A 57,671-nucleotide genomic window follows, 5' to 3' on the forward strand; every position below is an offset into this window, starting at 1 on the left:
AGAATAGGAAAAAAATAATACACATGTAACCCTTGGAAATACTAGTATCTTCAAAAGATTTAAAAGTTTATAAAAAAAACTCCAAAAATCCCTTGAAAAAATATTGTCAATCTTATATAATATTTAGTTTTAAAATTCACACTATACAAAATAATTTAAAATATATATAATGATATTAAGTCAGGGTAACTGACTAATAAATTATAAAAATATAGGAAGGGATATTTATGGATAGGCGGACGAATGTAAAAAAAATAATGTTAATATTGTTAGGGGCAATGATATTGTCATTTGGAATATTTAATCTAAATTATCAAAACAATATAACTGAAGGTGGAGTGTTAGGAGTTTTACTACTGCTAAAGAATGTTTTCAATGTGGATTTATCTATGGCAAATATATTAATAGATCTTAGTTTATTTGCAGTAGGTTATAAGTTCTTTGGAAAGAAGTTTTTAATGTATTCATTAGTTGCAACAATTAGCTTCTCAGTGTTTTATTCTATATTTGAAGGAATAGGACCTATAATACCAGTTCTTGAAAGCAAGCTACTAGGGACTATATTATCCGGTTTATTTGTAGGTGTAGGAGTTGGTATAATAGTTAGAGAAGGTGCAGCAGCTGGTGGAGATGATGCTTTAGCATTGGTGATTTCTAAGATTACATCTTTAAAAATAGGTAAGATTTATATGATAAGTGATGTAGTTATACTTATATTATCTTTGTCATATCTATCTGCATATGATATATTTTGGTCTTTAATAGCTGTAAATATAAGCGGAAGGCTTATAGACTTAATATATAACTACAACAACACAGATAAGCTAGCAAGTGCTTAACATATATAAAGACAGGTTTAAATACCTGTCTTTTTTGTTAAATAAATTTTGATTATAAAAAAGAAGAACTAAACATTAAAAATATTTAAAAGAGGAATATATATAAATATGTTGAATAATATAATAGAGAGATAAAGGGGGGATAAATAATGTTTTTCTTTAATAATATTAGTGGAACAGGAGTAGTAGTTTACCCAGGTTCTAATGTAGAGTTTTATGAAATAGTAGACACTAATGAGTACAAGATATCTATAAATAAAAGAACTTATAAAGTTAGCGAAGAAGTTTATAATGATGTAAAAAATAGATATGAAAAATAATATAAATATTTAAAAAAAGACTTAAGAAAATTCTTAAGTCTTTTTTTATTAAAATAAAAATCATATATTATAAAGAATAAAATAGTACAAACAGAATAATTGAAAACTACTAATACATATGGGATAATTAAATGATAAAAAGCGATCTAAAGGAGTAAAATATAATGATAAATATAAGATGTGAACTAGAAAAAGATTATAATACAGTAGAAAATGTAGTAAAGGGAAGTTTTAAAAATGAAGAGTTTAGTGATAAAGATGAGCATAACTTAGTTAATAGATTAAGAAATAGTAAAGAATATGTAAAAGAATTAGCTCTATTAGCCGAAGTAAATGAAGAAATAGTAGGTTATTCTTTGCTTACTAAAATAAAAATAAAAAACAAAAACGAATCTAGAGAATCTTTAGCATTAGCTCCAGTTTCAGTACTACCAGAGTATCAAAAGAAAGGTGTAGGAAGCACACTAATAAATAAGGCTATAGAAAAAGCTAAAAATCTAGGATATACATCTATAGTAGTATTAGGACATCCTAACTACTATTTAAAGTTTGGATTTATAAATGCTAGTGAATTTGATATAAAACCACCATTTGAAGTTCCAGATGATGTTTTTAAAGTTTTAGTATTAGATGAAGAGAAATTTAAAGGTACAAGCGGAGTAGTAGAGTATTCAAGTGTTTTCTTTGAATAGTAGTATCAAATTAATTTAAAATAATAACTAAGAAAATTCAAAGATAATTATAAAAGACGGTGTCATATTTCACGACACCGTCTTTTGACTATTTTTTCTTATTAAATTTATTATTTGTAGATTTTTTATGTTCATACTTATCTACTTTTTTATTTTTACTTACTTTTTCTTCTTTTTTAGCTTCATTTTCTTTAGATTTTTTTCTAGCTTCTTTTTTCATCTTATCAAAATCAATTTCTACAAACTTGCCATTTTTTAACTCAACAGCTTTCATATCTATTTTAAAATCTCTTCTATAATCTCTTATAGTAGATAAATTTTGATTAGTTATTATAGATATTGCAGTTCCTTTTCTATTTCCTCTAGCACTTCTACCACATCTATGTATATATTCATTTTTACTAGGTGGGAAGTCTAAGTTAAATACATGACTAACCTCGACTATATCTAATCCTCTAGCAGAAAGATCAGAAGATACTAAAATACGAACTTTACCACTTCTAAAAGCACTAAGTGCATTTTTTCTATCTTCTTTAGTCATTTTACCAGATATACAAACAGCTTTATAGCTATGGTAATTAAGTTTTTCAGTTATAACCTCTATACTATCTTCATCATTGACAAACACGATAGCTCTACTTGGATTAGCAGAAGCTAGGGATTTTCTAAGTAATGTAAATTTTTCTCTTCTATCTCCATATAAATACATATGATTTATATTAGGATTTATTATTAATGTATCTTTAGTTTTAATCATTTTCATATCTTTCATTAAGTAATCACACATACTTATAGTATTTTCATTTAAACTAGCTGAAAATCCTAAAAGTTGTCTATCTCTTAATGTAGTCTTTATTATATTTTCAACAACTTCTTCATTTTTACCACTAAGTAAACTATCAACTTCATCAAGTATTATAGTTTTTATAGTATGTGCTTTAAGTTTTTTTTGCTTAATTAAGTCTAAAACTCTACCACAAGTACCAACTACTATATGAGGTTTTATAGTTTTTATATTTTTTATTTGCTTTTGAATATTTACTTCACCTATTATAGAAAAAGCAGTAACATTCATATTAGAATTCTTTGACAAAATTTTAGCTTGTTCAGTTATTTGCATAACTAATTCGTGAGTAGGTGCAAGTATTAACACTTGTGTTTCTCTTTTCGTAGTGTCTATTTTTTCAAACATAGGAAGTAAGTAAGCTAAAGTTTTTCCACTACCCGTTTGAGCGCTTACTAATAAGTCTTTATTATCTAATATATCTTTTATAGTTAAAGATTGAACTTCTGTTGGAGAAGTTATATTTTGTTCTTTAAGTCCTTTTATTAGGTTTTCATTTAAGTCTAATTTTTCAAATGTGTTCATTTTTAACTCCTTTACATATCTTGTAAATTACATTATACACGTATTATATATATTTTTATACAGTATGAGGTAAATTATTTAAGCTTAGGAATAAATTTAGGTAATATAATATTCAAAATTAGTATAGACTGTGGTCTTACACCATAGTTTATAATTATTTTGAGGTGATAAATATGAAACTTTTAACAGGTCAAGTTAGTAAAATTTTTAATATAAGCAAAGATACTTTAAGATATTATGACAAGATGGGACTCTTAAAGCCAGATATAAATAAGTCAAATGGATATAGATATTACTCACAAGAACATATTGATCAGTTAAATTTAATCCTAGCTACTAAGGACCTAGATATATCTTTAGCTGATATAAAAGAAACTATAGAAAGTGAAGAACTGTATAAATATAAAGAATTAGTAAATAAGCAAGAAAAACTAATAGAAGAAAAGATAGAGTCCTTAAAAAGAAAACAAAAACAATTAAAAAAATGGAACGAAATATTAGATATTGTAATAAATTTTGAAAATGAATATGACTTTAATAATATTAAAGTATACAGAGATACATACAGTTTTTATTTAATAAATTTAGATAAAATATTAGAAAAAGACTTTAATAAAGAGTATATAAGGTGCATAGATGAAGTATTAGAATGTATGAATGAAGAATGTTACTACACTATGTACAATTTGAATAATGGCAAAGGTATAGAAGAAGATGAAAGTAATATTCTTATAAAAGAAGATGAGAAAAATATTAGTATAATAAAAAAGTATATGGATAAGAACTTAAATTTAATACATAGAGAAATTAGTGGAGATTTTATTTGTGTAAAATTTTATGGGAATTCTGATGAACTAAATGATTATTTACTAAGGCTTAGTAAACACTTTAACAAAAAAGAAAATAATGAGGTATTTATAAAGTGTGGCTTTTATATACCTAAAAAGAATAACGATGAAAAATATTTTGTAGAAATTTTATTAAAAGTCTAAATCATAGTTGATTATATAGTAGAACCACACATTAGAATAAATTCATCAATAGATCTTAGGAGGTATATATTTTGAATCTAATTAAAAATAAAGTATTTTTAACAATACTTATAACAGATATAATACAGCAAATGGCTATATGGATAAGAAATATAGCTATAATGTTTTTTATAATGGATATAACAAATAGTGATCCATTAGCAATATCATCACTTAATTTTATAGAGTTTTTACCAATGTTTTTACTTACTTTTATAGGAGGAATAATAGCTGATAAGTATAATCCTAAAAAACTAATGATATGTGGAGATTTATTTAGTTTTATATCATTTATAATACTAGGCTTAGCGATATCTAAAGGATATATAATAGCTATATTTTTAGCAGTATTAGTTTCTGCTAGTGTTACACAATTTTCATATCCTGCATCACAAAAATATTTTAAGGAATATATAGATGAAGAATATATAGAAAATGCAGTTGGAATAAATCAACTTTTAAGCTCTGGATTTTTTGTTATAGGACCATTTATAGGATCTTACTTTTACTTTAATTTTGGAATAGGTAAAACATTAATAATATTATCAGGATTGTTTTTAGTATCCATTTTATTATTATTAACATTACCTAATAAGAGTTTTGAAAAAATAGAGAGTAGCGGTATACGTGAAGATATTAAGTTAACTTTTAAATATTTAAATGAAAAAGAGATACTAAAGTTGTTATCTAAAATATTTTTAATAGTAGCCTTTGCTATGGGAATAGCTAATAACCTAGATATATTCTTAGTAACGGAGAGGTTAGGCCTTAGCAAAGAGTTTTATCAGTTCTTTTCAGGGATAGCAGGAGTGGGAGTAATAGTTGGGGGTGGACTATATTTAGTCATATCTAAATATATGAATATGAAAATATTATATAGTCTTATAGGAGTGTTTGCTATAACAGTATTTTTTGAAGGATATTCAATAAACCCAGTATTTACTATGAGCCTTCAATTTATAGATAATATACTTGGTGGAATACTTAGTGGATATGTAATGGCGCTTATAACTAAAGTCACAGACCAAGAATATTTAGGTAAAATAAATGGATTAACATCAACACTTATGACATTAGGTATAATGGGAGGGACTCTTATATCAGGAATTATTATGAAATATTCATCTATAGTAGTTGCCTTTTTAGTAGCAAGTATATCATTTTTAATAAGTTTTATAATACTTTATAAAGGGGTTAACAAAGGATTATTAAAATAATAGGTTAGTGTTTAAAAGTAAATTAGAGTTATACATATAAAAATGAGCTATTTTAAATAGCTCATTTTTTAGTTAAATTAAAAATATTTTTCAGAATATAATTTTAAATCAAATATAGTTTTAACTATTTTAAGCTATATCCGTTAGTAGTTTTTTCTATAACACCATCTTTAAGCATTTTTCCAATAAGTATTTTAGATATATGAGAAGGATCTTTTATAACTAACTTGTCTTTAGAGTAAAATAAAGATGCTTTTAGATTTAAAATTTCATTTTCAATATCTTTTTTAGATAAAGTATTTTTAGTTTTAAAAGCTTTCATAACAGCTTTGTAAGATTTATTATAAAGTAAGTCTAGTAAATCATTAGGTTTATTTCTTTCTTTTATAATTCCCCAAGTATAAATAATTATTGTTGCAATTGCAAATAATAATATGTATATAATAATATCCATTATCTACCATCCTTTTTTAAAGAAATAAATTTATTATCTTTAAGTATAGTAAAATATGTAATCAATCTTTCATATAATGGCTCACAGTCTTTTCCAAATGAAGCTTTAACATATTTAGATATATCGTATATAGAACTTTCACCATCTATATTTTTCCATACACAGCTTCCTAGTTTGTCTAACTTTATGGAACTACTTTTTGGGACTTTAAATAAATTTTGAGCAATCTTATCAAATAATCCTTTTCTCGTGATTTCTAATGTAACTATCCCAAAGTTATCCTCAGACCAAGTTATTTTTGAGTTTTTGATAGGAATAAAGTCTAAGTAATTTTTATCATTTTTTTTCATAATACCACTCCTACAAATTTAGAATAAGCAACTTATTTATAATTAAAGAAATAAGTAGGAGAAAATTTCTCCTACTTAAGTATATGTTTATAGATTTTTTATATTCTATGATGTTTTACTCCTTTTATCTTTATAGGAGATAGTAAACTTAAATAGTGTAATTATTAGTATGATAAATGCTATAATAGAACCTATTTGACCTAAATTAACAGAAGTAGAAAGGTTTATAGTATCAGCAAGTGTTGATTCTCCAACATTTATTATTGCAAATATAGCAAGTAATACCCCAATTAGACCTTCACCTGCTATTAGACCTGAAGTATATAATATACCTCTATCAATTTGTTCTTTTCTATCATCTTCAGATACTTTCTTTCTCTTTTCAAAGAATAATCTAATAATACCACCAACCATTACGCCAGCACTTAAATGTATTGGAAGATATAGTCCAACTGCAAATGGTAGTACAGGTATTCCTATTATTTCAACAGCAACAGCTATTCCTGCACCAGCAAATATTAAAGTCCAAGGAAGATTTCCCTCCATAACACCTTCAACAACTAGTTTCATAAGAGTAGCTTGTGGTGCTGGTATTTCTTTTGAACCAAATCCCCAAGCTGCATTTAGTAAGTATAATACTGCACCTATAGTTATAGCAGAAATTAATACACCTATAAGCTCTCCATATTGTTGTTTCTTAGGAGTTGCACCAACAATATAACCTGTTTTTAAGTCCTGAGAAGCATCTCCAGCAATTGCAGCTATAATACATATTACAGAACCTATAGCTATAGCACCCATCATACCATCTTGGCCAACAAGTCCTGTTGATTTTAATACTATAGTACTTATTAAAAGTGTAGCAATAGCCATACCAGAAACTGGGTTATTACTACTTCCAACTATACCAACAAGTCTTGAAGATACTGTTGCAAAGAAGAAACCAAATACAGCAACTAAAAGTGCTCCAACTAAATTAACTGGAATAGAAGGAACTAGCCATATGGCTATAACTACTAATAAAGATCCAAATAAAACAACCTTCATAGACATATCTTGATCAGTTCTAAGTGAACTTTCAGATTTATCTAAATTAGAATAATCCTTCATAGCTTTTCTAAATGTATCTATTATAAGAGGCAGTGATTTTATTAAACTAATAATACCTCCACAAGCAACAGCTCCTGCACCAATATATCTTATGTAATTATCCCATATATCCCAAAATCCTAGTTCAGTTATAGGAACTGTAGCAGGATAAAGTGTCATATTGGCACCAAATAATGATATTAGTGGAATTAATGCTATCCAACCAACTATAGCACCAGCAAACATATATCCAGATATCTTAAATCCACATATATATCCAACTCCAAGTAATGCAGGTAATACGTCTATACCAAAGGCTCCATTATGATACCCAGGTATTTCCCATTCAATTTCTGTTGGGAATAGTTTTAAACCATCACCTATAAATTTGTATAAACCAGCTATACCAAGACCAGCAAATACTATAGATGCTTTAGATCCACCTTCTTCTCCAGCAAGTAAAACTTCTGCACAAGCAGTACCTTCTGGATAAGGTAATACACCATGTTCTTTTACAATAAGTGCTTTTCTTAGAGGTATCATAAATAATACTCCAAGTATACCACCACATAAAGCTATGATTGCAATTTTAATTAAGCTTGGACTTCCAAGTCCCCAATCTTTCATCCATATAAACATAGCAGGTAATGTAAATATAGCACCAGCGGCCAAAGATTCTCCAGCTGAACCTATTGTTTGCACTATATTATTTTCTAGTATAGAATCTCTTTTCAATATAACCCTTAAAACTCCCATTGATATAACAGCAGCAGGGATTGATGCACTAACTGTCATACCAACTCTAAGACCTAGATAAGCATTTGCAGCACCAAATATTACAGCTAATAAGCCCCCAAGAACTATTGATGTAACAGTAAACTCAGGAACTATTTTATTAGCAGGAATAAATGGCTTAAAATTGTTTTGATTATCCATAAATATTCCCCCTTTTGAGCCATACATTAATAACTCATTTTAATATTAATTTTTTATAATTCATATAAATTTATAAATATGTTATGCAATACTTTTATCATAAGTAAGGTTGGGATTAGGAAAAGATATCTATAGTAGAGTATATACATTTAGAAAATTTATATGAATAAAATTAAAACTATATAGATTAAATTTAAGTAGTTAAAACCTAAAGAAATTTTACAATTTGATGATTCCTAAATTTTTCCACATGCTATTTTATAAGAATTCTAATTAAAATTATTGACAAGGTATTAATGCTAAAATATAATAATGATTATCAATATGAAATGAAAAGGAGAATTAATATGCGATTAGTTTATTCATTAATTTTTATAGTGGCTTTAGCGCTAATTTTTACATCTAGCATAAGAAAACATTCGAGGTTATTTTATTTAATAGCTTCAATAATAGCCACATCAACAGTAATTTATGAAATATTTAGATTAACCTCAGATATAAAATTACAAGGATTTATAGGTGAATTTGAAAAAGCATCTATGAAGGGGAATTTTTCAATAGCATTTTTTATATTAGTAATGTTTGCAGGAGCACTTAACCCAAGGTGGAAAATAACGAAAAAATTGTTAGGAATAAGAGCAGAGGCTGCGATTTTAGGATCTATACTAATATTTCCTCATTGTATAATGTATTTAGTACGTTTTATAGTGAAATTACTTAATTATAAGCCTATAACTACACTTTATATTATATATTTAATTGTTGGTTTAATAGCATTTATAATAATGATTCCATTGTTTATAACGTCTCTCAAAAAAGTAAGAGTTAAAATGCAGTATTTAGAGTGGAAAAAGTTACAAAGATGGGCTTATCCATTTTATGTATTAGCTTATGTACATATAGTACTTTCAATTTTAAATGATGATAAAGTTGATATATTAAAATTAAGTATATATAGTATATTATTTATTGGATACTTTGTATTGAAATTGATAAAGGCCTTAAAAAATAATAAAATTTTATTAAAAAAATAGATACTTTTCAAATAAAATTAAAGTAATAATAGATGTTAAGTATTTTTTATAAGTTATTATTAGATAGATTATTAAAAAGTTCAAAAAAATATGTATTATAATACTTTCTAGTATGTTTACTAGGAAGTATTTTTAGTTTTAAAAAAGTTAATAGGGGTATATGATTTATACATAGGTAGATTTTATGTTAAATTATAAAGATTAGAAATTTTAGGAGGTACAGATGATAAAATTAATTGCATCTGATATGGATGGAACCTTATTAAATTCAAAGAAAAAGATAAACAACGAATTTTATACGATATTAAAACAATTAAAAGAAGATAATATAATATTTACAGCGATAAGTGGAAGAGATATATTTTCTCTAAAGAAAGTATTTAAAGATATAGATGAAGATATTGTATTTGCAGCAAACAATGGAAACTATATAGAATATAAAGGTAAAGTTATTTTTGAGAACTATATACAAAAAGATAAGTTAAAAAATATAGCAATAGTTGTAAGAAAATTTTTTAAGCACAATACACTTTATTGTGGAAAAGATATTATATACAGCGAAAGTAAAGTTGCTAAGTTCATAGGGATTCTATGGGGGCTTAATATAAAATATACTAAAGATATTATGAAAATAAAGGATAATATTATAAAAGTTACGGTTTTTGGAAAACCAAGTGATATTAATAAAAATCGCGAGAAACTTAAAATTTTAAATAATGAGTTTATGGTAACTATATCTGGGAGATTTTCTATTGATATATGTAGATATGGTGGAAATAAGAAAAATGGAATAGAAATAATTAAAAATAAATTTAATATAAAATATGATGAAACTATGGTATTTGGCGATAATATGAATGATTTAGAAATGATGGCATCTGCATATTATAGTTTTGCAATGGAGAATGCTAAAGATAAAGTAAAGTCTAATGCAAGATTCATAGCTAAATCTAATGATGACAACGGAGTAGTTGAAGCCATAAAAGAAGTGGCTTTAGTTAATGAAAAGGCTAAATTGTAAATAAAAAAAGTGTTATCTCAGCAAATAATAGAGATAACACCTTTTATTATGATATGTAATATTTATTTACTAAGGAGCTTTTGTTTTTAAGCATAAGTTTAAATCTAATATCAAAAAAGCTTATTACAGCTATACTAGATAATATGGATATACAAGAAGATATCAATATAGCTCTTTTTGAAATATCAATTAAAATCATATTATTTATAAATGCAACTTCAGATACAAAGATAGACATTGTAAAACCAACACCTGCAATTAATGATACCAAAAATACAGACAACCAACTTATACTAGAAGGCTTTTCAGAAATTCTAAAAGTACAACCAATAAAACTAAAAAGCACTATTCCTAAAGGTTTCCCTAAACAAAGTCCTAAAATTATACCATAGACTAAAGAATTCGTATCAGAAGTACCTATACTGGAAGTAATAGAAATACCTGTATTAGCAAATGCGAAAAGTGGTATTATAAATAAACTATTAAAAGGAACTAAAATCCTTTGAAGTTGTTCTAAGGTATTGTATCCATTATTATTACGTGAAGGAATTGTGAGAGCTAATAATATCCCACTTATTGTACAGTGAACTCCACTTAAATAAATGAAATACCACAAAAACAAACCAGATATAAGGTAATAATATATGCTGTAAATATTAAATACTTTATTTGCTATAATAAGCAAAAGTACAATTGAAAGTGCTATAGATAAATAGATTAAATTTATATCCAATGAGTAAACTACACCTATAGCTAGTATAGAAATCAAATCATCCACGACTGCTAGGGAAAGTAAAAATACTTTAAGTGATGGATTAAGTTTTTTAGAAAATAGTAAAAATATACCTACTGCAAAGGCTATGTCTGTAGATATAGGTATACAAAATCCACTTAAAAAAGCAGTGTTTTTATTTAAATATATAAATATAGCTGCGGGAACAATAACACCGCCGATAGAAGCTATAACTGGAAAAGATGCCTTTTTAAAAGAGCATAAATTTCCATAAAGTATTTCGTGTTTTATCTCAAGACCTGCTACTAGAAAAAAAATAGCCATTAAAAAATCATTTACAAACATATGAAATGAAAAATTATTTACTATACAAATATCTTTAAATATAAACTCATAAATACTTCTTAAAGGAGTATTGTACATAAAAAGAGCACACATAGTAGCTAAAATTAAAAGTAAACTTGTTAGTACTTCTAATTTTAAAGACTTTTTATAGGTTCTTAATAATCTCAATATATCACCAACTAACTTTAAATTTTTAAACAAGCATATAATAAATCTATGAATAGTGATACATAAATATGAGTCTATAATATTATTAAGTTATCAATATTATCATGAATAATATAAACCTAAAATATAAAAAATTAAATTTTATTTATGTTGAATTATACAACTATTTATTGTAAAATTAAATTTGTCAGTTAGTCATGGATAAGTCAAAAAGACTAGACAAAAGACTAGACAGAAAACTATAATAAACCGTATAAATATTAAAAATACTAGATAGTTTAAAGTTATCTAGGACTTGTTCGAGAACTCCAAGTATAAAAAACTAGGGATTTATATAGTGGCAGTATATAGACGTATCCTAGATACGCTTTTTTAATGCACTAAATAAAAGCGTATAGTTCTCCATTAAATGTTTATGGAGGAGATTAAAATGAAAAAAAGAAAAGTAATAATTGATTGTGATCCAGGAATTGACGATTCATTAGCAATACTTCTAGCATTAAATTCACCAGAATTAGAAGTATTAGGGATTACCGTATGTAGTGGAAATGTACCTGCAAACTTAGGAGCAAAAAATGCTCTAAAAGCACTTCAAATGTGTTCTTCGCTAGATGTACCTGTATATATAGGAGAAGAGCTACCTTTAAAAAAAGAACTTATAACAGCACAAGATACTCATGGAGAAGATGGTATAGGAGAAAATTTTTATGAAGAAGTTGATGCTAAAATTTTACATGGTGGAGTAGACTTTATAATAGATACTTTAAATAGAAATAAAGACGTATCTATTATAGCATTAGGTCCGCTTACCAATATAGCTAAAGCATTAATTAAAGATAAGAAAGCCTTCGATAACTTAGATGAGTTTGTTTCCATGGGAGGAACTTACAAAAGTCATGGGAACTGTTCACCAGTAGCAGAATTTAATTATTGGGTAGATCCACATGCTGCTGAATATGTTTATAAAAACTTACCTAAAAAAATTCATATGATAGGACTTGATGTAACTAGAAAAATAGTATTAACACCAAATATTATTGAATTTATAAACAAACTAGATAAAGATGTATCTAAATATATAACAGAAATAACTAGATTTTATATAGATTTTCATTGGAATCAAGAAGGCATAATAGGTTGTGTAATAAATGATCCATTAGCAGTCGCATATTTTATAGACAGAAATCTATGCAACGGATTTGATTCTTACGTTGAAATAGTAGAAGAAGGAAAAGCCATAGGTCAAACTATAGTAGATGCATATGATTTTTATAAAAAGAAACATAATGCACATATACTGACAGAAGTAGATGCAAAAGCTTTTATGAAGATGTTTATAAAAAATATATTTAAGGATAAAGGTAATATTATAGACTCTATAAAAGGAGTGATATAATATGGAAAAGAAATTAAACGTTAGAAACTTAACTTTAATAAGCTTTGGAATAGCTTTAAATGTAGTAGGAGCATTTATAGCCTATTCTTTAAGACTTCCTATATATATGGACTCTATAGGAACAATATTTATAGCCTGTTTACTTGGACCTAAATATGCCGTAATAACAGGTCTATGTGGAAGCTTAGTAAGTGGAATGACTTTTGATATATATTCAATATACTTTGCTCCTGTTCAAATAAGTACAGGGTATTTAGCTGGTTTGATGTATAAAAAAGGATTCTTAAAAGGTATAAAAACTCCTCTTGGAGTGTTTATATTCACATTACCAACATCTATAATAAGTGCCATGATAAGTGCATTTTTATTTGGAGGTATAACATCATCGGGTTCATCATATATTGTTCAAGTACTAAGTGTAATTGGAGTTCCAGATGTATTAAGTGTATTTATAACACAAATATTTACAGATTATGCTGATAAATTTGTGGCAGTACTATTAATAGGGGGTTGTGTTAATGCACTTCCTAGAAATGTAAAATCACAAATATTATTAAATAGATAAAATTCATAATAACTAATTTTTATAAATTTAAATTAAACATAGATTGGAATATATCAAATTAGGTATTATATTATGTATAATACCTAATTTATTATAAAGGAGAAAAAATGGACAGATATAGTGAAATAACTAATAAAAACCAAAGAGAAATAGTACTACTTAAAAGTTTTCCATGCGTATGGGGAAAATGTAGTTTCTGTGATTATATATTAGATAACTCAAAATCAGAAGAGGAAATAAATAAATTAAATTTTAAAGTACTTGAAAATATAACAGGAAAATACAAAGTTTTAGAAGTTATAAACTCAGGAAGTTGTTTTGAACTTCCGAAAGCTACACTTGATAAAATAAAAGATATAATAAAAGACAAAAATATTGAAAAACTATTTTTAGAAAGTCATTGGTCATATAAAAATAAAATACAAGATATGAGAGAATATTTTGAAATACCTATAACTTTTAAAATAGGTGTAGAAAGTTTTGATTATGACTTTAGAAATAATTTTCTAAATAAAAATGCTAAATTTAAAAGTGTAGAAGAACTTAAAACTTATTTTGATTCTCCATGCATGATGGTAGGTATAAAAGGTCAGACAAAAGAAATGATAGATAAAGATATGGATATAGTTTTAAATAATTTTGATCATGCTACTATAAATGTTTTTGTAAATAATACATCAGATATTAAAAGAGATGATGAGATAGTTAATTGGTTTGTAGATAAATATAAAGACTTACTAGATAAAAATCCTAATATAGAAGTATTATATAATAATACTGATTTTGGAGTAGGAGAATAAAAAGCTAGCTTAAATTTTTAAGCTAGCTTTTTAAATGTAGATTTGTCTTATAATTTTTATGATGAGTAACACTCTGAAGAATTTATACTATTAACTTTTTTATGATAGTCAATAAATAACGGTATAGATGCTGCAAGCCAAGCCATAGGACCTGCTAAACAAATACCAGTATAACCAATAGCTAAAGGTAATGTAAATGCAACAATAGTTCTGGCAAGTAATTCGTAAACACCAGCCATCATAGGCACGAAAGTATATCCCATACCCTGAAGTGCATTTCTGTATATAAATATTAAGCTAAGAGGTATAAAGAAGAAAGAAACTGTAGTTAGATATTTAGTAGCGTATGATATTACATTTGGATCTGAATTTGATACAAATAGCTTAACAAAATATTCACCAAGTGTCATAAGTATAATTCCACCAATAACACCAATAGCTATATTTATTAATGTACACTTTTTAACTCCCTCTTTAATTCGTTCGATATTATTAGCACCAAGATTTTGAGCACAATAAGTTGCCATAGTAACACCAAATGTTACACTTGGCTGCATAACAAGTTGTTCAACCCTAGAAGCAGCAGTATATGCAGCAACAATAGTTGATCCAAATGAATTAACAGCACCCTGAAGTATTACTGCTCCGACAGCAGTTATTGAAAATTGAAGAGCCATTGGGATTCCTATATTTAAGTGTTTCTTATAAAAGTCTAAGTTGAAGCTAAAATGTCTTTTTTCAAGTCTTAATATAGGAAATTTTTTAGCAGTATAAATTAAGCATAGTATACCTGAAACTCCTTGGGAAATAACAGTAGCATAAGCAGCTCCTTTAACTCCCATAGAGAATTTAACTATAAACATCAAATCTAGTATTATATTTAAAATGGATGCAACAATTAAGAAATATAAAGGAGTTTTACTATCTCCAAGTGCACGAAGTATACTTGCAATTATATTATAGAAAAATGTAACAAATATACCTCCGTATATAATTATTATATATGAATAAGCTTCATCTATTATATCATGTGGAGTTTTCATTAAATTTAAAAGTGGTTTAGTAAAAAATATACTTAAAATAGTAATTATAATAGTCATAATTACAGACAGTACAATTGCACTACCTACGGCTTTTTTAACACCTTCTTCATCATTTGCTCCAAACCTTTGTGAAACTAATACGGAAAAACCAGATGCAAGGCCTAATATAAATCCTATTATTAAAAAAATCATAGAACTTGTTGATCCAACAGCTGCTAGAGCTTTAACACCTAAAAATCTTCCAACAATTATTGTATCTACCATACTATAGAATTGTTGAAAAATATTTCCTATAAGTAATGGTATAGAAAAATATAAAATTAATTTTACTGGATTACCAGTAGTCATATCTTTAGTCATAAACATTCCCCCCTTTTATGTAAGACATATCCATCAGCATATACTAACATTATTTAAAACCATATACAATAGATTATAAAAAAGTTATTAAAAATGATACTATATTTTTATTATATTACAATAGTATTTAATTTATTGTTACAGAACAATTCTATAAAACTTACATTTAAATAAAAATCATTAAGTATATATTTTTTTAATTAATTTTGAAAATAGGTTGACATGAAGTGTACATAAAGTGTATATAATATATACATTTTATATACACTAAATATTAAGTAAGGAAGAGAGGTGTAAAATTGAATATAAATATAAGTAATACATCAACAATACCCTTGTATGAACAAATAAAAAGCCAGATACAAAATCAGATATTAGACTCAACATTAAAGCCAGGGGAAGGTCTCCCATCTATAAGAAATTTCGCAAAAGAATTAAAGGTTAGCATAATAACCATAAAAAGAGCCTATGAAGAACTTGAGAAAGAAGGATTTATAGAGACTGTTACAGGGCGAGGAACTTTTGTATCAACAAAAAATACAGATCGATTAAGAGAAATAGCTTTATATGAAATAGAAAATAAATTAGAGGATATTATAAGGCAAGTAAAATCAGTAGGTATAACATTAGAAGAAGGACTAGAAATATTTAAAAGTATATATGAAGAAATATAAGGAGGTATATTATGAATGCAATAGAGATTAGAAATTTGAAGAAAAATTTAGATACATTTAATTTATGTATAGATAATTTAGATATAAAAAAGGGATATATAACAGGGTTTATAGGTCCAAATGGATCAGGAAAAACTACCACAATAAAATTAATTATGAATATGATATTTAAAGATAGTGGTAGTATAAAAATATTTGGAAAAGAATATAAAAAAAATGATATAAATACAAAAGAATTAATAGGTTATATTGGTGATGTTCCTGGTTACTTAAATGAATCTAAACTTAAGGATATAAAAAAGTCAGTATCTTTTTTTTATAAGAATTGGGATGAATCATTGTATAGAAGATATATACAAAAATTTAAATTAGATGAAAATAAAATATATAAGAAACTTTCAAAGGGACAACAGAAAAAGTTTGAATTAACAATGGCGCTGTCTCATCATCCAAAACTTATAATAATGGATGAACCAACAGCAAATTTAGACCCTTTAGTCAGAAATGAATTTTTAGATATACTTCAAGAACATATAGAAAAAGAAGAAGCTACTGTATTTTATTCTACTCATATAACATCTGATTTAGATAAAGTCTCAGACTATTTAGTATTTATATATGATGGGAAAATAATACTAAGCGGAGATAAAGATAGCATATTAGAAAGACATAGTATGATAAGAGGTGGGAAAAATTTATTAGACAATGAAACTAAAAGAGCATTAGTAGCATTTAATGAAAATTCATTTGGATTTGAAGGATTAACATCAAATGTAAAACATGCATACGAAATATTTGGGGAAGAAGTTGTTTATGACAAAGTTAATTTAGAAGATATACTAATGTATTATACTAGGGGGTATTAATATGAATAATATAATGAATCTTACTAAAATGAGTTTAATAAATTTTAAAGCAATACTTAAGCAAGTTGGTATAATAATTATAATGTGGTTATTTGTATCAGCAATCAATCCTTCATTTATAGGTGCTTTATCTTCAATGATTACAATTGTTGGTGTACCACAGCTTATGTCTTATGAAGATGTAAGTGGTATAGATAATTTGATAGGAGTAATTCCTGTAAAAAGAAGTGAGTACGTTATATCGAGATATGTAATTGGTATTATAACAATGATATCATCAATACTTATAGTAAGTGTTATATACCATATAATAGAAGTTGATATAAATTTAGATTTACTATTAACTACAGTAATATTATCATCTACATTAATTATTAGTATGTTAATTCCAGCAATGATTAAATATGGTGCAATAAAGGGAAAATTCATAACTATGGCTATAACTTTAGCTACAATATTTTGTTCAATGCCAATTGTAGATATACTTCAAAATCCTTCAAAACAGCTAAAAAATATAATAGACTATATAAATAATATAAATCCTTTAATAGTATCAATAATTATAAGTATTTTAACTATTTTAATATCTATGATAATATCCATAAAGATATATGATAAAAAAGAGTTCAAATAATTTGAATTAATAAAAAGAGCCTGTATTAAATTTCTAAATAAGGGCTCTTTTTATATTATTATATTTACTACAAATATAGTTTTTTTCATATTTTAGTTGACTGTATATATTAATTCATTATTTGTAGAAACGCTCCATTATTCAAATTCTCTTATATTATTGAAAGATATAGTTGAGATTAATAAGAAAAAAGGAGCATATAAAAAAACATATATTCAAAGTGAATTAATAGTATGATATATTATATAAGTATTAAAAATATACAAACATATTTTAAATTAAATTTGATTTTTAGCATAACAAAGATTTGACGAATTAGTATAGAAAGGACATAAATATGCAAGCTATAAGAATAAAACCAGAAGAGTTTAGATTAGAAAATTTTATAAATTATTATAAGGATAATTGTGATGAATTATTATATGATTATCCAGATTATGTATCAAGAGTATGTTTGATAGATAGAGACTATATGGATGTAATAACTTTTGATGAAGATTATGAAGATATAAATGATGCAAGTGATTATGCTAATTTATTGTTAGGAGAAGAGTATGCACTCCATTTTGCTATAGGTAAGACTAATGAAGATTTAGATAAGGTAGAATTTTTAGATGGAAAGATATATAATTTAAGAAGTTATGGTGATGATGAGTATGAGGATTATAATATAAGAGACATTGGGGACTTTAGACTAGATTTAAATAACCTAGTAGGTTTAACACTTGACTTTGACTATGAAGACAAAGAAATCGTAATATCAAGCGTAAACTTTGAACATGGAGGTGAATTAGCTACACCTAGGATAATAGAAGTAGAAGATAGTGGAGACTTAGAAAAAGTAATTGTTAATTTTATAGAAAGATTTATAATAAAAGAATAATTCACTATACCATAAATTTTTATAAAGTTTTAAGGTTTATTTAAGATTTAATTAAGTTGCAGTTTATATACTTTATTATGCATATATATTAATATATATACATAATAGGAGGGAAACATATGGAATCAAGATTTGAAGGTGGATTACTAGGACTTATTGGAGTTAATATATTAGCTTGGTTAATAACTGCTTTTACGTTAGGATTAGCCACACCGTGGGCTATGTGCATAAAATATAGATGGGAAGCCGAAAATACGGTAATAGAAGGAAGAAGGCTCGAATTTAAAGGTACTGGATCTAGCTTATTTTTTAACTATATAAAATGGCTAGTATTAACTATAATAACTCTTGGTATATATGGTTTTTGGTTATATATAAAATTATTACAATGGAAAACTGAAAATACTGTATTTAAAGATTAATAAAAATTATATAAGACCATCTTAAAGTAAGTTTTGTTATTAACTATACTTATTTTAAGATGGTCTTTTGGTATTTTTAGATAGTATTTAAATAATTTAAGATTTATTTAATATTTGGTTTATTATTTTTTAAGATAGAGTATATATAATATGTTTATAATATTAAATGAAACAGACATGGAGGAAATTGAGAATGAAGAAAATAATAGTATTTTTAATGTTGGCAACTATATTGACAGGATGTAGTATGGATATAAAAATCCATAAGTTTGATAGCTATAAAGATGCTAAAGATATAATAGAAAGAGGTTGGATTCCTGAAAACATACCAACTAGTGCTACCAATATACAAGAAGTTCATAACTTAGATTCCAATAAAGCAAATGGAAGATTTATAATACCAAAAAATGAAACAGATAAATTTATACAAACATTAGAAAAGGTAGATAAAAAAAGTGTACTAGATGATAAGTTTATAGAAACTAAATGGTTTAATGAAAAGGATATAAAAGAAAAAATCAAAAATAATAAGCTTACTGTAGGAACAAAAGACGATAATATATATGCAGTAAGTAAAAATGGCGATGTTTACTACTGGGCTAAGTAGCTATGTAAAGTATGGCTTTAAATTAATTCTTATAAAATAAATCAATATGAAACTTTTTATATAATAATATTAATACTAAAAAGATGTGCAAAATATAATTATTTTACACATCTTTTTTATATTCACTTTAATATAGTAGTAATTACTATAAAAACTAAGTTTACAGATAAACAATTATATGCTGTTCATCTGTTGCCATAAATACTAGTAAATCTAATTATTATAGATATTTTCTACAATAACTATTGTTTAAAAATAGACTCATAGTTATAATAAACATATATTTTAAATTAAGGAGCAAAACTATGAAACAATTTTTATCAAAAGACAAATTATCAATACATACATCACCATTATGTGATGTTCTTATAAAAAGTAGTGGCTATGAAAGTTTAGACAAAAACATAGCTGAAAGTAATATCGAATTTGAACCTCAAAAAACTTATGAAATAGCATCTAGTAACTTCTTTGATTTTAATCAACATTTGTATGAAGATATAAATCATATGAATTCTATAAGTGCAGGTATATATTGTGAAATGGCATTAATAACATTTAGAATATTTATATGGGGATCAAAAGGTGAGGGATTTGAAATATTTAAGCATGTTTTAAGAGGCGAAGAAATAGATAGGTTAAAAAGCAAAGAAGATATAAAGGAGTATATCGTAAAACATTTAGAAGAATTAGAAAAAGGCATAATAGAAACTTATCAGTTAGATTGTATGAAAAGCTTTGAAGAGTTTGGTAAATCAATAGAAACTAGACAAATATTATTAACATCAATATTAAAAAATTTAAGCATAGAAAATAACTTAAAAGACTTTAGAAAATAAAACCCATTTAATGGGTTTTTTTATTTACATTACATATATTATTTTTAACTTAAATTTAAAAAACTTAACATAATAGGATTTAATCAACTTTTATTTAACATAGATTTAACATTAAGTGCAATAAATTAACATTTGCTTAACACATTATGACAATTTTTTTGATAGAATAAGTTTGTAATAATAAAAGAATAAAATTATTTAATTTTAAAAACATTAAAGTTTTAAGGAGGAAGAAATATAGTGGAAATAGCAATAAACCTGATGGGGGGACTAGGTCTTTTTCTATACGGTATGAATTTGATGGCTGATGGCCTTCAAAAGTCAGCAGGAGAAAAACTAAAAAAGATAGTTGAACTTCTAACTAGTAATGTACTAATGGGGGTTATAGTTGGAGCTTTAGTTACAGCTATAATACAAAGTTCAAGTGCTACGACAGTTATGGTAGTTGGATTTGTTAATGCGGGTATAATGACACTACCTCAAGCAATAGGTGTAATAATGGGAGCCAATATAGGAACAACTATAACTGCTCAATTAGTATCACTAGATTTAGTTGGGTTAGCGCCAATGGCATTAGGCGTAGGTATAATACTTTACTTATTTAGTTCTAAGCCAAAGGTTAAAACAATAGCTGAAATATTTATAGGATTTGGTATATTATTTACAGGTATGGATTTTATGAAGGAAGCTGTTGCACCTTTAAAAGAGTTTTCAGGATTTACTAATGCATTAGTATCATTTGGACATAATCCGATACTTGGTATACTTCTTGGATTTGGTATAACTGCAATAGTTCAAAGTTCTAGTGCTTCAATGGGTATGTTACTTGCACTTGCATCTGAAGGAATATTACCATTATCATCTGCTTTACCAATATTATATGGTGAAAATATCGGGACTTGCGTTACTTCATTAATATCAAGTATAGGTGCTAGTAAGAACGCTAAAAGAGCTGCTACAATGCATTTAACATTTAATGTAATAGGGACATTGGTATTTATGTTATTACTAAGTAAGCCAATAACAATGGTAGTTACACACTTAGATCCAAATGATGTGAGTAGACAAATAGCTAATGCACATACTTTATTTAATATAACTAACGTTATACTACTATTACCTTTTTCTAAGTTAATAGTAAAACTTACTATGAAGTTAGTTCCAGAGAAAGAAGATGAAATAGAAGAGAGAAAAACTGTTAAATTCTTAGATGAAAGAATATTAGAAACACCATCTATAGCTTTATCAAATACTATTAAAGAGACTTTAAGAATGGGTGAAAAAGCTAAGAAAGCTCTGATTTGTTCAATGGAAGGTGTGCTTGAAATGTCAGATGCTAAAATAAAAAAGGCATTTAATGAAGAAATAAAGATAAATGAATTACAAAAAGCTATACTAAGTTTCTTACTAAAGCTATCTAAAACAACTTTAAATGATGATTCAAGAGAAGGTGTTGACTATCTATTCAATACTGTAAATGATATAGAAAGAATAGGAGATCATGCTGAAAATATAGCTGAATTATCAGAAATAATATTAACTAAAGAATTAAAATTATCTGATGAATGTAAAGGTGAGTTAACTGAAATATACAACAAAGTATTAAGCACATATACTTATGCACTTGAATCTTTAGAATCTAATAATGTGGATTTAGCATTAAGAGTTGTCAAAATGGAAGAACAAGTTGATATAATGGAAAAAGTATGTCGTCAAAATCATATGAAAAGATTAGATGAGAGTGTATGCACAATAGATAATGGAGTTGTTTATTTAGATATAGTAAGTAATTTAGAGAGAATATCTGACCATTCAGTAAATATAGCTCAACAAGTTATAAAAGCAAACAGTAATAAAGTAGCATAAGTCAAAAGAGTTATCTCAAGTATGAGATAACTCTTTTTTTATCTTATAAATGCAAGAGCTATAAGCATTACTCCTGATAACCAAGACAAATTAATATGGCTAATCTTATTAATATGACAACCTACTATACAACCAAATAGTAAAGATAAAAATCCAATAATTAAAGATAATAATAAAACTTCTGCATAATTAATATATCCTAAACTGCTTCCAAATCCAACTGCTAAACTATCTAAAGAAAGAGCTATTGCAAGATAAAAAGCTTCTTTAGGTGTAAGCATTTTAGATTTATCATAATCTGCTTTAGTTTCATCCGCATAAATTTCAAGTACAAACTTAAAATCAAATAATTTAAATGTTAGAGGAGCTTGATTATTATATATTTTATCTATATAGCTTTTAATTATACATTCAAATAATCTAAATATGCCAAGCCCTAATAACAATAAAAAGCTTAATAAGGATGCTATATTGGCTGATAGTAAATCTTTAAACAAAGATCCCAAAAATAAAGAAATACCTAAAGTAATTGTAGATACTAATGTTATTATAGATGCCGATTTAAAAGGAATTTTAATTTTATTTGTACCATAAGCAACACTAGCTACAAATGTATCTAATGAAAGTGATAGCACCAAGAGAAGAGATTGTAGCATTGGATGACACCCCCAAAATATTTAACTAATATTAAGATATTAATTAATTCGTATTTTGTTAACTATAAAATATTATAAATGTATAATTTATTTTGATTAAATTAAATAAGGTTGTAAATAGTTAGATTTTAGTGGTAAAATATAAATACTAAAATATTAAGAGGAGTTATATAAATGAAGTGCAATAAAAAAATAATATCATTAATTATAATATCATTAATGTCATTAGGTATTGTGGCTTGCGATAAAAATGATATACAAAAAGATCAAGAAAAGGCAGTATCTAATGTTGAAGAAAAATCAGACGAATCAATAAAAGAGATAGATAATATGCTATCTGAAATAAAAAACAAATATAAAGACTCTGTAGAAGAAATTGAAGATAAGGTTTCTATAGATAAGTCAAATAATACTAATCTAGATCAAAAGAAGATATCTAATTATACTAACAAAATATTGAGTTTAGATGATATGAAATTAAGAGACATAGAAAATAAACTTACATCAATTGATGAACTTGCTAACATAGGAGATGACAAATTAAAAACTTTGATAGGTAAATACAAAAATAATTTATCTGAAAATTTAGATGATTTTATAAAAGATATTAATTTAAGTAATTATTTAGATAAAGAAAAAGAATTACAAAGTGATATTAACTCTATACAATCTAAAATAGAAAATACTAAAGAAAACCTAACAAATGTAGCGAATGATAAAGTAAATAAAATTTCTGATAGCATAAGTAATATAATCAACTAATTTGATACAAATTATTTCATATAATATAAATTTAACAATATATGGTATAATACATATATAGTTTTTTATAATATATGGAGATGATAAAAATGCATAAAGAAATTACAAACCCAATGGCTGATATTTTTAAATATCTAGCAATATCTATACTATTTATGTTTATAGGGTTTGTATTTGGGCAAGCTTTTATTCCTATAAGTGTTGTTCAAGTAGCAAATTTAATATTACCATTTTTAATAATAGGTTTACTTATAATGGCAATATTATCTAAGAAAAGTATAATACCTAGAAGTTTTTCTATGAACTATGTTTACTTATTTACATTTATAGATGGTATACTTTTATATCCACTATTATCTTTTTACTTACAAAGTTTAGGAACATCTATAGTAATTAATGCTTTACTTGGAACTTGTATATTATTTGGTATACTAGCCTTTATATCTTATAGAAAGAAAGCTGGGCATTACCTAGGTATAGGATCTATATTATTTGCAGGTCTTATATCACTTTTACTTCTATGTATAATAAATATATTTATAGGTTCACAGACATTAAATATATTATATAGTGTTCTGGGTATATTAATATTCTCAGGATATATATTATATGATATAAGTCTAATAAAATATGACATAGAATCAGGAAACATAATAAGTAAGAATGATTTATCTATACATGTATTAAATCTTTATCTAGATTTTGTAAATATCTTACTAGATTTATTAAATTTAATATATGAATTCAAAGATTAATAAATAAAAAGACTAGATTATACTAATTAGTATAATCTAGTCTTTTTATTTATCCTTAAATCCTTATATATTTGCAATAATTTAATTCTAAATAACCTTCATATAATTATTAAATATAGGAATACTATTATTATATAACTCAGGAGGAAACTATGGGAAAATATAAATTAGACTATTTCGCTAAATATTATTTCTTTGAAGAAGAAGACTTTCTAAAAGAGGAAGAGGGAGAGTATATATTAAATAGAATAAAGGAAAGCAATAGATTTGATTATAAGGGATATTCTTATAAATATACTAAATATAATAATATATCTAAGGGTTGTACTCAAAAAAATGTAGATGTGGAAATTCCTAAGGAAAGTATAGATATAATATTAAACGGAGATAGAGTACACCTTGATTTAATATACAAATTTTACACAAAGAAATTAGAGGATCATATTAGAATAACTACTAGAATAAGTGAAAAAACAAAAGAGGTTTCTTGTCTTTTATATATAGATTATATTCAGGCTAATGATTTTATAAAGGAATTAGAAAACATTAAAAAATTACAAGAATATAATATGAAAAGCTAAAGTAAAAGCACCTATTCCAATGAATTGTAATAGGTGCTTTTACTTTTATATATTTTATATTGACAAATAAGATAAAAAACTATTGACAAAGTATTTTTATAGGAGTATATTGTAGTTAATAAATTATTAGCACTCAACTCAATAGAGTGCTAATAAGAAAATTCTAAATAAAATAAATAATTAAGATTTTACTGAAAATAATATATATTATGATAGTGGAGGGATACATATGGATATAGAAAGAATGACTGTAAGGGTACAAAAAGCTTTAAATGAAGCTTATAATATAGGTGTTAAAAACCATAATCAACAAATAGATGTTATACACTTATTAAGTGCATTAGTCAATCAAGAAGATGGACTTATACCTAATATATTAGAAAAAATGGGTGTATCAGTAGATTCAGTAAAAAATAGTATAGATATGGAACTGAGCAAATTACCTCAAATTCATGGAGAAGGTATAAGTTCACAAGGTGTTACAGCTACAAGAAGAATAAATGAAATTTTAATAAAAGCAGAAGAAATATCTAAAGAATTTAAAGATTCTTATATAAGTGTAGAACATGTAATGCTTGCTATGATAGATATGGAAGGTAATACACCAGTAGGAAAAGTATTAAGACAATACAATATAAATAAAAGTAATTTCTTAGAAGTACTATCACAAGTTCGTGGAAGTCAAAGAGTAGAAACTCAAGATCCTGAAGGCACTTATGAAGCACTAACTAGATATGGAACTAATTTAGTAGATTTAGCTAAGAAAAATAAATTAGATCCAGTTATAGGTCGTGACGAAGAAATAAGAAGAGTTATAAGAATATTATCAAGAAGAACTAAAAATAATCCAGTACTTATAGGTGAACCTGGTGTTGGTAAAACTGCAATAGTTGAAGGATTAGCAGAAAGAATAGTTCGTGGAGATGTACCAGAAGGACTTAAGGATAAAGTTATTTATGCACTAGATATGGGTTCATTAATAGCAGGTGCAAAATATAGAGGGGAATTTGAAGAAAGATTAAAAGCAGTACTTAAAGAAGTTCAATCTTCAGAAGGAAAAATAATACTATTTATAGATGAGATACACACAATAGTAGGTGCTGGTAAAACTGATGGAGCAATGGATGCTGGTAACCTAATAAAACCAATGTTAGCTCGTGGAGAACTTAATTGTATAGGTGCTACTACATTTGATGAATATAGACAATATATAGAAAAAGATAAAGCACTTGAAAGACGTTTCCAACCAGTTATAGCAGAGGAACCAAGTGTATCAGATACTATATCTATACTTCGTGGGCTTAAAGAAAGATTTGAAATACATCATGGTATAAGAATACATGATAACGCAATAGTAGCTGCTGCTAAATTATCAGATAGATATATACAAGATAGATACCTTCCTGATAAAGCAATAGACTTAATAGATGAAGCTGGTGCTATGATTAGAAGTGAGATAGATTCTTTACCAACAGAACTAGACACTGTAAGAAGAAGAATATTTACGCTTGAAACTGAAAAAGAAGCACTTCTTAAGGAAAATGATGAAAAAAGTAAAAATAGATTAGAAAATCTAGGAAAAGAGTTAGCAGAGTTAAAATCTAAGAATGATGAAATGACTGCTAAATATGAAAATGAGAAAAAACAAATACTTGATATAAGAAATTTAAAAGAGGAATTAGATAAGGCTAAAGGCGATGTTGAAAGATATGAAAGAGAATATGACTTTAACAAAGCAGCAGAATTAAAATATGGTATAATACCAAAGTTAGAAGAACAAATACAAAATCATGAAGAAAAAATGGCATCAAGTTATGAAAATGCATTATTAAAAGAAGAAGTAACAGAAAATGAAATATCTCAAATAGTAGCTAAATGGACTGGCATACCTGTAACTAAATTAGTAGAAGGTGAAAGAGAAAAGCTTCTTAAGTTAGAAGATGATCTTCACAAAAGAGTTATAGGACAAGATGAAGCAGTAACAGCAGTATCTAATGCAGTAATAAGAGCTCGTGCAGGACTTAAAGATGAGAAAAAACCAATAGGTTCATTCATATTCTTAGGGCCAACAGGAGTTGGTAAAACAGAGCTTGCTAAAACTTTAGCTAACAACTTATTTGATAGTGAAGACAACATTATAAGAATAGATATGAGTGAGTACATGGAAAAACATGCAGTATCTAGACTTATAGGACCTCCTCCAGGTTATGTAGGATATGAAGAAGGAGGTCAATTAACAGAAGCTGTTAGAAGACACCCATACTCTGTAATACTATTTGATGAAATAGAAAAAGCACATGAAGATGTATTTAATATATTCCTTCAGATATTAGATGATGGTAGACTTACTGATAATAAAGGTAAAACAGTAGACTTTAAAAATACACTTATAATAATGACATCAAACATAGGTAGTCATCATCTATTAGAAGCTGGTGAAAACATAGATGAATTTACAAAAGATATGGTTATGAATGAAATGAAACATAGATTTAAGCCAGAATTCTTAAATAGAGTTGATGATATAATAATGTTTAAGCCACTTAGTTTAGAAGGAATCAAAAAAATAATAGATATATTTGTAGATGCATTAAGAAAAAGACTTAGTGAAAAAAATATAGATATAAAAATAACTGATGGTGCTAAAGAAGTTATGGCAAAAGAAGGGTACGATCCAGTATATGGTGCTAGACCACTTAAGAGATATATATCAAATACATTAGAAACAAAAATAGCTAGAAAAATAATCTCTGGAGAAGTTTATAGCGGATGTACTGTAGTTATAGATGCCGATGGAGAAAATATAGAGGTATCTACTAAAAACTAGTTAAATAAAATTGAAACCGCAAAAATAAAAGACTTAATAAGTTATAACTTATTAAGTCTTTTATTTTTATGTAAATGATAGTTTTAACCAATAGTTAAAAAATTTAATCAGAAGTTAATTATACGTCCATTGTTAACATACAAAACTTAATTTATACTATAAATATAACACATAAAAGGAGTAAATTAATGGAGAAAATAAAAATAGGGGAAAATATTAAGTTATTAAGAAGAAAGAAAAATATTACTCAAGAACAATTAGCAAGTATTATTGGAGTATCAATACCAGCAGTATCTAAGTGGGAAAAGGGTGTAAGTTTTCCGGATATAACATATCTTCCTGTACTAGCAAATTACTTTGAAGTAAGTATTGATGATTTGTTAAATTATAGAAAAGAACTTGATGAAAATGATATCGCAAAAATAATTAAAGAGTGTGAAGAATTAATATCTATAAATTCAATAGAAGAGTCTATTAAACTATGTGAAAGTTATATGAAAAATTATCCATCTAATTACAAACTTAAATTTAAACTAACTCATATTTATTCTCTTGCTATGATAAAAGAAACAGATTTAAATAAAGAAGATATAACAAATAGAATAATAGAAATTTTAGAAGATATAGTAGATAATACAAATGATATAGAGTTAAAAGAATATTCTCTTATGCAATTAAGCAGTAACTATATGATAGTAGATAAAAATGATAAGGCTGAAGAAGTTTTAAAAAAAATATACAAACCAAATTGCAATCCAGATGTAATGCTACCTCTTATATATATGCAACAGGATAAAATAAATGAAGCAAGAAAACTTATGCAACAAAATTTAAATACTTCAATTGGAGAAGCTATAACGTCTTGCATGGGACTAGCCATTTCTTACTATAGTTACAAAGATGATATGGACGAGAATAGTATAGATTACTCTAAAGCTAGTATGTATTATCAATTAGCTATCGATATTGACAAGTTAGTATATGATGGAAATCAAATGGGTTCATTTTTAAATTCAAACTTAGCACATATTAATTTAAAAAAAGGAGATATAAAAGCTTCATTAATGTACTTAAATAGATTGGTAGATAGTTTAGAATATTTGGGTACAGATATACCTAGGCAACTTAATCAAATAGCATACTTTGACAATCTTGATGATATAAAGAAAGAGGAGTCAGTAAATGTAGATGTACTACAAATACTAATAGATTCACTAAATACAACATTTATCAGTTTAAAAGGAAATAAAGAGTTTGAAGATATAATATCTAGAATAGTAAATTTAAGAAAATTAGTTAATAAAGATAATAAATAATATAATATTTATTATATACAAGTTAATATTAAATGCCTTTGAAAAGAAAGTAAATTATAACTAATAAGTAATAATGGTACATAGGAGGAATAAATGGAAAATATTAATTTAAACATCAATATCCTAGAATTTATATTTGGTTTTATAGCTCTATTATTAATCCTTTTCTCTATAGAACTATACTTTAAGATAAAGAAAGATAAGACAATAAAAAAAGATATATTAAAAAAATATGGTAAAGAATTAGATATAGAAGATATTAACTATAAAATGGATAGTGTCTCTAGTTACTTTAAAAATATTAATGAAAAAGAATTTATAGATGATATAACATGGAATGATTTAAGCATGGATGACATATACAAAAAAATAAATAATACTCAAAGTACATCAGGAAGAGAAGTTTTATATAATATTCTAAGAATACCTTTATACGAAAAAGAAGAACTTATAAAAAGAGACAACTTAATAGAATATTTTATGAAAAATCCAGATAAAAGATTTGAAGTACAATATATATTAGCAAAATTAGGAATAAGCAATGATTTATATACTACAAATTGTTTAATTAATAAAAGTGATAATAGCAAAAGTAGGTTACTAAGGTATACTATATTATCATACATACCAATAATAAGCTTAACACTAATATTTTTTAATAGGTATTTTATACTACTTTTAATAGCATCTGCTACATACAATGTATTTATAAGTCAAAGAAATGAAAGATACAATTATAATGTAGACGGTTTTACATATATGATATCTTTAATAAATGCAACTAAAAAAATAACAAATTTAAATATAAATGAAATAAATGATAACTTAAAAGATATATCAAGAAACTTAGATAATATTAAACATATTAGAAAAAAATCGCTAGGCGCAGATAGTAATGCAATGATGGATGATATGAAAATATTTAGTGAATATATGAACTTAATATTTTTAAAAGAGCTTAAGAGATATGAAAAAGTCAAAAGTACTGTTATAAAAAATGCAGATGACTTTAAAGCTATATATGATTATGTAGGGACTATAGATGCTCTTATAGCAATTGCGTCATTTAGAGATAGTCTAGATTATTATTCTAAACCAAATCTTGAAATTAGCACAAGTAAATACAATAACCATATAAATTTTGTTGATATATATCATCCACTTATAAAAAAACCTGTATCTAACTCTGCTAACTTTGATAAAAATGTGTTAATCACAGGTTCAAACGCGTCAGGAAAATCAACTTTTATAAAGACTATAGCAATAAATGCAATACTTGCCAAACTATATATACAACTACTTCAAGGGAGTACAACTCATCATATTTTAACATATATACATCAATGGCTTTAAAGGACGATATATTTAGCAATGAAAGTTATTATATAGTAGAAATAAAATCTCTAAAGAGGATAATAGACAACTCTAAGAAAGATATACCATGCTTATGCTTTGTAGATGAAATATTAAGAGGAACTAATACCATAGAGCGTATAGCTTCTTCTTGTGAAGTACTATCAGCTCTTTATAAAAGTAACACTTTGTGCTTTGCGGCAACTCACGATATAGAACTTACTCATATACTTGAAGATAAATTTGAAAATTATCACTTTGAAGAAACTATAACAAATAAAGATATAAAATTTGACTATAAATTGCATAAGGGAAGATCAGAAACCAGAAATGCTATAAGACTTCTTGAATTTATGGGCTATGATAAAAATATTGTAATTAAAGCAGATGAAAAAGCTAAGAACTTTTTATTAAGTGGAAAGTGGTAAATAATATTATAGTTATACACGAAAAAATAAACATAGCAAAGCTATAACTTTGCTATGTTATTTAATTTGTCAAAATCTAATATACTAATTTTACCTCTACTTGAAATAAGTATACCTTTATTCTTAAAATCAGTAAGTATACGACTTACAACCTCCCTACTAGTTCCAAGCTCCTGTGCTATTTTTTCCTGAGTTAAATATAAGTACTTGCTGCTATTATCTTTTTGAGAAATTAATAATAAATATTTTGCTATTCTAATATCTACACTTTCAAAAGCTAATTCCTCTAATACTTTTAATACATTGTTAAATTTAGTATAAAGATTTTCAAATATATACTTTTGAAATTCTAATGTATTATAAATATACTTATTAAATATAGAACTTGGTATAAAAGTAATAACTGTTGGTTCTATAACTTCTGCAAATGCTGGAAAATGTTTATTAGTTAGCATACAAGACATAGAAAGATAACAAGTATCACCCTTCTCTAATTTATAAAGTGTCACCTCTCTACCTTTATCCGATAATTTATACACTCTTATAGATCCGCTTATTATAAGAGAGAAACCTAAGCAAGAAGAGCTTTCATATATTAATGTATAATCACTATCAAATTCTCTAATTATTAAAGAATTTTTTATAATTGATTTAGTTTCTTCATCTAATGTATTTAAAAATGGATATATATATATTAATTCATTCCAATGATTCATTAAATACCTCCAAGTAAATTTACTCATATTAAAAATATATCAAATTTATATATAATATACTACTATAAGTTAATTATACTTAATCTTAATACAGATAAAAAATAGTTTTTAGTGCATAAAGTAAATATTAAGATAGATTAATATTAGTTTGATAATTCCTGTAAAAAACAAAATTCAATTATTAAAATTATATTTTAAGTTATCATATATGAAAAAAATATTCTCATAAAAAACAAAATAAGGAGATAATTGTAGATAGAAGCACTTATATTTTGATTATGGCATTTTTAGTAGGCGTTAAACTTATATATGAGATAATACTTTAATAATATAACAAAATTAAATTACTATATTTAATACATATTTGTATTATTATAAACTTTTGCAAAATAAAAGGTGCCTAAATTTATTTGAATTTAGGCACCCTTTACTTTAATGATAGTCCTTATCTATTATTATTTTACATTTATAATGAGGATGTATTTTTTTAACTTCATCTTTTATATATTTTATTATTTCGTCATCAGATGTATCTTTATCATGGGAAGTTACCACATCAAATACTAAAGTTTTTACATCATCATTACCAATAATTCTAAAATCATGCATAGATTTAATATCTTTATGTTTTTTTAATATCTCATTAAGCTCATTTCTTGTTTTAACTATTTCACTATCTTTCATACATATAGGATCCATGTGAATAACTAAATGGATATTAAGTTCCTTAGATATATCATATTCGGCATTATCTATAATATTATGTATGGTCATAATATCTATAGTAGCAGGAATTTCAACATGTACAGATGCTATACGTCTTCCAACACCATAGTTATGAATTATTAAGTCGTGTACTCCTGATATATAGTCGTAAGATAATAATTTTTCATTTATAGCTTTAACTAAATGTGGATCTGGAGCTTCTCCAAGTAAAGGACTTATAGTTTCCTTGACTAACGTAAATCCTGCATAGATTATAGCTAGAGAAACTAAAACACCTATATAACCATCTATCGGAAAAGATATATACTTTGATGCTAGATAAGATAATACAACACAACTTGAAGTAAATACATCACCAAGTGCATCTGCTGCAGATGCTTTAAGTGCAGATGAGTCAATTTTTTGCCCAATATACTTATTAAATCTACTTAGCCAAAGTTTTATTGCAATTGATATAATTAATAATATAAATGGTACAAATTCAAATACTACAACTTCTGGGTTTAGTATTCTTTGTATAGAAGTTTTCGTAAAGCTTACACCAACAAACATAACCATAAATGCAACTATTAAGGCTGATATATACTCTATTCGTCCATGCCCAAAGGGATGCTCTTTATCTGGAGGCATACTAGCTAACTTAAATCCTACTATAGTTATAATAGAAGATGCCATATCAGAGAAATTGTTAAAAGCATCAGCTGTTATTGCTATACTAGCTGTTATAAATCCTACTGAAAATTTAATTATAAACAGTAGTAAATTTAAAACTATACCAACAATCCCAGCTAAGTAACCATATCTATTCCTAACACTTTCATTATTAATATCCTCACTATTTTTAATGAAAGATTTAACTAAAAAATTAGAAATCATAAAATACTCCTTCCTTAATCTAATTCTTAATATAATTGTTTGCAAATTACAATTATATAGTCTAATGTAATATTGATTAGTAAATGGTAAATAGCTACAATAATTTATTCCCAAAATTTACAGTAATAATCATATATTCATAATTATACATAATAACTCTCTATTTATAAACCAAATATTAATATATAAATTATTAATTTAGTATAATTAAAAATAAATCAATATTGTAAACTATTTATCGGTTTTTATTAAATAGTATGTACTTTTTAATGAATTTGATAAAAAATATATTGACCCTTTTGTTACACAAGAGTTTATAATTTTAAAAGAAAGAAAGTGAAAAGGAGTGATATTATGATAAGTGAGTTTTTAAAATATGCAATCCCTTCTGCCTTCGCTATGCTTGTATCGGCATTATACACTATAATAGATGGAATTTTTGTTGGGCAAGGTGTAGGAGATAACGCGTTAGCAGCAGTCAATATAGTACTGCCATTTACAGTAATGTTAGTTGGTATAGCTAATATGATGGCTGTAGGGGGAGGAGCTTTAATCTCTAAAAATATAGGAGCTAAAAATATTGAAAAAGCAGTAAATATATTTAGACAGGTATGTAAATTCTTACTTATAGTAACTGTATTTATAAGTTTAGTATGTGTTATATTTGCAAAGCCTATAGTAAAAATGCTAGGAGCGACGGAAGCTCTTGAAACATTGGCAGTTGACTATTTAAAATACTATGCAATATTTTGTATTCCTAACCTAGTAGGATTAGCACTTAACAGTTTCGTAAGAAATGACGGAAAACCAAAATTAGCAATGTATTCCATAATAGCAGGTGCTATAACTAATATAATATTAGATTATGTATTCATATTCCCATTTGGACTTGGAATAAAAGGTGCAGCTATAGCAACAGGACTTGGACAGATAGTAACAGTAGCTATAATGCTTCCTCATTTTATACAGAAAAAAGGTTGTTTAACTTTTGGGAAAGTAAAAATAGAAAAAGAAGTTATAAGTGATTTATTAAAGATAGGGTTTCCTTCTTTCTTATCTCAAATAAGTTTCTCTTTTATAGTGCTTGTTCATAATTTGACATTAGTAAATGTTATGGGAGAAATAGGAGTATCGGCATATAGTATATTAAATTATATTGGAACTAATATATATATGGTACTATTTGGATTGACATTAGGAGCACAACCTCTTATTAGTTATAACTTTGGGAGAAAAGATAAAGATAAGGTGTTAAAATATTACAAAATTAATTCTATGGCATCTATAGTTACAACAGCTGTATTTGTAGTAATATGTTATGTATTTGGAAAACAAATAATAGGAATTTTTACAAATGATAAACAAATATTAGAAATAGCATATTTTGCTGTTAAGCTAGGAACTTTAAGTTATTTCATGGTTGGGTTAAATATAGGAACAATAGTGTTTTACCAAGCTATAGAAATGCCAAAGTTATCTACTTTAATATGTTTATTTAGATCTGTTATATTCTTACCGATATCTTTATTTGTACTATCTAAAGTATTCGGTGCAGATGGTATATGGGCAGGTACATTAGTATCTGAATCATTAACATTTATAGCAATAAACTTAATAGCTAATATAAAAACTTCAACAACTAAATCAATAAATAAACTTGTAGAAACTGCACAGTAAAAAGTAAAGCTATGAACAATAGAGTAAAATCTTTATTGTTCATAGCTTTTTATTATTTTTGTAAATTAAAAATGTATAGTTTATTTTAATGTTAATTTTATTTTTGAAACTGTTCTTTTATTAGATTTATTTTATAAAAGCATGTTATCTCTTTAAGTATATGGTCATTTAGCATATACTATAAAAAGATATAAATTTAGAGGTGATTAAATGGAAAAATACTTTTCAATAGGAGAAATGGCTAAATTAAATAATATATCCATAGAAACATTAAGACATTACGATCGATATAATTTATTAAACCCAGATTATATAAATGAAAAAACAGGATATAGATATTATTCTATAAAAAGTTTTATGAAGCTTGATATTATAAAAAAATGTAAAGCAATAGGTCTATCCTTAGATGAAATAAAGGATGTAATGAATGACTATGATTCATTAGGATCTATACTAAAAACACTTGAAAAACAAAAGGATCTTGTAAACAAAAAGCTACATGAGTTAAATACTATAAAGGAAAGTATAGAACACCTTGAAAATGATATAAAAGACTCGCTTGCTATTGGACTTAATAATGTATTCATAAAATATAATGAAGAAAGAAAAATGATAAAATATAATTACTCTGGAAGGTATACAGAAGAATTTGAAATGAATCTTAGAAAAAGTCTAGTAGAAATAGAAGAAATGTATAATACATTTAATTATCAAATAGTTTTTTCAACATCTTACAATGACTTAATAAATAAAGATAAATTAACTTATACAAGAACTATGATAAAAACAGAAGATGTATTAAATACAGATGAGAGAATAATAATCCTACCTAAAGGAAACTACCTTACAATGTATTTTGATGATACCTTTTATGATATTAAAAAATACTATAATTTAATAATAAACTATATAAAGGAAAAAAATGTAAAAGTTATTGGAGATTTCCATGAAATATATATAATAACAAGAGCAAATAGTAGTGGTGAAATAAAAGCACTAGCACAAATAGAGATACTTATTGAAAATAATATTTAGGGAATAGTTAAAAGGATATATCTTTTTAATAAATTATATTTATGGTATAATAAAAATTTAGTAAAAGATAAAAATAACTATATACAACATAGGAGGCAACAGATGGCTAATACATTTTATATAGTAAGACATGGACAAACCAATTGGAACATATTAGGTAAAACGCAAGGGCATGGAAACTCTGATTTAACAGCTAAGGGAGAAGAACAAGCAATTTGTCTTGGTGAAGCTTTAAAAGAGTACCCAATAGATTACATATACAGTAGTGATTTAGGAAGGGCGCTACAAACTGCTAATCTTATAGGAGAAAAAATAGGTGTTAAGGTAAAAGAAACACCTGCACTTAGAGAAATGGGATTTGGTGTTTGGGAAGGTCTTTTAATAGATGAAATTAAAAAAGATTATTTAGAAACTTATAATACTTGGAGAAATGAACCTCATCTAGTAAATATAGAAGGTGGAGAAACTCTTCATTTAATAAAGGATAGATTAGAAGTATTTATAAAAGAATTAAATGAGAAATATAATGACAAACATATATTATTAGTCAGTCATTCTGTAACTGTTAGAGTATTACTATTATCATTTTTAAACTCAGGTATGGAAAATATATACAGAATAAAGCAAGATAATACGGCTTTAAACATAGTAGAATATAGAGATTATGGCCCAGTAATAATAAAAATGAATGATACTAATCATATAAAAAACAATGAAAAGATAAACAACTCTGCATTAGAATAGGAGATATTTATGTCAAAAGTAATAGTAGTTGGTGGTGGTCCATCAGGTATGATGGCAGCTATTACAGCTTCAAAAAATAATAATGAAGTTATACTTATAGAAAGAAATGAAGAATTAGGAAAAAAGCTTAGAGTCACGGGCGGAGGAAGATGTAATCTTACTAATTATAGAGATATAGAAGATTTCTTTGATAAGATAGTAACTAACAAAAAATTTTTATATAGTAGTTTTTATACATTTACTAATCATAGCTTATTGGGGTATTTTAAAAGTAATGGATTAGAATATATAATAGAAGATTTTAATGATCATAAGGTATATACTAAATCAGGTAGATCAGAAGAAGTTATAGATATCCTAAAAAATGACTTAAAAGATAACAGTGTTAAAGTTATATATAATAAACAAGTTATAGATATAATAGTAGAAAATGATGCAGTTTCTGGTGTAATACTTAATGATGGTCAAAATATAAAGGGAGATAAGGTTATAATATCAACTGGAGGGAAAAGCTACCCTCATACAGGTTCGGATGGATCAATGTATGATATATTAGTTAAACATAATCACACATTGAAAAAAATATATCCAGCACTTACTCCACTTACTATAAAGGAGCATTGGATAAAAAATTTACAAGGTGTATCTATACAAAATGTAGAAATATCTTGTAAGATAAGAAATAAAAAGATATATCAAGTGGGAGATATATTATTTGCACACTTTGGCCTAACAGGTCCTTGTGTACTTAAACTATCTTCTTATATAAATAAATATGTAGAAGATAACTTAATAGAACTTAACATAGACTTCTTGCCAAATACTAGTTCAGATGAAATATCTAAAATAATAAGAGAGAATCCTAATAAAAATATAATAAATAATTTAAGAAGATTACTTCCACAAAACTTTTTAAAAGAAGTGCTTAAGATTCTTAATTTAACTGATAAAAAAGCAAATGAATTAACAAAAACAGATGAAGAGAAAATAATAAGCTATATAAAATCTATGAAACTTACTTGTAATGGTACTAAAGGAATAAAAACATCGCAAGTAACAAGTGGTGGAATATCAGTTAAAGAGATAAACTCTTCAACTATGGAATCAAAAATAATAAAAAATTTATATCTTACAGGGGAATTAATAGATATAGATGCAGAAACAGGGGGCTATAATTTACAAATAGCCTTTTCAACGGGATATTTAGCGGGAATAAGTGTATAGGTGATTAATATGAAAACATTAGCGATAAGAGGTGCAACAACGGTTGTTTCTAATACTAAAGCAGATATACTTGATGAAACTGCAAAGTTAGTACAAACTATAATAATAGAAAATGCATTAGATATTGATGATATAATAAGTATGTGTTTTACAATGACAAATGACTTAGATAAAGTATATCCATCAGTAGCAGTTAGGGATATATTAGATATAACAGATATTCCTATGCTTAACTTTGAAGAAAAATATATAGATGGAAGTCTTAAAATGTGCATAAGAATTATGATGCATGTAAATACAGACAAATCTAAAAAAGATATAAAACATATATATTTAAACAATGCTAAAGACTTAAGAAAAGATCTAATAACAAATATATACAAATAAATTTTATTAGATAATAGATAAAAAGTTAGGAGAAACAATTATGAGAAATTTAGTAATAGCAGTAGATGGTCCTGCAGGAGCAGGTAAAAGTACAATAGCTAAAATAATAGCAAATAGGTTAAATATAAACTATATAGATACAGGTGCAATGTACAGAGCAATAACTTACAAGTGTTTAAAAAATAATATAGATATAAATAACGAAGAAGAAGTAGTTAAGCTAGCCAAGGACACAGATATAGATTTTAGAGATAATAATATATATATAGATGGAAATATATTAAAAGAAGAAATAAGAACTATGGAAGTTAGTAATAATGTGTCTAATGTAGCTAAAATAAAAGAAGTTAGATATTTAATGGTAGATGTTCAAAGAGAAATAGGAAAAAGAAATTCTGTTATATTAGATGGAAGAGATATAGGTTCATATGTATTCCCTAATGCAGATTATAAATTCTATCTAGTAGCAACTCCAGAAGAAAGAGGTCAAAGACGTTTCAAGGAATTAAAAGAAAAAGGATATGAAACAACTCTTGAAGAAATAATTAAAGATATAATTAAGAGAGATGAAATAGATTCAAATCGAGAATTTGCGCCACTTGTTAAGGCTGATGATGCTATAGAAATAGATACAACTGGAAAAACTATAGATGATGTTGTTGAAAGTGTAATATCTAAAATAAATTTATAATAAGTTTAGTTTTGAAGGGAGATAGATGTGAGTTTTTATAATTTTGCAACAAAAGTTCTTTTAATGTTTTCAAAAACATTTTATAAATTTGAAGTAATAGGAAAAGAGAATATTCCAAATGAAGGAAATATAATAATAGCTTGTAATCATAAATCAAACTTAGATCCTATATTTATAGCATCAGCAATACAAAATAGAGAAATAGCAGCTATTGCTAAGAAGGAATTATTTAAATCAAAACCGCTGGCATTTATTTTAAATAAATTAAATGTTATACCGATAAATAGAGATAAGCCTGACGTGTCAACCATAAAAAATATTTTAAGATCTATAAAAGATGGGTATATATTAGGTATATTCCCAGAAGGAACAAGAGTTAAAGAACCAGGATTTGGACAGGCCAAAGGTGGGCTTACAGTATTTGCCGTAAAAGGAAAGGCTGATGTTGTTCCTATATCTATAATAAGTAATTATAAGTTTTTTAATAGAGTTACAGTATATATAGATAAGCCTATATCATTTAAAGAATACTATGGTAAAAAGCTTACTACTGAGGATAATGAAAGATTAGCTCAAAATGTATTAGAAGTTATTAAAGAAAATTATTATATACATTCAAAATAATTATTTTAATATAGGGAGAATGATATGAACGTAAAAATAGCTAAAGAAGCAGGATTTTGTTTTGGTGTAAAAAGAGCTATGAAAATGGCTTGGAATGAATTAGAAAAAAATAGTGGTGGCATATATGCACTAGGTCCACTTATACATAATAAACAAGCAGTTAAAAAGTATGAAAATAAAGGACTTTTAACTATTGATGATATAAACTCTGTTCCAAATTCAAAACATATGATAATAAGATCTCATGGAGTAAGTGAAGATGTATATATAGAAGCGAGAGAAAAAGATATAAGCATAATAGATACAACTTGCCCGTTTGTAAAAAAGATTCATAGAAAAGCTAAATCTTACTATGATAAAGGGTATCAGATAATAGTTATAGGAGACTATAAACATCCAGAAGTCATCGGTATAAATGGATGGTGTAAAAATAATGCTATAATAATAAAAACACTAGATTATGCAAAAAATTTAGAATTTGATAAAACTAAGAAATATTGTGTAGTAGCTCAAACTACAATAAATATAGAATTATATAAAGAGATAACAGATTACTTAGAATCTATTTTAGATAATGTAGTATTAAATAATACTATATGCTCAGCTACAAAAGTAAGACAAGAAGCTGCTAGAGAATTATCAAATGAAGTAGATTGTGTAGTTGTAATAGGTGGAAAACATAGTTCAAACACTCAAAAACTAGTTAATATATGCAAAGAGTATGTAGATACATATGCAATAGAAACAAAGGAAGAATTAGATATAGATACATTAAAAAAATATGAAAATATTGGAATAACAGCTGGTGCATCAACACCAGATTGGATAATAGAAGATGTTGTTACATTTATAAAATCATTATAAGAAGTAAATTACTACTCAAAGCTTAGATTAAATATCTAAGCTTTTTATTTGTATAAAAATAATAATATGGATTTAATGCTTATAATATAGTAAACTAAAACAAAAAAGTAACATACAATTGTTAATTATAGAATAATTTATATAAGTAATAGTTATTTAAATAACGATATTTATAATAATATATAGATAACTATAGCTAAATAAGATAATACTAATATTAATAATTATGTTTTTTTATATAAAGCTTTGGGTATATATATAGTATGTTAAAAATATATCAATATGGAGGTATAAATAATGAAAGTTATAGTTGTAGGATGCACTCATGCAGGAACAGCTGCAGTTATTAATATAAAAGAAAAATATCCAGAAAGTGAAATAGTAGTATATGAAAAAAATGATAATATATCATTTTTATCATGTGGTATAGCATTAAGTATTTCAAAAGTTGTAACTGAGCCAGAAAAGCTTTTTTATAACTCTCCTAAAGGTTTAGAAGATTTAGGAATCAAAGCAAATATGAAACATAAAGTTTTAGATATAGATTTTATTAATAAAAAAGTTAAGGTAAAAAACTTAATGGATAATGAAATATTAGAGGACACTTACGATAAGTTAATATTAACACTAGGCTCATGGCCAATAGTCCCTAGATTTGAAGGAGGAGAGTTAGAAAATATAGTATTATGCAAAAACTACGACCATGCAAAAACTATAATAAATAAAAGTAAAGATGCAAAAAATGTAGTTGTAATAGGTGCGGGTTATATAGGTGTAGAACTAGCTGAAGCCTTCAAAATTCAAGGCAAAAATACTATATTAATAGATGCAGAAGATAGGATAATGTCTAAATATTTAGATTCTGAATTTACAGATATAGCAGAAAAAACTTTTACAGAAAAAGGTGTAAGGTTAGAGCTAGGTCAAAAGGTCGAAAAATTTGAAGGTAAAGATGGTAAGGTAAGTAAGGTTATAACAAATAAAAGCAAATTTGAAGCAGACTTAGTTGTACTTTGTATTGGGTTTAAACCTAATACTCACTTACTTAAAGATAAAATAGATATGTTACCTAATGGAGCTATAATGATAGATGAGTATATGAGAACAAGTGCTAAAGATGTTTTTGCAGCAGGAGATTGTTGCGTAGTTAAATATAATCCAGCTAAAGATACTAGATATATACCACTTGCTACGAATGCAGTTAGAATGGGAACTTTAATAGCTAAAAACTTAGTTGAACCAAAATTAAAATATCTCGGAACACAAGGAACTTCAGGAATAAAGATATATGATTTATCAATAGCATCAACCGGACTTACAGAAGAAATGGCAAATAAAACAACTAAATTTAATGTAGGCTCAGTGATAGTTAAAGATAATTATAGACCTGAATTTATGCCAACATTTGAGGAAGTAATCTTAAAATTGGTATTTGATAAAGATAATCATAAAATTTTAGGTGGCCAAATTATATCTAAAGTAGATTTAACTCAATTTATGAACACATTATCTGTAGTTATACAAAATGAAATGACTTTGGAAGAATTGGCTGTAACAGACTTTTTCTTCCAACCTCACTTTAATAAACCTTGGAGTTTGTTAAATATAGCTGCACTTGAAGCTATAAAATAGAAATTAGAATAAGTATTATAAAAATATAATAGCATATAATATATAAAAAGACATGAATTAAACTTCATGTCTTTTTATATATTTAGAAGAAAAATTCAAGGATGGTATATAAATGAACTTAAAATCCATAAAACTTAAATTATTTAATATAGGCAAAACTATAACTAATAGCTATATAAAAGATAATAATATAAAGGGGAAAATTATTAGATATGGTAATAATAAAAGACAATATTATAAGGTATACACTCCTTATAGCAGTAATTTAAAGTCAACTATATTTTTTATACATGGTGGAGGTTGGTGGCATGGAAATCCATCACTTTATAGTGGTGTAGGGAAATTTTTTTATAAATTAGGATATCAAACTGTATTATGTGGATATAGGCTAGTTCCTTTTCATAGATATCCAACTCAGATAGATGATGTATTTAAAGCTTTAAAACACTATATAGAATGTAATAAAGAAATAAATAGTATAGTAATTGCAGGATATTCGGCAGGTGGAGAATTAGCTTCTCGTTTAGTGTTCGACCATGATAGACAGTTAAAATATAATATTAATAAAGATTTATTAAAGGGTTTTATATCATTGTCTGGAGTGCTTGATTTTTCAAAATGTACTTCTATATACTCTAAAATATTGGTGAACAATTATGTATATAAAAGTAATATTAAAAAAGCAAATCCTATAAGCCTTTTAAACAAAGAAGTTAATTTACCTATACTGTGTATTCATGGAGAAAGTGATTCTTTAATTAATGTTAATACTTCTATATCTTTTATTAAAAAAGTAAATAATCTAGATGAAAATACTATACTTAAAACAATAAAAAGAGCAGAACACGAAGATACAATAGATATAGTAAGAGGAGATGGAAATAAATATTCTGAATATATATTAAGATTTATAAAGGAAATAGATGATATAAAGAAAATAGATATATAGATACATTTTTATGAATAATGATTATAGTAAGTGTTTTAAAAGTAAAGGAGTAACCATGAATAAAATTGAAAATAATTACTACATAGATAATATAAAGTTTGTACTCATATTCTTTGTAGTATTTGGTCATCTAATAGAACGATATATGGAAGGAAATTATATTTTAATGGGTATATATATATTTATATATACTTTTCATATGCCTTTATTTATATTTATATCAGGGCTACTTTCGAAAAATATAAACAAAAGCAGAAAGTTTCTTTTAAGAAAGTTACTTATACCGTATATTGTATTAAATATAATTTGGTATTCCTTGGCATATCTATATACAAAGGAAACTTACATACCAGTTATATATCCGGGATGGACCTTATGGTTTTTATTAAGCCTATTTTTTTGGAGGATATCTCTTAAATATTTAATAAAGATTAAATATATACTTCCTATAAGTTTTATACTTGGTATTTTTATTGGGCTTGTTCCTAATGGTTCAATGTTATCTTTTTCAAGAACAATAGTATATTTGCCCTTTTTCTTATTAGGATATTATACTAATATAAATACATTAAATAAGTTATATAATAGTATAAATATATGGATTAGCATTTTTGGAATAAGTATGTTTATAGCATTAGCTTTATTTATATCCGAAAATAATATTATAAGCTATAGCTTTTTATATGGTTCATACTCTTATTTAGAACTTGGAATGAATATATTTAAGGGTAGTGTATATAGGGTTATTTTATATTTATGTAGTATAATACTTTCTACATTTATATTAACTGTGATACCTAATAAAAAGACCTTTTACACTTCAATGGGAAAGTCGACTATGTATGTGTATGTTTACCATATATACGTAATATTAATAATATTTTATTTAGTACCTGCTTGGAATAAAAATATTTTGACTATGTGGATTATACTTGCAAGCCCTATATTTGTAACATATATATTATCTAAAAAAGTTTTTGCAAGAGTATACGATAAATTCTTTAATAGCATATTTAAGTTAATAAAGTAACAAATACACTCATAAAAGCAACAGCTTAAAGCTGTAGCTTTTTATTTTTGATATCCTTATATTATAGTTTCTTTATATAAATTATAGATGTTAAAGGTATATACAAGTCGTAATTCTTATTGGATGCTTTATCTATATGTTTTCTATTTAAAACAACTTCTATAGGAGTTACTCTTATGATTTCACCGTATAGTTTTTCTTTAGATAGATATGAGTATATTTCAACATATTCATTTAAAAAATCTAAAGCATATTCATACATAGTGTCAACTCCTTAAAATATATTTACTATAAATATATTAAATATATAAACAGATTGTTACATATATTATGAAATTATTTATTAATTTATATAGCTAATAAATTATCATATCTAAGTAAAAGGATTAAAAGTGACTTATGTAGAATAAGAAATAATCTTAAAATAAATCTATTGAAAAACTACGATAAAATATATGGGTATAAATGTAAACTTAGATAAAATCAGTATTAAAACTGGTGCAACAGCAATACTTCCTCATGAGAGCAATATATTTAAAGAAAAACTGTTGACTTAATCTTATTTAATAAATAATTTTGGAAAGAGTAGAGGGTTCATGCAAGTAGAAAAACTTGGAATCATTGAAACACTAATAATACTTACAAATACTTTAAGTGTAGTAACTTGAATTATAGCTTTAGTAAAATATATGATAAAGCAAAATGAAGATTTGAATAATTATTTAGATATAAAATAATAATACAAAAGCTACATTAATTTACATATTTATATGTTAATATATACTTATATACAGCAAGGGAGATGATAATATGAAATGGATTAAACCTATAAAAGAATATAAGCCATTTAATGAACAAGAAAGTAAAGATAAGGAAATAATACTAAAAGCTATAAATGATTTTGACGATGTGTTAACTAGAAATAATGAAATAGCTCATCTAACATCTTCTACATTTGTAGTAAATAAATCACGTGATAAAGTTTTAATGGTACATCACAATATCTATAATACTTGGTCATGGATGGGAGGACATAATGATGGAGATGATGACTTTTTAAGGGTGGCTATAAAAGAACTAGAAGAAGAAACAGGTGTTAAAAATCCAAGGATAATAGGAAATGATATATTTTCTATAGACATATTAGAAGTTAAAAGCCACATCAAAAGAGGAAAATATGTAGCCCCTCATCTTCATTTATCTATAGCATATTTAGTGGAAGCTGATGAAAATGAAGAATTAATAGTTAAAGAAGATGAAAATAGTGGGGTTATGTGGATACCTATAAATAAATTAGATAAATACGTAAAAAATGAGCCTCATATGTTAAGACTATACAATAAATTTATAGATAAAATGAATACCAAATGATAAAGAGGATGAAATTTTATGAAAAATTTAGACGGTTATATTAATATCATAAAAAGATTGCCAAATAAAGAAAAATACACTAGAGAAGATTTGTTAACAGAAGGCTTACTGCTAGATAGGGATAAAAATCTAGAAATATACTATATTCCAATAAGTGAAAAAATAAGTATTTGCACTAGAGTGTTTATAGTTGGTATAACACCAGGATTTGAGCAGATGAGTACATATATATCTAACTTTAAAAATGGATTAGAAAATTCTTATAACATATATAACAGACAAAGTAATTGCAAAATCTCTTCACCATTTAGCAAAAGTTTGACTAAAAATATTATATACATGTTAGATGAAGTTAAATTAAATGAAGCTTTAAACATAAAAAGTTGTGAAGAATTATTTAATTCTAATAGTCATTTGTTATACACAGATGCTCTTATTCCTTATCCTGTTTTTGTAAATGGCAAAAATTATACAGGCCATACTCCAAAGCTTATGAAAAATAAGCTACTGATGAAATACATTAATAACAACTTTAAAAATAAATTAGAAGATTTAAAAGGGGTTTTAATAATACCTATGGGAAAAGCAGTAGAAGAAGTTTTGATACATTTAGCAGATGAAAAAATATTAGATAGAGATCAAATACTAATAGGATTTCCTCACCCATCAGGTGCTAATGCTCATAGATTAATCCAATTAAAAGAGAATAAAGATAATATGATTAAAATAATAAAAAAGCATAACTTTAACTTATAATATTAGGGGGATAACATGGGAGTATGTAAAAATGAGATGAAAAAACTTATTAGAGGAGAAGTGGAAGCTGTATATATAACATCAGAGATAGAGTTACATGATACTACAGCTATTTCTGTTCAAGTATGGAATTATGATAAAGAAAAAGATATAATATCATATACCACATTAACTAAATCAAATATGAGTAAACCATACCTTATAAAAATAAAAAATGGAACTGAATTTGTAGATAAAAAGTATGTAGGTGAGAGTTTAACAGATGATGCGAAACTTACATTAACGACTAAAGAGAATGCATATAAACTTTTAGAAAGTTTAAAATAGATAAAATATCCTACATATATCTTGGTTAAAGATATATGTAGGATATTTTAATATAAAAATTAAATGTATGTATATTTAATCATAAATAAAAGGAATAATATAACATAGGTGATAAAATGTATATACTTAATCTAGATACTAGAGATAAATATGATAATTTTACTGAAGGATTTTACAATAAAAATAATTCTTATATTATACTAAGTGATCCTAAGCAATTAAATCTACTTAAAAATATATTAGAGATAGATGAAATTACTTTTAATGATTGCCTTAAATTTGATGAAAATATAAAATTAGATTTATTTGATAATTATGATTTTCTTAGCATAAATACCTTTGAAATAATGAATAATGATATATACGTAGAAGAAATAAATATATACTTATCAGAAAATTTTGTATTAGTTATATGCAATGAAGAAAATTTTATATTCGAATTTGTAAAAAATATAATAACTAATAATATTAAATTAAATAATACTTCTAATATAGTTATTTTATTTAATATTAATTATTTAATACTTAAAAATATAATAATGCATCAATTTGAAATACTAGAAAAGATAGAAGATATCATATTAAAATTAGAAGATGATATACTTGAAAATGCAATAGATGAACATGTAATAAAAATAAATCATATAAGAGGCATAACTAGATCTATCGTAAAAAATACAAGACCCCTTTTATATATAGGTGATAGAATATTAAAGGAAAATATAAGGTACTTGAAATACTCTGATATAAGGAAGCAAAATCTCGAAAACTTTCAAAGTATAGACTTTGGTATAGAGAAACTTTATTCATTTTCTTTATCCACTAGAGAACTAGCAGATAAGCTTCTTGATATTTATTCTTCTCAAGTAGCAGAAAAAACTAATAGCTTGATAACAAAACTTACTTTACTTACAGCAATATCATCGCCATTGACTATTATAACAGGTATATATGGGATGAACTTTAGATTTATGCCAGAACTTGACTTTGTATATGCTTATCCAATAGTTATAACTGTTATGATTATAATAGTTATAATAGGCATTCTAATATTCAAACTAAAAAATCTACTTTGATTATATCTCTTAATTTAATATTTTAATACTACAAATACTGGAATATAATGGTTAAAACTATTTTTTAATTGAAAATGATTTATTAATATATTTTTTAGAGGGTTTAAACCCTCTTTTTTATTTTATATTAGATTAACTTAATTATTTTAAGTCGTCTCATTTGATCAAATGGCATTTTAGTTTATTTAATTAAGTTAAAATACTTAAAAATTAATATTGTTAAGAAAGCTTTATTCTTTATAAGAAGTAGTGTAAAATTACAATTATAAATAAATTCACAGTAGGAGGTAATATGGAAAAATTATACTATACAAATCAATATATAAAAGAATTCGTCGCAGAAATAGAGGAAATATTAGAAGTAAATGGAAAATATCATATAGTATTAGATAAAACAGCATTTTTCCCTGGTGGTGGTGGACAGTTTTGCGATTTAGGAAAGATAGATGTTCATGATGTTTTAGATGTATATGAAAAAGACAATAAGGTATACCATGTAGTGGAAAAAAAAACTATAAAAATACATAAAGTAAAATGTTTTATAGATTGGGAAAGAAGAGAAGATGGAATGCATCAACATTTTGCACAGCATATATTATCAGGATGCTTTTATACTTTATTTAAAAAAAATACAACTGCTTTTCATTTAGGTAGTGAGATAAGTACTGTCGATATAAAAGGTCCTCTTACTATTGATGAAATAAGAGAAGTTGAAAGAATGGCAAATGATATAATAAGTGAAAATATAGAGGTAGAAACATTGATTCCATCTAAAAAAGATTTAAAAAAGATATGGATAAGAAGAGATTTACCAGATACTTCAGAAGAAATAAGAATTGTTAAAATAGGTGATTTAGACTCTAATGCTTGTTGTGGTGTTCACCCAAAGTCTACACTAGATGTTAGAATGATAAAGATAAGAAGATGGGAAAAAAATAAGGATTCTATAAGAATCGAATTTTTAGCAGGAAAAAGAGCTATAAACAGCTCTCTAAAAAGAGATATTTATTTAACGGATATTTGTAGATATTTAAGTTCAACTGAAGAAGAAGCTATAAATGGTGTTAAAAAACTTCACGATAAACTTGAAGATGCCCTTTATGAAAAAAGGAAGATTGAAGATGTTATTGTTAATTTTGAAATAAAAGAGATGATAAATAATTCAGATAAGGTAAATGATATATCTATTATAAAAAAGATATACATAGATAAGGATATCAAGTATATATCTAAAATAGCATCTAAAATAACTGAGTCAGAAAATGTTATATCTTTAGTTGGAGTTAAAAATGATGATAGAGTTAATTTAGTTTTTGCTAGTTCTAAAAATATAAATAATATTAGTATGAACAATATCTTAAGAGATACAATGACACTGCTTGATGGAAGAGGAGGAGGAAGTACATTCTTAGCCCAAGGTGGTGGTAAAAATAACGGTAACTTAGAAGTAGCTATTGATTATGCTTTTGATAAAATAAAAAAAGAGTTGATTTAGTTGTTAAAGGTAAGTGTAGATTTCTATAAGTGCTATACTTACCTTATTATGTATGTTTTGGATTCTAAAATATATATTTTTAATTATATAACTTACTTTAGTTTACATAATTAAATTATTTTAAAACCTTTTTCTATTTAAATGATTAAAATTAAGTAAAAATACTTAGATTAGATTATAAGTGCATATTATTTATTCTAGATATAAATCAACATAATTTTTATAACTCTCTCTTAAAATCTAATTTAAACATTCGAATTTAGAATAAAACTTATAGAATTTTTATAAAATAATTTACAAATTAAGTCGAGATTATTATTAGACATTTTCAGAATAAAGGAGAATTTATGTTTATAAAAAATAGAGAAAATATAAATTTATATATTGAAGAATATGGGGAAGGTAAGAATTGTATATATATACATGGTGGTCCTGGGTCTTGGAGTGAAGATTTTAAAATTTATTGTAAGGACGAGTTTAGTAAATTTTGTAATATGATATATTTAGACCAAAGAGGGTGCGGACGTTCTGATGGAAACTTGGATGATGACTATTCTATAAACAGTTTAGTTGATGATATTGAGGATATACGTAAAAATCTTAAATTAAATAAACTTATTTTAATAGCACATTCTTTCGGTGGGATAATAGCAGTAAATTATGCATATAAATATAAAGAGCATGTTGAAGCTTTAATATTAACTAATTGCACTTTGAATTTAAATGATTCTTTACAAAGTCAAGTAGAGTATGGATGTAAGTTATTAAATATAGATATTGATATATATAAATATGACGAACTTATAACTAAGTGGACTTTGGTTGCCAATAAACTGATCAGAGATGATTTGTATTATAAATTACAGTATATGAATTATTCTAATTATAAAAATATTGAAATAATAGATAAAAATATGGTTAATGAAAATTTAGCTAAAAAAGCATTTTTTAATGAAGACTATTTTTACGACTATACAAACCTAACTAGAAGCTTAAATGTAAAAACACTTATAATCTGTGGTGATGAAGATTATTCTATTGGAATTGATCATTATAAAGATTTTAATTTTAAAAACAAGACCGTAAAAATATTAAAAAGTAAACACAATCCATATGTAGAAAATACAAAAGAATATATTTCTGTTGTTAGGGAGTTTTTAGAAAGTATTTAATAGTTTACTGAACATAAATTTTATTAAATAATAGTGATGTTAGAAAAGATATTAGTTTTGAACTAACATCACTTTAAATAATAGTGATGTTAGAAAAGATATTAGTTTTGAACTAACATCACTATTATTTTGTTTTAAAAATTTGATATATAATTTAAATTTGGCATAATTGATGTATCATACATACTTAAGTTTACATAATTAAATTATTTTAAATGTTTTTCTGTGTTTTATAAATAAAACAACTTCAAAATATTAAAAAACTTCCTTAATTCAATTTAAAGGTTATAATTTTTATTAACATATTTACTGTTGAATAAATTTAAATATCGCCTTAAAAACGAATATAAAAAGTTAGTTTTATTATTATTTCATTTTAGAATATTTATCATCATCCTAACTTGAATAAATTTTCAGAGATTTTTTCGCTAGCTTCAACATCCATATTTTTAAGTGCGTGAGCGTAAATATTTAATGTTGTATTTATATTAGAATGACCCACTCTTTCTGATATAACTTTTATAGGTACTTTTGAATTTATAAGTAAAGTTACATGTGAATGTCTTAAATCATGAAATCTTATATGTTCTAAATTATTCTCGCATAAAAATTTACTAAACTTTTTGCTAAGGACATCTTGGGCTATAGGTTGTCCATTTTTATCATAGAATAACAAGTTAAAAGGATTTTTTATGCCTTTTAATTTAGCTTCTAATTGTTTTTTCTTATGTTCTTTTAGTAAAGATATAACCTCTATAGGAACTGATATTGTTCTTTCTGAACTTTCAGTTTTAGGTTCTTTAAGTATAACTTTGCCTTCATTTCTTACAGTTATTTTATCTATTGTTATAGTATTTTCATTAAAATCTATATTATCCCAAGTTAGCCCTAGTATTTCAGATATTCTAAGTCCTAATCCTGAAGCTAGATATATAGGTAGTTTTAAAGGTGTATTTTCACAAGTTTTAAGTAATTTTACCATATTATCTTTATCATATATATTATTTTTAAACTTTCTAATTCTTGGAGTTTCTACACAATCTACAATATTTTCTCTTATAAGTCTTAATCTATAAGCCTTTTTCATAGCTAAATTTAATATATTTATGTGTATCTTTATAGTTTGAGGGCTAAGAATTCCAACTAAATCATCTACGTAATTTTGTATATGTATAGGTTTTAAATCTTCTAACTTATGATTTCCTAGCTTAGGTATTATATACTTTTTGCATATTCTTAGATAACAATTATATGTAGTTATAGATAAATTTATCTTATGTTTTTCTAAAAAATCCAACAAAAAATTACCGAATTTTATAGAGTTTGGTGTAGCTAATTCATCGTTTAAAATGGATTCTTTTAATTCTATTAACTTCTTAGATGCATCTCTTTTTTTATCAAATGAACCCATATTTTTCTGTATCTTTTTTCCACTTTCAACATCTTTATATTCTAAATAAACTATATAGTTTTTGCTTCTTTTTCTTATAAATGCAAAGCTCATTCAATTCCTCCATATTATTACAATTATATATATATATTATATCATAAAAGAAAAAATAAAAACATTTAAAGTTCTGACATACAACTGACATAATATGTTATGTATTGCTATAATATGTTGAAAATACTTCACTTTATTTTTTTGGCATAAAACTATATATTTTATGTTTATAAAGAACAGTTAATGCATAAATCTCATAAGTTATATAAAAGTCTTTTGATTCTATATTGTTTTTTTATAATCAAAATTAAATTTCATCAAAGGGGAGTTAAAAATGTACAACTCTAAAATGAATGTTTTAGAAACAAAACGATGTATACTTAGACCTATAACTTTAAAAGATGCTCCAGATTTACATGAGTGTTATAAGCAAGAAATAGTCGTAAAATATCTCCCATTTAAAGCACATCAGAATATTTATGAAACTAGAGAATTTATAAAAAATTTCTTTTTAAAAAAGTATAATGAGAACAAACTAGCCCATTACGCAATAGTATTAAAATCAAACAAAAAAGTTATAGGTAATATAGGTTTTAACAATATCTCTAAAGATAATAAAAAGGGAGAAATCGGAATATGCATAAACCCATCTTATTGGGGGTATGATTTATCAACCGAATTAGCTAGAGAGATCGTAAAATATGGATTTAAAAAATTAAAACTTGAGGAAATTATAGCTATAACTTATGAAGACAATAATTATTCAATAAAATCATTAGAAAACTTAAATTTTGAATATATAAAAACCTATTACAAAACATTTCATTCATCTAATAAAAAAGTAAAATGTAATTTATATAAAATATCACGAAAAAATTACTTAATGAGTAAATATAAATAAAATTTAACATCTATAATAAGGAGATGAAATTTTTATGAAAGATTTGAATGATAATTGGATAGATGATCATTTAAAGTATGCTATATCTAGTACATTAGGTGTAGAAAATTTTAATGTTACAAAAAATGAACTAAAGTTATTAGAAAAATTAGACTTATCAGATAAAAATATATCAAGTTTAAAAGGGATAGAGCATGCAGTCAATTTAAAACATCTCAATTTATGTAGAAACGAGATAAGGGATGCTTCTTTACTTTCTAAGTTAGTTAATTTAAATACATTAGAGTTATCAGAAAATAAAATTGAAGATGTTAGCTTTTTGAGTGATTTGGTAAATTTAAAATCTATAGGATTAGATAGTAACAATATATCCGAAATAAGCAATTTAGCTAATCTTACAGAGTTACAGATATTAAATATTTCAAATAATCAAATTCAAGATTTAACTTTTTTAGATTCTATTAGATCTGATAATATTAAAATTATAGCTAGCGATCAGTATATAATGCTAAATCCTGTAACTGTTTATAAAGGTCAAGACTATATTTTTAATAGTCCAATTCATTTTAGTGATGAAACTATAGTGTTATTAGACAATGTCCAGGTAAGAGGTAACTATAATTCGATTAAAACAGATAAAAGACCTTCTATATTATATTCAATTTCTAAAGTAATGATAAAAAATATCCTTTCTAATTGTTTGTTAAAGGCTGATTTTTATCATGAAATTCCATTTTCAAAATCTACTATATTAAGTGGTACAATAATCCAACAAATAAATTTAAAGATAAAAAATGTTTTAAGTGTTTTTGAGCCTGACAATATAGTTAAAATAAGTTCATTATCAAGAATATCTGGAAATTTATTTGTAGTAAATAAAGAAGCAGGTACTAATACTAAAAGTATACCATTAAAAGAAAAAACTATTACCATTATAGATAGTAATGGTAATAAAGCTTATTCATTAACCAATGAAAATGGATCATATGAGTTTAAGAATTTAAAAAAAGGAAGATATACATTACTTTTTCCATTTTTAAATGGCTATGAGTACACAACACCATCTTTAGTTATATGTAATTTATCACAAAAAGGAGAAATAATCATAGATTCTAGGGTATATAAAAAATAAAAGCGGTATTTAAATACCGCTTTAACTTTCTAAAACTTTAAATCCTTCTCCTAATACCTCATGAACATTACTAACTATTATAAATGCATTGGGATCTTTCAATTTAACCAATCTTTTTAAGTGAACTTCTTGATTTCTAGGAACCACTACTAAAAGTACTTCTTTTTTATCATCAGTATATCCACCTCTACCATTTAATATAGTAACACCTCTAGATAAATCATTAGTTATAACTTCTTTTAAGCTCTCCGCTTCTTTAGATATTATAAGGAAAGCTTTAGAGTAATCAAATCCTTCCATTATTGCATCTGCTACCTTGACCATTGTATAGAGTGCTATAGCAGAATAAAGAGCAATTTCAATATTTTTACTAGCAATTCCTGAAGATATAACTACAAAAGCATCTAAACATACCATAAATTGTGTAGGCTTAATACCTTTAAACCTTTTGCTAAGTATAAGTGCAATTAAATCAGTACCACCAGTAGAAGCATCTGCTCTAAACATTATACCTATACCTATACCTAGTAGTATAGCACCTGATATAGCTGATAATAATAAATCATTTGTCACAATTAGGTCAGAAATTGGAGCCATTAAATTTACTATAATAGAAAACATAACTGTACCTATTAAGGTTTTTATAGAATTTTTTCCTCCAAGTATTTTAAATGAAAATATAACTAGAGGAACACCTATAGCTAACATTATAAAAGATACTGACATGCCCGTAACCTTACTTAATACTACAGAAAGGCCGCTAAGTCCTCCAGGTGCTATTGTGTGTGGCTTTAAGAACATATTAATACCTATACTCATAGATATACACCCTAATATTAATCCAAAAGCTTCTACAAGTAACTTAGAATTTTCCTTTTTCATTTTTACCCCCATTATATTAAATTGTCAAATTTTATCACATTTATATATTATAACAGTAAATACATAGTATATAAAGTATAATAATTATATAGTAAAATAAATTTCGTTTATTATTGATATCAAAGGGTATAATATAAATAAATTTATATAATTTAAATGATATATTTTTATTAATTTCTAGTATATTTTGTAAAATTTAATTGATTATATACACAATAAAAGTATATAATATATATAAATTTAATAATTGAAAGGAAATGATTATATGAAGGTTACTTTACCACAAACAGCGGTAGATACGCTAAAAGACATATTAAAAGATAATCAAGACAGACCTCATAATATAAGAGTATACTTTGCAGGTATAGGCTGAGGTGGTCCATCATTTGGAATTGCTCTGGATGAGCAAAAGGCTGACGATTTACAATACGATGTAGATGGATTACATTTTATAATGAGTAAAGATGACTATACTAAGTATGGAGATATAGTTATAGAAGATACAGGATACGGTTTCAAAGTTATACCTGAAAATATGAAAGATGATAATGGATGCGGTGGAGGATGCTCTGGTTGCGGACATTAATATCTAAAAAGAGTATTAGCAAATGCTAATACTCTTTATTTTTTACTAAAATTAATGTATTATTAATAGATAATAAAGTATAAAGCAAGGAGCAACTTATGAGAAGAAGAAAAGTAAAGGGTGCAGATATAAAATTATTAAGCCATGAAAATTATGTACTAAAAGATAACATAGAACAATTTAAAGGAAAATGGAATAAAAGATTCGAAAATAATAATCCTATACATGTAGAATTTGGTACAGGTAGAGGAAAATTCTTAACCACTTTAGCTAAAGAAAACCCTAATATAAACTACATAGCTTTTGAAATAAAAGAAGAAGTTCTATTAAAGGCTGTGGAAAAGGCTATAGAAAATAACTTAGATAATATTTTGTTTGCATGGGCAAATGTAGCTAATATATTAGATTATTTTGAAAAAGAAGAACTATCTAGAATTTATATAAATTTCTGTGACCCTTGGCCAAAGAAAAGATGGGCAAAGAGAAGACTAACACATAAAAACTTTTTAAATATGTATAATGAAATTTTAAATGCTGATGGTGAGATACATTTTAAAACTGATAATGAAAATTTATTTGAATTTAGTTTAAATGAAATCACTGATAACAACTGGAAATTAAAAAATATATCTCTAGACTTAGCAAATAGTGAATTTGAAAATGTAACAACAGAATATGAAGATAAATTTATGTCTTATGGAATGAAAATATTTAGATGTGAAGCTAAAAAAAATAAGAGGTGATATCACCTCTTATTTTTTAAAATATTCCGTTTTTTCTTCTCATAGTATATAATCCCAAACATACAACTAACAAATATAGTATATATAAGATAATTCTTGTTGACTGTAACTCAGTATTTGAATGATGAGGTAGCACTGAAAGTATTGCAGATATTCCTATAAGTAGTGGATTTATAACGATTTGCTTATCGCTTCTTAAAACCATGATTTTTCCAATCCAAACAATAGATAAAATTAAAAATAAAATCTTTAATATAAATTCTATAGTGTCTAACATATTCAAAACTCCCCTTAACTCAGTGGATTTATTTTATAGTATTTCCACATAAAGTATATTTAGTCATTAGCTTATGATATTAATGGTTATGTACTAATTTTTAATATACATAAATTTAATTATAATACTATTTGGTATAAAAATAAACATATTAAATAATAATTAATATAACTAAATTAATTAAAGGAGTTTAAAATGTGTATATATAATCATAATCTTAATAATAATAACGAAAATATATTAAAGGAAAATGAACTTATTATACTAAAAAAAATATACAAATGTATAGATATAGGAGATATTAATGAAGCTAAAAAACTAACTAATGATTTAATACAACTTCAAGATAATCTATATAATATAAAAATATTAACTACAGCTTATAATTTAATTAAGTAATTTATATAATATAGAGATATTCAAATAATAAATAGCATATTTATTATATATAGATATCTGGGGGGGGATATTATGAATTTACGATTTATAAATTGGTATACTCAAGCCCTTGGAGCCATATTTGGAATAATGGCATGTGTATATGCATATTTAAAAGGATTTATATGTACATATAGTAATATTTCTGTGTTTTTTGATACTATGAATTTCTTTGAAATAGTATCTAGTTATCTCTTATTACCTTTATGCATAACGACTTTTATATTATCTATAATAAAGGCATATGGCACTAACAAAGAACATTTAAATAATAATTTAGATAAATTAAATCTGATCTTTATTTCATTAAATGTCATTATAGGTTTTATTGGAGCTAGGATATATTTTTTAATCCCTGCTTTGTTTATATTATTTAATGTTTTTATGGAGAATGTATTTAAAGAATATAAGGAGATTGATAGTGATGATGAGTGTACTATAAATAATTGTCTGTTAAGCAGTAATGACATGGATTTAATTTTAATGAATACAAAAAAGGAGATAGCATTAGAACTTTTACTGAAAAATGCTGATATAGAGTTTATTGTTGATATTACAGGTTTATCTAAAGAAGAAATAATAGATATCGGTGAAAACTTAAATTAAGAATAAAAGATACTAATTTATTAAATTAGTATCTTTTATTGTTTATATAAAATGATATAGAT

General features: G+C 25.3%; 62 protein-coding genes and 1 riboswitch. Of the genes, 49 read left to right on the forward strand and 13 right to left on the reverse strand.

Features of this window, described 5'->3' with window-relative positions; all coding sequences use genetic code 11:
- The first annotated feature begins 227 nt into the window (after positions 1–227).
- The 3 genes from I4U66_RS09925 to I4U66_RS09935 all read left to right on the forward strand — a co-directional run bounded on the left by I4U66_RS09925 (position 228) and on the right by I4U66_RS09935 (position 1,851).
- Positions 228–839 carry a YitT family protein gene (locus I4U66_RS09925; protein ID WP_092925750.1) on the forward strand — a complete coding sequence of 204 codons (612 nt, stop codon included), beginning with the start codon at positions 228–230 and terminating at the stop codon, positions 837–839.
- 149 nt (positions 840–988) lie between these two features.
- Positions 989–1,159: a hypothetical protein gene (locus I4U66_RS09930; protein WP_166505459.1), complete on the forward strand. Its 171-nt coding sequence runs from the start codon at positions 989–991 to the stop codon at positions 1,157–1,159.
- Positions 1,160–1,323: 164 nt separating this feature from the next.
- Positions 1,324–1,851, forward strand: coding sequence for a GNAT family N-acetyltransferase (locus tag I4U66_RS09935; RefSeq protein WP_092925752.1), 528 nt, complete (start codon positions 1,324–1,326; stop codon positions 1,849–1,851).
- Between the two features lie 88 nt (positions 1,852–1,939).
- On the opposite strand, the gene I4U66_RS09940 is transcribed toward I4U66_RS09935, so the two are convergent.
- Positions 1,940–3,220: a DEAD/DEAH box helicase gene (locus I4U66_RS09940; protein WP_092925754.1), complete on the reverse strand. Its 1,281-nt coding sequence runs from the start codon at positions 3,218–3,220 to the stop codon at positions 1,940–1,942.
- A 173-nt stretch (positions 3,221–3,393) separates the two neighbouring features.
- Between I4U66_RS09940 and I4U66_RS14650 the strand changes: the two genes are divergently transcribed.
- Together I4U66_RS14650 and I4U66_RS09950 are read left to right on the forward strand one after the other, a co-directional pair.
- Positions 3,394–4,212 carry a MerR family transcriptional regulator gene (locus tag I4U66_RS14650; protein ID WP_092925755.1) on the forward strand — a complete coding sequence of 273 codons (819 nt, stop codon included), beginning with the start codon at positions 3,394–3,396 and terminating at the stop codon, positions 4,210–4,212.
- A gap of 71 nt (positions 4,213–4,283) precedes the next feature.
- On the forward strand, positions 4,284–5,468 hold the full coding sequence (locus tag I4U66_RS09950; RefSeq protein ID WP_195581122.1) for an MFS transporter: 1,185 nt from the start codon (positions 4,284–4,286) through the stop codon (positions 5,466–5,468).
- 124 nt (positions 5,469–5,592) lie between these two features.
- Here the strand turns inward: I4U66_RS09950 and I4U66_RS09955 are convergent, their stop codons facing one another.
- From I4U66_RS09955 to I4U66_RS09965, 3 genes are all read right to left on the reverse strand, one after another.
- Entirely contained in the window at positions 5,593–5,922 is a 330-nt protein-coding gene (locus I4U66_RS09955; RefSeq protein WP_092925758.1) for a hypothetical protein, read from the reverse strand.
- Positions 5,922–6,272, reverse strand: coding sequence for a PqqD family protein (locus tag I4U66_RS09960; protein WP_092925760.1), 351 nt, complete (start codon positions 6,270–6,272; stop codon positions 5,922–5,924). Before I4U66_RS09960 ends, I4U66_RS09955 begins: the two co-directional genes overlap by 1 nt.
- Positions 6,273–6,377: 105 nt before the next feature.
- Positions 6,378–8,297 (reverse strand): OPT family oligopeptide transporter, encoded by a 1,920-nt coding sequence (locus I4U66_RS09965; RefSeq protein ID WP_092925762.1) that lies wholly within the window; start codon positions 8,295–8,297, stop codon positions 6,378–6,380.
- Between the two features lie 347 nt (positions 8,298–8,644).
- On the opposite strand from I4U66_RS09965, the gene I4U66_RS09970 reads away from it, so the two are divergent.
- Together I4U66_RS09970 and I4U66_RS09975 are read left to right on the forward strand one after the other, a co-directional pair.
- A complete protein-coding gene (locus I4U66_RS09970; protein WP_195928824.1) occupies positions 8,645–9,331 on the forward strand; it encodes a ferric reductase-like transmembrane domain-containing protein in 687 nt (228 codons plus the stop codon).
- A gap of 223 nt (positions 9,332–9,554) precedes the next feature.
- A complete protein-coding gene (locus I4U66_RS09975) occupies positions 9,555–10,352 on the forward strand; it encodes an HAD family hydrolase (protein ID WP_092925766.1) in 798 nt (265 codons plus the stop codon).
- Between the two features lie 46 nt (positions 10,353–10,398).
- Here I4U66_RS09975 and nhaA read toward each other — a convergent pair whose 3' ends face one another.
- Positions 10,399–11,598: a Na+/H+ antiporter NhaA gene (nhaA, locus tag I4U66_RS09980; protein WP_243278802.1), complete on the reverse strand. Its 1,200-nt coding sequence runs from the start codon at positions 11,596–11,598 to the stop codon at positions 10,399–10,401.
- A 288-nt stretch (positions 11,599–11,886) separates the two neighbouring features.
- A riboswitch (PreQ1 riboswitch) is annotated at positions 11,887–11,930 on the forward strand.
- Between the two features lie 98 nt (positions 11,931–12,028).
- Between nhaA and I4U66_RS09985 the strand changes: the two genes are divergently transcribed.
- From I4U66_RS09985 to I4U66_RS09995, 3 genes are all read left to right on the forward strand, one after another.
- Positions 12,029–12,994, forward strand: a complete 966-nt coding sequence (locus I4U66_RS09985; protein WP_092925768.1) for a nucleoside hydrolase — start codon at positions 12,029–12,031, stop codon at positions 12,992–12,994.
- A gap of 1 nt (position 12,995) precedes the next feature.
- Positions 12,996–13,559, forward strand: a complete 564-nt coding sequence (locus I4U66_RS09990; RefSeq protein ID WP_092925770.1) for an ECF transporter S component — start codon at positions 12,996–12,998, stop codon at positions 13,557–13,559.
- Between the two features lie 107 nt (positions 13,560–13,666).
- The gene (locus I4U66_RS09995) at positions 13,667–14,359 is read left to right on the forward strand and encodes a radical SAM protein (RefSeq protein WP_092925772.1); all 693 of its coding nucleotides are present in this window, start codon (positions 13,667–13,669) and stop codon (positions 14,357–14,359) included.
- A 56-nt stretch (positions 14,360–14,415) separates the two neighbouring features.
- Here the strand turns inward: I4U66_RS09995 and I4U66_RS10000 are convergent, their stop codons facing one another.
- Positions 14,416–15,762, reverse strand: coding sequence for an MATE family efflux transporter (locus I4U66_RS10000; protein ID WP_092925774.1), 1,347 nt, complete (start codon positions 15,760–15,762; stop codon positions 14,416–14,418).
- Between the two features lie 299 nt (positions 15,763–16,061).
- On the opposite strand from I4U66_RS10000, the gene I4U66_RS10005 reads away from it, so the two are divergent.
- The 8 genes from I4U66_RS10005 to I4U66_RS10040 all read left to right on the forward strand — a co-directional run bounded on the left by I4U66_RS10005 (position 16,062) and on the right by I4U66_RS10040 (position 22,550).
- A complete protein-coding gene (locus I4U66_RS10005; RefSeq protein WP_092925776.1) occupies positions 16,062–16,436 on the forward strand; it encodes a GntR family transcriptional regulator in 375 nt (124 codons plus the stop codon).
- An 11-nt stretch (positions 16,437–16,447) separates the two neighbouring features.
- A complete protein-coding gene (locus I4U66_RS10010) occupies positions 16,448–17,302 on the forward strand; it encodes an ABC transporter ATP-binding protein (protein WP_195237766.1) in 855 nt (284 codons plus the stop codon).
- Position 17,303: 1 nt separating this feature from the next.
- A complete protein-coding gene (locus I4U66_RS10015; protein WP_092925778.1) occupies positions 17,304–17,936 on the forward strand; it encodes an ABC-2 transporter permease in 633 nt (210 codons plus the stop codon).
- Between the two features lie 337 nt (positions 17,937–18,273).
- Positions 18,274–18,819 carry a hypothetical protein gene (locus tag I4U66_RS10020; RefSeq protein WP_092925780.1) on the forward strand — a complete coding sequence of 182 codons (546 nt, stop codon included), beginning with the start codon at positions 18,274–18,276 and terminating at the stop codon, positions 18,817–18,819.
- A 119-nt stretch (positions 18,820–18,938) separates the two neighbouring features.
- Positions 18,939–19,241, forward strand: coding sequence for a DUF898 family protein (locus tag I4U66_RS10025; RefSeq protein ID WP_092925782.1), 303 nt, complete (start codon positions 18,939–18,941; stop codon positions 19,239–19,241).
- A 193-nt stretch (positions 19,242–19,434) separates the two neighbouring features.
- Complete coding sequence (locus tag I4U66_RS10030; RefSeq protein WP_092925784.1) at positions 19,435–19,848, forward strand: membrane lipoprotein lipid attachment site-containing protein; 414 nt, start codon at positions 19,435–19,437, stop codon at positions 19,846–19,848.
- A 305-nt stretch (positions 19,849–20,153) separates the two neighbouring features.
- Entirely contained in the window at positions 20,154–20,684 is a 531-nt protein-coding gene (locus I4U66_RS10035) for a hypothetical protein (RefSeq protein ID WP_092925786.1), read from the forward strand.
- Positions 20,685–20,924: 240 nt separating this feature from the next.
- Entirely contained in the window at positions 20,925–22,550 is a 1,626-nt protein-coding gene (locus tag I4U66_RS10040; RefSeq protein WP_092925788.1) for a Na/Pi cotransporter family protein, read from the forward strand.
- A gap of 38 nt (positions 22,551–22,588) precedes the next feature.
- On the opposite strand, the gene ytaF is transcribed toward I4U66_RS10040, so the two are convergent.
- The gene (gene ytaF, locus I4U66_RS10045) at positions 22,589–23,206 is read right to left on the reverse strand and encodes a sporulation membrane protein YtaF (protein ID WP_092925790.1); all 618 of its coding nucleotides are present in this window, start codon (positions 23,204–23,206) and stop codon (positions 22,589–22,591) included.
- Positions 23,207–23,380: 174 nt separating this feature from the next.
- Between ytaF and I4U66_RS10050 the strand changes: the two genes are divergently transcribed.
- From I4U66_RS10050 to I4U66_RS10080, 7 genes are all read left to right on the forward strand, one after another.
- The gene (locus I4U66_RS10050) at positions 23,381–23,968 is read left to right on the forward strand and encodes a hypothetical protein (protein ID WP_092925792.1); all 588 of its coding nucleotides are present in this window, start codon (positions 23,381–23,383) and stop codon (positions 23,966–23,968) included.
- A gap of 89 nt (positions 23,969–24,057) precedes the next feature.
- On the forward strand, positions 24,058–24,723 hold the full coding sequence (locus I4U66_RS10055) for a Bax inhibitor-1/YccA family protein (RefSeq protein ID WP_195928826.1): 666 nt from the start codon (positions 24,058–24,060) through the stop codon (positions 24,721–24,723).
- 152 nt (positions 24,724–24,875) lie between these two features.
- Complete coding sequence (locus I4U66_RS10060) at positions 24,876–25,304, forward strand: hypothetical protein (protein WP_092925796.1); 429 nt, start codon at positions 24,876–24,878, stop codon at positions 25,302–25,304.
- 229 nt (positions 25,305–25,533) lie between these two features.
- Positions 25,534–28,131 carry an ATP-dependent chaperone ClpB gene (gene clpB, locus I4U66_RS10065; protein WP_092925798.1) on the forward strand — a complete coding sequence of 866 codons (2,598 nt, stop codon included), beginning with the start codon at positions 25,534–25,536 and terminating at the stop codon, positions 28,129–28,131.
- 188 nt (positions 28,132–28,319) lie between these two features.
- Positions 28,320–29,447: a helix-turn-helix domain-containing protein gene (locus I4U66_RS10070; RefSeq protein WP_195928828.1), complete on the forward strand. Its 1,128-nt coding sequence runs from the start codon at positions 28,320–28,322 to the stop codon at positions 29,445–29,447.
- Positions 29,448–29,540: 93 nt separating this feature from the next.
- Positions 29,541–30,800 carry a hypothetical protein gene (locus I4U66_RS10075; RefSeq protein WP_195928830.1) on the forward strand — a complete coding sequence of 420 codons (1,260 nt, stop codon included), beginning with the start codon at positions 29,541–29,543 and terminating at the stop codon, positions 30,798–30,800.
- Positions 30,791–31,228 carry a MutS-related protein gene (locus tag I4U66_RS10080; protein WP_195928832.1) on the forward strand — a complete coding sequence of 146 codons (438 nt, stop codon included), beginning with the start codon at positions 30,791–30,793 and terminating at the stop codon, positions 31,226–31,228. The genes I4U66_RS10075 and I4U66_RS10080 overlap by 10 nt, the downstream gene beginning before the upstream one ends.
- A gap of 41 nt (positions 31,229–31,269) precedes the next feature.
- Here the strand turns inward: I4U66_RS10080 and I4U66_RS10085 are convergent, their stop codons facing one another.
- Both I4U66_RS10085 and I4U66_RS10090 read right to left on the reverse strand, forming a co-directional pair.
- Positions 31,270–31,944, reverse strand: a complete 675-nt coding sequence (locus I4U66_RS10085) for a Crp/Fnr family transcriptional regulator (RefSeq protein WP_176698678.1) — start codon at positions 31,942–31,944, stop codon at positions 31,270–31,272.
- A 432-nt stretch (positions 31,945–32,376) separates the two neighbouring features.
- Positions 32,377–33,546, reverse strand: coding sequence for a cation diffusion facilitator family transporter (locus I4U66_RS10090; protein WP_092925806.1), 1,170 nt, complete (start codon positions 33,544–33,546; stop codon positions 32,377–32,379).
- 354 nt (positions 33,547–33,900) lie between these two features.
- On the opposite strand from I4U66_RS10090, the gene I4U66_RS10095 reads away from it, so the two are divergent.
- The 11 genes from I4U66_RS10095 to I4U66_RS10145 all read left to right on the forward strand — a co-directional run bounded on the left by I4U66_RS10095 (position 33,901) and on the right by I4U66_RS10145 (position 44,403).
- Positions 33,901–35,223, forward strand: coding sequence for an MATE family efflux transporter (locus tag I4U66_RS10095; protein ID WP_092925808.1), 1,323 nt, complete (start codon positions 33,901–33,903; stop codon positions 35,221–35,223).
- 210 nt (positions 35,224–35,433) lie between these two features.
- Positions 35,434–36,258 (forward strand): MerR family transcriptional regulator, encoded by an 825-nt coding sequence (locus I4U66_RS10100; RefSeq protein ID WP_092925810.1) that lies wholly within the window; start codon positions 35,434–35,436, stop codon positions 36,256–36,258.
- Positions 36,259–36,360: 102 nt separating this feature from the next.
- Positions 36,361–37,002, forward strand: a complete 642-nt coding sequence (locus I4U66_RS10105; RefSeq protein WP_092925812.1) for a histidine phosphatase family protein — start codon at positions 36,361–36,363, stop codon at positions 37,000–37,002.
- A 9-nt stretch (positions 37,003–37,011) separates the two neighbouring features.
- The gene (locus tag I4U66_RS10110) at positions 37,012–38,226 is read left to right on the forward strand and encodes an NAD(P)/FAD-dependent oxidoreductase (protein ID WP_092925813.1); all 1,215 of its coding nucleotides are present in this window, start codon (positions 37,012–37,014) and stop codon (positions 38,224–38,226) included.
- A 9-nt stretch (positions 38,227–38,235) separates the two neighbouring features.
- Positions 38,236–38,613 (forward strand): chorismate mutase, encoded by a 378-nt coding sequence (gene aroH / locus I4U66_RS10115; RefSeq protein WP_092925815.1) that lies wholly within the window; start codon positions 38,236–38,238, stop codon positions 38,611–38,613.
- Between the two features lie 40 nt (positions 38,614–38,653).
- On the forward strand, positions 38,654–39,304 hold the full coding sequence (cmk, locus tag I4U66_RS10120; protein ID WP_092925817.1) for a (d)CMP kinase: 651 nt from the start codon (positions 38,654–38,656) through the stop codon (positions 39,302–39,304).
- A gap of 27 nt (positions 39,305–39,331) precedes the next feature.
- On the forward strand, positions 39,332–39,928 hold the full coding sequence (locus I4U66_RS10125; protein ID WP_240275826.1) for a lysophospholipid acyltransferase family protein: 597 nt from the start codon (positions 39,332–39,334) through the stop codon (positions 39,926–39,928).
- A 24-nt stretch (positions 39,929–39,952) separates the two neighbouring features.
- A complete protein-coding gene (locus I4U66_RS10130; protein WP_092925819.1) occupies positions 39,953–40,792 on the forward strand; it encodes a 4-hydroxy-3-methylbut-2-enyl diphosphate reductase in 840 nt (279 codons plus the stop codon).
- 297 nt (positions 40,793–41,089) lie between these two features.
- The gene (locus I4U66_RS10135; protein ID WP_092925821.1) at positions 41,090–42,424 is read left to right on the forward strand and encodes an FAD-dependent oxidoreductase; all 1,335 of its coding nucleotides are present in this window, start codon (positions 41,090–41,092) and stop codon (positions 42,422–42,424) included.
- Between the two features lie 112 nt (positions 42,425–42,536).
- Positions 42,537–43,373 (forward strand): alpha/beta hydrolase, encoded by an 837-nt coding sequence (locus I4U66_RS10140; RefSeq protein ID WP_092925823.1) that lies wholly within the window; start codon positions 42,537–42,539, stop codon positions 43,371–43,373.
- 55 nt (positions 43,374–43,428) lie between these two features.
- Positions 43,429–44,403, forward strand: coding sequence for an acyltransferase family protein (locus I4U66_RS10145; RefSeq protein ID WP_176698679.1), 975 nt, complete (start codon positions 43,429–43,431; stop codon positions 44,401–44,403).
- A gap of 61 nt (positions 44,404–44,464) precedes the next feature.
- Here the strand turns inward: I4U66_RS10145 and I4U66_RS10150 are convergent, their stop codons facing one another.
- On the reverse strand, positions 44,465–44,665 hold the full coding sequence (locus I4U66_RS10150) for a hypothetical protein (protein ID WP_092925827.1): 201 nt from the start codon (positions 44,663–44,665) through the stop codon (positions 44,465–44,467).
- A gap of 304 nt (positions 44,666–44,969) precedes the next feature.
- On the opposite strand from I4U66_RS10150, the gene I4U66_RS15025 reads away from it, so the two are divergent.
- The 7 genes from I4U66_RS15025 (at position 44,970) to I4U66_RS10185 (ending at position 50,600) form a co-directional block, all read left to right on the forward strand.
- The gene (locus I4U66_RS15025) at positions 44,970–45,071 is read left to right on the forward strand and encodes a P1 family peptidase (protein ID WP_202819474.1); all 102 of its coding nucleotides are present in this window, start codon (positions 44,970–44,972) and stop codon (positions 45,069–45,071) included.
- Positions 45,072–45,213: 142 nt separating this feature from the next.
- Positions 45,214–45,774: an NUDIX hydrolase gene (locus I4U66_RS10160; protein ID WP_092925829.1), complete on the forward strand. Its 561-nt coding sequence runs from the start codon at positions 45,214–45,216 to the stop codon at positions 45,772–45,774.
- An 18-nt stretch (positions 45,775–45,792) separates the two neighbouring features.
- On the forward strand, positions 45,793–46,530 hold the full coding sequence (locus I4U66_RS10165) for a hypothetical protein (protein ID WP_092925831.1): 738 nt from the start codon (positions 45,793–45,795) through the stop codon (positions 46,528–46,530).
- 15 nt (positions 46,531–46,545) lie between these two features.
- Positions 46,546–46,857, forward strand: coding sequence for a hypothetical protein (locus tag I4U66_RS10170; RefSeq protein WP_092925833.1), 312 nt, complete (start codon positions 46,546–46,548; stop codon positions 46,855–46,857).
- Positions 46,858–46,973: 116 nt separating this feature from the next.
- The gene (locus tag I4U66_RS10175; RefSeq protein ID WP_092925835.1) at positions 46,974–47,933 is read left to right on the forward strand and encodes a magnesium transporter CorA family protein; all 960 of its coding nucleotides are present in this window, start codon (positions 46,974–46,976) and stop codon (positions 47,931–47,933) included.
- Positions 47,934–48,225: 292 nt separating this feature from the next.
- Positions 48,226–49,428: an alanyl-tRNA editing protein gene (locus I4U66_RS10180; protein ID WP_092925837.1), complete on the forward strand. Its 1,203-nt coding sequence runs from the start codon at positions 48,226–48,228 to the stop codon at positions 49,426–49,428.
- Positions 49,429–49,775: 347 nt separating this feature from the next.
- On the forward strand, positions 49,776–50,600 hold the full coding sequence (locus tag I4U66_RS10185; protein ID WP_092925839.1) for an alpha/beta fold hydrolase: 825 nt from the start codon (positions 49,776–49,778) through the stop codon (positions 50,598–50,600).
- A 391-nt stretch (positions 50,601–50,991) separates the two neighbouring features.
- Here the strand turns inward: I4U66_RS10185 and I4U66_RS10190 are convergent, their stop codons facing one another.
- Positions 50,992–52,104 carry a tyrosine-type recombinase/integrase gene (locus I4U66_RS10190; protein ID WP_092925841.1) on the reverse strand — a complete coding sequence of 371 codons (1,113 nt, stop codon included), beginning with the start codon at positions 52,102–52,104 and terminating at the stop codon, positions 50,992–50,994.
- Between the two features lie 274 nt (positions 52,105–52,378).
- Between I4U66_RS10190 and I4U66_RS10195 the strand changes: the two genes are divergently transcribed.
- Both I4U66_RS10195 and I4U66_RS10200 read left to right on the forward strand, forming a co-directional pair.
- Positions 52,379–52,945 carry a GNAT family N-acetyltransferase gene (locus I4U66_RS10195; RefSeq protein ID WP_092925843.1) on the forward strand — a complete coding sequence of 189 codons (567 nt, stop codon included), beginning with the start codon at positions 52,379–52,381 and terminating at the stop codon, positions 52,943–52,945.
- Between the two features lie 34 nt (positions 52,946–52,979).
- Positions 52,980–54,077, forward strand: a complete 1,098-nt coding sequence (locus I4U66_RS10200) for a leucine-rich repeat domain-containing protein (RefSeq protein WP_092925845.1) — start codon at positions 52,980–52,982, stop codon at positions 54,075–54,077.
- Between the two features lie 21 nt (positions 54,078–54,098).
- Here the strand turns inward: I4U66_RS10200 and I4U66_RS10205 are convergent, their stop codons facing one another.
- Complete coding sequence (locus I4U66_RS10205) at positions 54,099–54,959, reverse strand: YitT family protein (RefSeq protein ID WP_092925847.1); 861 nt, start codon at positions 54,957–54,959, stop codon at positions 54,099–54,101.
- A 454-nt stretch (positions 54,960–55,413) separates the two neighbouring features.
- On the opposite strand from I4U66_RS10205, the gene I4U66_RS14835 reads away from it, so the two are divergent.
- Positions 55,414–55,545: a hypothetical protein gene (locus tag I4U66_RS14835; protein WP_271892928.1), complete on the forward strand. Its 132-nt coding sequence runs from the start codon at positions 55,414–55,416 to the stop codon at positions 55,543–55,545.
- A 98-nt stretch (positions 55,546–55,643) separates the two neighbouring features.
- Positions 55,644–56,288, forward strand: a complete 645-nt coding sequence (trmB, locus tag I4U66_RS10215) for a tRNA (guanosine(46)-N7)-methyltransferase TrmB (RefSeq protein WP_092925851.1) — start codon at positions 55,644–55,646, stop codon at positions 56,286–56,288.
- Positions 56,289–56,304: 16 nt separating this feature from the next.
- Here trmB and I4U66_RS10220 read toward each other — a convergent pair whose 3' ends face one another.
- Positions 56,305–56,565 carry a hypothetical protein gene (locus I4U66_RS10220; protein ID WP_092925853.1) on the reverse strand — a complete coding sequence of 87 codons (261 nt, stop codon included), beginning with the start codon at positions 56,563–56,565 and terminating at the stop codon, positions 56,305–56,307.
- 195 nt (positions 56,566–56,760) lie between these two features.
- Between I4U66_RS10220 and I4U66_RS10225 the strand changes: the two genes are divergently transcribed.
- Both I4U66_RS10225 and I4U66_RS10230 read left to right on the forward strand, forming a co-directional pair.
- Positions 56,761–56,964, forward strand: a complete 204-nt coding sequence (locus tag I4U66_RS10225; RefSeq protein ID WP_092925855.1) for a hypothetical protein — start codon at positions 56,761–56,763, stop codon at positions 56,962–56,964.
- 72 nt (positions 56,965–57,036) lie between these two features.
- Entirely contained in the window at positions 57,037–57,609 is a 573-nt protein-coding gene (locus I4U66_RS10230; protein ID WP_092925857.1) for a hypothetical protein, read from the forward strand.
- The last annotated feature ends 62 nt before the right edge of the window (positions 57,610–57,671 follow it).

It is taken from the genome of Romboutsia sp. D33t1_170424_H2, from assembly GCF_015669105.1.
In the GTDB taxonomy this organism is placed as follows: Bacteria; Bacillota; Clostridia; order Peptostreptococcales; family Peptostreptococcaceae; genus Romboutsia_C; species Romboutsia_C hominis.

Bases quoted from the DNA above. Each gene is read 5' to 3' on its own strand.
- I4U66_RS09925 (WP_092925750.1), top strand. From the start codon at position 228: ATGGATAGGCGGACGAATGTAAAAAAAATAATGTTAATATTGTTAGGG.
- I4U66_RS09930 (WP_166505459.1), top strand. From the start codon at position 989: ATGTTTTTCTTTAATAATATTAGTGGAACAGGAGTAGTAGTTTACCCA.
- I4U66_RS09935 (WP_092925752.1), top strand. From the start codon at position 1,324: ATGATAAATATAAGATGTGAACTAGAAAAAGATTATAATACAGTAGAA.
- I4U66_RS09940 (WP_092925754.1), bottom strand. From the start codon at position 3,220: ATGAACACATTTGAAAAATTAGACTTAAATGAAAACCTAATAAAAGGA.
- I4U66_RS14650 (WP_092925755.1), top strand. From the start codon at position 3,394: ATGAAACTTTTAACAGGTCAAGTTAGTAAAATTTTTAATATAAGCAAA.
- I4U66_RS09955 (WP_092925758.1), bottom strand. From the start codon at position 5,922: ATGGATATTATTATATACATATTATTATTTGCAATTGCAACAATAATT.
- I4U66_RS09960 (WP_092925760.1), bottom strand. From the start codon at position 6,272: ATGAAAAAAAATGATAAAAATTACTTAGACTTTATTCCTATCAAAAAC.
- I4U66_RS09965 (WP_092925762.1), bottom strand. From the start codon at position 8,297: ATGGATAATCAAAACAATTTTAAGCCATTTATTCCTGCTAATAAAATA.
- I4U66_RS09970 (WP_195928824.1), top strand. From the start codon at position 8,645: ATGCGATTAGTTTATTCATTAATTTTTATAGTGGCTTTAGCGCTAATT.
- I4U66_RS09975 (WP_092925766.1), top strand. From the start codon at position 9,555: ATGATAAAATTAATTGCATCTGATATGGATGGAACCTTATTAAATTCA.
- I4U66_RS09985 (WP_092925768.1), top strand. From the start codon at position 12,029: ATGAAAAAAAGAAAAGTAATAATTGATTGTGATCCAGGAATTGACGAT.
- I4U66_RS09990 (WP_092925770.1), top strand. From the start codon at position 12,996: ATGGAAAAGAAATTAAACGTTAGAAACTTAACTTTAATAAGCTTTGGA.
- I4U66_RS09995 (WP_092925772.1), top strand. From the start codon at position 13,667: ATGGACAGATATAGTGAAATAACTAATAAAAACCAAAGAGAAATAGTA.
- I4U66_RS10000 (WP_092925774.1), bottom strand. From the start codon at position 15,762: ATGACTAAAGATATGACTACTGGTAATCCAGTAAAATTAATTTTATAT.
- I4U66_RS10010 (WP_195237766.1), top strand. From the start codon at position 16,448: ATGAATGCAATAGAGATTAGAAATTTGAAGAAAAATTTAGATACATTT.
- I4U66_RS10015 (WP_092925778.1), top strand. From the start codon at position 17,304: ATGAATAATATAATGAATCTTACTAAAATGAGTTTAATAAATTTTAAA.
- I4U66_RS10020 (WP_092925780.1), top strand. From the start codon at position 18,274: ATGCAAGCTATAAGAATAAAACCAGAAGAGTTTAGATTAGAAAATTTT.
- I4U66_RS10025 (WP_092925782.1), top strand. From the start codon at position 18,939: ATGGAATCAAGATTTGAAGGTGGATTACTAGGACTTATTGGAGTTAAT.
- I4U66_RS10030 (WP_092925784.1), top strand. From the start codon at position 19,435: ATGAAGAAAATAATAGTATTTTTAATGTTGGCAACTATATTGACAGGA.
- I4U66_RS10035 (WP_092925786.1), top strand. From the start codon at position 20,154: ATGAAACAATTTTTATCAAAAGACAAATTATCAATACATACATCACCA.
- ytaF (WP_092925790.1), bottom strand. From the start codon at position 23,206: ATGCTACAATCTCTTCTCTTGGTGCTATCACTTTCATTAGATACATTT.
- I4U66_RS10050 (WP_092925792.1), top strand. From the start codon at position 23,381: ATGAAGTGCAATAAAAAAATAATATCATTAATTATAATATCATTAATG.
- I4U66_RS10055 (WP_195928826.1), top strand. From the start codon at position 24,058: ATGCATAAAGAAATTACAAACCCAATGGCTGATATTTTTAAATATCTA.
- I4U66_RS10060 (WP_092925796.1), top strand. From the start codon at position 24,876: ATGGGAAAATATAAATTAGACTATTTCGCTAAATATTATTTCTTTGAA.
- clpB (WP_092925798.1), top strand. From the start codon at position 25,534: ATGGATATAGAAAGAATGACTGTAAGGGTACAAAAAGCTTTAAATGAA.
- I4U66_RS10070 (WP_195928828.1), top strand. From the start codon at position 28,320: ATGGAGAAAATAAAAATAGGGGAAAATATTAAGTTATTAAGAAGAAAG.
- I4U66_RS10075 (WP_195928830.1), top strand. From the start codon at position 29,541: ATGGAAAATATTAATTTAAACATCAATATCCTAGAATTTATATTTGGT.
- I4U66_RS10080 (WP_195928832.1), top strand. From the start codon at position 30,791: ATGGCTTTAAAGGACGATATATTTAGCAATGAAAGTTATTATATAGTA.
- I4U66_RS10085 (WP_176698678.1), bottom strand. From the start codon at position 31,944: ATGAATCATTGGAATGAATTAATATATATATATCCATTTTTAAATACA.
- I4U66_RS10090 (WP_092925806.1), bottom strand. From the start codon at position 33,546: ATGATTTCTAATTTTTTAGTTAAATCTTTCATTAAAAATAGTGAGGAT.
- I4U66_RS10095 (WP_092925808.1), top strand. From the start codon at position 33,901: ATGATAAGTGAGTTTTTAAAATATGCAATCCCTTCTGCCTTCGCTATG.
- I4U66_RS10100 (WP_092925810.1), top strand. From the start codon at position 35,434: ATGGAAAAATACTTTTCAATAGGAGAAATGGCTAAATTAAATAATATA.
- I4U66_RS10105 (WP_092925812.1), top strand. From the start codon at position 36,361: ATGGCTAATACATTTTATATAGTAAGACATGGACAAACCAATTGGAAC.
- I4U66_RS10110 (WP_092925813.1), top strand. From the start codon at position 37,012: ATGTCAAAAGTAATAGTAGTTGGTGGTGGTCCATCAGGTATGATGGCA.
- aroH (WP_092925815.1), top strand. From the start codon at position 38,236: ATGAAAACATTAGCGATAAGAGGTGCAACAACGGTTGTTTCTAATACT.
- cmk (WP_092925817.1), top strand. From the start codon at position 38,654: ATGAGAAATTTAGTAATAGCAGTAGATGGTCCTGCAGGAGCAGGTAAA.
- I4U66_RS10130 (WP_092925819.1), top strand. From the start codon at position 39,953: ATGAACGTAAAAATAGCTAAAGAAGCAGGATTTTGTTTTGGTGTAAAA.
- I4U66_RS10135 (WP_092925821.1), top strand. From the start codon at position 41,090: ATGAAAGTTATAGTTGTAGGATGCACTCATGCAGGAACAGCTGCAGTT.
- I4U66_RS10140 (WP_092925823.1), top strand. From the start codon at position 42,537: ATGAACTTAAAATCCATAAAACTTAAATTATTTAATATAGGCAAAACT.
- I4U66_RS10145 (WP_176698679.1), top strand. From the start codon at position 43,429: ATGAATAAAATTGAAAATAATTACTACATAGATAATATAAAGTTTGTA.
- I4U66_RS10150 (WP_092925827.1), bottom strand. From the start codon at position 44,665: ATGTATGAATATGCTTTAGATTTTTTAAATGAATATGTTGAAATATAC.
- I4U66_RS10160 (WP_092925829.1), top strand. From the start codon at position 45,214: ATGAAATGGATTAAACCTATAAAAGAATATAAGCCATTTAATGAACAA.
- I4U66_RS10165 (WP_092925831.1), top strand. From the start codon at position 45,793: ATGAAAAATTTAGACGGTTATATTAATATCATAAAAAGATTGCCAAAT.
- I4U66_RS10170 (WP_092925833.1), top strand. From the start codon at position 46,546: ATGGGAGTATGTAAAAATGAGATGAAAAAACTTATTAGAGGAGAAGTG.
- I4U66_RS10175 (WP_092925835.1), top strand. From the start codon at position 46,974: ATGTATATACTTAATCTAGATACTAGAGATAAATATGATAATTTTACT.
- I4U66_RS10180 (WP_092925837.1), top strand. From the start codon at position 48,226: ATGGAAAAATTATACTATACAAATCAATATATAAAAGAATTCGTCGCA.
- I4U66_RS10185 (WP_092925839.1), top strand. From the start codon at position 49,776: ATGTTTATAAAAAATAGAGAAAATATAAATTTATATATTGAAGAATAT.
- I4U66_RS10190 (WP_092925841.1), bottom strand. From the start codon at position 52,104: ATGAGCTTTGCATTTATAAGAAAAAGAAGCAAAAACTATATAGTTTAT.
- I4U66_RS10195 (WP_092925843.1), top strand. From the start codon at position 52,379: ATGTACAACTCTAAAATGAATGTTTTAGAAACAAAACGATGTATACTT.
- I4U66_RS10200 (WP_092925845.1), top strand. From the start codon at position 52,980: ATGAAAGATTTGAATGATAATTGGATAGATGATCATTTAAAGTATGCT.
- I4U66_RS10205 (WP_092925847.1), bottom strand. From the start codon at position 54,959: ATGAAAAAGGAAAATTCTAAGTTACTTGTAGAAGCTTTTGGATTAATA.
- I4U66_RS14835 (WP_271892928.1), top strand. From the start codon at position 55,414: ATGAGTAAAGATGACTATACTAAGTATGGAGATATAGTTATAGAAGAT.
- trmB (WP_092925851.1), top strand. From the start codon at position 55,644: ATGAGAAGAAGAAAAGTAAAGGGTGCAGATATAAAATTATTAAGCCAT.
- I4U66_RS10220 (WP_092925853.1), bottom strand. From the start codon at position 56,565: ATGTTAGACACTATAGAATTTATATTAAAGATTTTATTTTTAATTTTA.
- I4U66_RS10225 (WP_092925855.1), top strand. From the start codon at position 56,761: ATGTGTATATATAATCATAATCTTAATAATAATAACGAAAATATATTA.
- I4U66_RS10230 (WP_092925857.1), top strand. From the start codon at position 57,037: ATGAATTTACGATTTATAAATTGGTATACTCAAGCCCTTGGAGCCATA.